Below are 51,591 nucleotides of genomic sequence, written 5' to 3' on the forward strand. Positions count from 1 at the left end.
GTGGTGGTTGTAGAGTTTGTCGGCGCAATCGCACTCGATTGCGGCGTGCCCACTCGCGTCTCACGCGGCTCCGCTCCCGATCCCCGCTTCCGCTCGCGCACCTTGGCTACCAGCGACGAGATCGCCGGTACAGACGCAGCAGCTCCAGCCGTCTGCGGCCTTTTCCAGAGCTTCCACTTCCACGTAATACTCACCCGCCGCAACGCGGTGTCAAACGGCCACAACAACGCCGCCACCAACAAGAACCACAGCGACAAGTCCCTGTACTGCCACTTCGACGGGAGGTTATCGCGGAACACATCCTCCGCGCTCTCCAGCACTTCTCCACCACCGGCCTCGGCGATCCGTTGGAGCGTATCGAGGCCATTTTTTGGCAGGCTGTACTCAGGGGAATACGGAACGGAGACCCCCGTGGTCGAGGTGTGTAGCACGACATCTCCCGCTTGCTCGTTCACCGTCACCATGTACGTCCCCGGCGTCGCAGAGGAGAAATTCCCCGTGTACCGCCCCGGTGCCTGCAACAGCAACGGAACCTCTTGCTCGCTCAGGTCGGTGCCGATCACTTTCGCTTTCAACACCGCTCCGCTGGCAAGCGGTTGTTTAACCTGCACCTCCACTTGCCCTTGTGCCCCGGAGATCCCAGAGCGCACATCCAAGTCGCCCGCGTGATACTGCGGCAACAGCCAGGTCATCAACTGGTTCCAGAACGCACTCGATCCCTCCCATGCCGCCCATTGGTTCGACCAGACGCCCTTGGCATCTGATGTCCACGCAACGGCGCGACCGAGGCCGTATTGCCAGCGCACGAGCAACGGTTCGCCGCTGGGATTGGCGAGCATGGTGTCTGCCGTTTCCTTCGCCGTCGTGGCGATCTGCGCGTTGATCTGTGGCAACCCGCCTGCAAAAAGCGGCGCCAAGTCAGCCGCTACACCGATCGCGGGCGTGAAAGGTGCGTCCTGAATGTAGGTCTTGCCCGCCAGCGCAGTCTCTTTGGAGAAGATCTGCGGGACATTCTGGGAGTCTGTCGTGTTGTAAAAACGACCCTTGGCCTTCTCCGCCAACCCCCGCAACAAGTTCTGATCCGCATCCTGCCCGACCGCAACGGTGGACATCGTGACATTCTGGTCGCGCATCCGTTTCGTCAACCCATCATAGTCCCCATTGGGCGCTTGACCGTCTGTCAGGAGGATGATGTGCTTGCGTTTCGCCTGCACGGTCTTCATGCGGTCAAACGCGGCGACCAACGCCGGGTAGATATCTGTCCCTCCGCTCGCTTGGATCGAGGACACTTGATTCTGGATGTCCTTCACATCGTTCACATGCTTCGGCTCCACCACCCAGTACGGACTGGAGTCAAACGCCAGCACCCCCAGCGTGTCTTGCGGGGTCAGCATCTGGGCGGCACGGCGGGCCGCTTCCTTGGCGAGTTCCATTTTCTGCCCTTGCATCGATCCCGAGTGGTCGATGACCAACATCAGGCCGAGCGACGGGATTTCCTTTTGACTGCGGATGTCCATGTAGACGGGCAACGCTTTTTCCACCGGAGTCCCAAAGTAGCCCCCAAGTCCAAACGCATCCTGTCCACCTGTCATCATCAGCCCCACGCCGAAGTCGCGGACGGCGATCTCAATCTGCTGTTGGACTTGCTCCGGCAGATCGACCCCAGAGACGTTGGCCAGCACGATCGCCGCATAGCGGCGCAGGTCTTCGAGTCGGTCTGGGGCGGTTCTGCCCGGCTTGACCTCATACGCCAGACCTGAGGCTTGCAGGGCGGAGGTCAACCACTTGGCATCGCCCGGCTGGCCTTCCAGCACCAGCATCGCAGGACGGCCCGCCACTTCGCCAAAGGAGAAGGCGGTGTTGTTGGCCGCCACGGTGTCGTCCGCCGACTGCACTTCCACCCGGTAACGGTGGAAGCCCGGCTGTTCGCTTTTCAGCGGCAGAGCGAACGAATTGTCGCCTTTTTGCAACGAGACGCTCTGGGTGCTGACGAGGGAGTTGTCCTCGTAGATGTTCAGTTCTGCTGTCGTGTCGACGGTGCTCTCCAGCGTGGTTTTCAGCGAGAATGACTCGCCCTCATAGAGCGTCGTCGGCGTGGAGGCGGATCGGATGAGCACTTCGCGACCGACGTCGCGTTTTAAGGCCGCAACATCCACCAGCACCCCGCGCTGTTTCAAAAACGCCGCTTCCGCCACCGCGTCGCCAGCGTTTTGTTCGCCATCGCTGAGCAGGATGACGCGCGGACGGTAGCCCGGCTGCACCAACCCTTCCGCCAAACGCAGGCCCGACGCGAGATTGGTGTAGTTCGGGTTCGAGACGCCGCTGAGCTCCAAGTTGGTTCGCACCGCTTGCGTCAACGGGTACTCGACCGCAGGTCGTTCGCCCAAGCCGACCACTGCGTATCCATCGTCTGCCTGCTTGCTCTCGACGGCGGTTCGGAGGAAGGACACGGCCTCGCGGGGGGAGTCGATCGATTTGGACTCGTCGATGACAAATACGGCAGCCTGTTGCGTGACAGGGGCGAGCCATGCTGTGCCCGCCACCGCCAGCGTCAGGGAGAGAAACAGGAGCGACCGGAGGATCGCGACTGTTTTTTTGCGCGCTCCGTGCAGGCGGCGTTCGTCGCGGTACCATCGGTAGACCGCGTAACCTGCTGGCAAGAGTGCGAGCAGGACCCACGGGTACATCGCACTAAATCCCACGTTTGTACACCCCCCATTCCACAAACAGCAACAGCAGGATCAGAGCGGCGAGGTAGCGCCAGATCTCCAAACCGCCGACAGGATCGGCCGCTGCTGGTGCTTGTTCAGACCTGCCAACGCTCGGCAGGGAGACCAGTGTCGGCGTGACGACCGATTCGCTGGCGGGCACTGTGGCGCTGAGCAGTTGCTGTGCGTTGCCATCCTTGCTCTGGAATTTATAGAGTCCCGGCTCCGTTGGACGGAAGCCTTGTTCGATCACTTCCTGCGTGATGTCATGTGCCCCGCCTGCCGGGTCGGTGTAGGTCCAACCGTTCTCACGAATCGGCGGGAGCAACGCCATGCGTTCGCCAACCTCAACCTGCCCGAGCGTGCTACCCGCCGTCGGCAACAGATACTCGCGCAGGTGTTTGACGAGGATCGGGAAGGCTGGCAACAGCGGCAAGTCTGATTGGTGCAGGTCAAATGAGAGGACAGCATAGCGTCGCCCGCCCTGTTCGCCGGTCAGCAGGATCGGCGTGTCTCCGCTCTTGACCAACGGCTCCAGCCACGGCGCACCTCTGAGCGGCTGCACGGTCTGCAAGTGCAGGTTGGTGAGGTCGACGTTTTGCAAAAGCGCCGCGTCCGGCTTCAGCACTTGCAGTTTGCCGGCCTCCACGCTCGCGCCCGTAGGCAAAAGCGTAGAGTCCGCAGGCGGGTTGACCACGAGGACAGATCCTGTGGGCCACTCCTTGGGGAGCACTCCCTCATATATGTAGAGGGCGGCGTCCTTGGGGGGTGACTCCACATCGGTGCCGCGCTCGACGCTGAGTCGGTTGCCGAGGCTCAGCGCTTTTTCCAAAAAGACGTTGCCTTGGTTGCTCGCGGTGACCAACCAAGCCTTCGCGGTGGTCGTGCGTTCGGGGAGAACGATCCACAGATTGTCAGCGGCAAGTGCGTCGGTGCCTTCGATCATGACTCTGTAAAAGTCGCTGGACGGCAGGTCGCTCCACGAGAGCGCGATCTGTTCCTTCGCTTTTAACAGCGTGGAATTTGCTTGCAGGATCGTTCCATCTGCTGCTTGGATCTGTACATCTAGGCTGTTGACTTCATCGCTCAAGTTCTCCACCGTAGCCACGAGTGCCGTGTGCCCGCCTGTGTCGACAGCAGCCGCGTGGCGGATGCTGGCGTTTTTGCCGCGTGGTTGGGGTTGGAGCAGTTGCGGGGGGCGTCCGAAGTGCGGGTAGAGTTTCGGATCGAGTCCCCAGTTCCCGTCGGAGTAGATTCGCACATCGCTTGTCGGTTCCTGGGTGGAAAGTGCGGCGGCGAGGGACAGCGCGCTTTCATAGTCGGCCTTGCCATACTCTTGTGTCGCCTGGTCGAGGGCGCGTTGCAACTCCGCGCGGTCGTTGCTCGACGCGAGGACGCGCGCCTCCCGCCCCATCGAGATCAACGTCAGGCGCTGGTTCGGTGAGAGGTGGTTGAGAAGGTCAGAAATTTGGGTTTTCGCACTGTCCAGCGCGGTCTGTGAACCTGATGTACCTGTGACGACCGCCATCGAAGGCGAGAGGTCGAGCACGGCGATGGTGTGGTCGGCGCTTGCGCCTTGGAAACTGGTCAGCGCTGGACGTGCCAGAGCCAAGGCGAGCAACGCTGCAAGCACGAGTTGCAACAGCAACAGGAGGTTGCGCCGGAGCTTTTGCCACGGGGTGTTCGCCTCCATCTCGCGGAGCAGTTTTTGCCAGAGCAGGACGCTGGGGACGGTTTGGTTTTCATAGGTGCGTTTCAATAAATAGAGCGCGACGATCGCGGGAAGCGTCGCCAGCCAGAACAACATATACGGGGAGAGGAAGTTCATCCTGAGACCACCCCCGTGGGCATCAGGCGGCGGAACACCGCATCCTCCACGCTGTCCTCTGCCGACAGCAGGACGTAGTGCATCCCGCGACGGCGGCAGAAGTCTTGCAAGCCCGCCGTGTATTGCGACACCGCCAGCTTGTACTTCTGCACAACATGCGGCGAGATCGAGACATCGCGCCCGAGGCCGGTCTCCGAGTCGATCAGATGCAAGTCCCCGGCGAATGCTGGGTCGAGTTCGTCAGCGGAGAGGATCTGCACGACGACCACTTGATTCCGCCCAGTTTGGAGACGGCGCAGGGACTCAACGTATCCATCTGTAAAAAGGAAATCGGACAGCACGACCACCAGACCGGGCTCGCGAGGCACACCCCCTCTGCTCAACCAAGACAGCGTTCCTTGCTCCCCGAACTCGCGTGCGTGGATGTTTTGCAGGGTTTCGAAGAGGCGGTAGGCGGAGGGCTTGCCCGTCAGCCGTGGCGTGCGTGCAAGCACTTTTTCCGCAAAAACGGCCCCCTCCACGCGGTCCGCTCCCGCCAGCGCGAGATAGCCGAGCGCCGCCGCAAGTTGTTGTGCGAGGTGCAGTTTGCCGCCGAACGCCATCGATTGCGAGACATCGACGTAGAGGTACAAAAGCGCATCGCGCTCATCGAGGAACGTTTTGAGAAACAAGCGATGCAGCCGCGCATACGCCCGCCAATCGAGGTGGCGGAGGTCGTCGCCCGGAATGTACGGACGGTACTCCGCAAACTCAATCGAGGTGCCGATCTGCCGCGTCCGTCGGGAACCACCGCGCAGGGACGGTGTCTCCCGCGCCTGCAATCGCAGGCGCTCCAAGCGAGCCAGCAACGCCGGACTGAGCAGGGTGTCTCGGCTCATAGTCCCACTCGTCCCAAGAGATGTTCGATCAGCTGCTCTACGCTGTAGTTGTCTGCCGCCGCTTCGAAGTTCAGCCCGATGCGGTGGCGCAACGCAGGCAGCGCGACTGTGCGGATATCCTCGGGGGATACGTTAAGACGACCGTGGAGAAAGGCGCGTGCCTTCGCGACTTTGACAATCGCTTGGGCGGCGCGTGGACCTGCACCGTAGCGGACGTAACGGCGCACATCGTCGCTTGCTTGGTCATGGTCCGGCTGAGAATGCAGGATCAGGTCGACCGTGTGCTCGATCAGCTCTGGAGTGATCAACATCTGGCGCACCGTGGCTTGGATGGCGAGGATCTCTTCGGCGGTGATCACCGATTGAGGTTGCCCCTGTGAATGACCTGTAGTCATGGTCACGATGTCGAGCAACTCTTGGCGTGTGGGGAACGGCACCGCGATTTTTAACAAAAAGCGGTCGAGTTGCGCCTCGGGGAGTGGGTACGTGCCTTCCAGTTCCAACGGGTTTTGCGTCGCGAGGACGAAAAACGGCATCGGCAGTTGGCGCGTCTGACCGCCGACGGTAACGGAGGCTTCCTGCATCGCTTCGAGCAGGGCCGATTGCGTTTTGGGCGTGGCACGGTTGATCTCGTCGGCGAGGACGAGGTTACCGTGGATCGGGCCCGGTTGGAAAACGAATTTCAATCCCTGACCCGGCTCTTCGCGCAGGATCTCCGTGCCGACGATATCGGCGGGCATCAGGTCTGGTGTGAATTGGATGCGCGAGTAATGGAGGTCCATCACGTCCGACATCGTGCGAACGAGGAGGGTTTTCCCGAGGCCGGGCACCCCTTCGAGCAAGGCGTGTCCTCCGGCGAGGATGCAGAGCAGGACGCCTTCGACGACTTCCTCCTGCCCGATGACTTGTTGGGCGACGGCCTCGCGCACCTGCTGCATGCGGGCGCGGTAGGCGGCGATCTGTTCGGTGCTCATACGAATGGCCTCCTTGTCTTGGAAAACACGTTAGGGCGCGATCCCTGTGAAATAGTCGCGAATCAGTTCCTGCTCACTGAGCGGGAGGTTGTTGCGCTCGACGCTCTGGCGGGCGGTCTCTTCGTATTGGCGGTAGACTTCTTGGTACGGGCGGGCGACTCCAGAGGTGACTTGGCCTTGGCCGTCAGTCAATTGACCGCTGCCTCCCGCTTGGGCACCGCCAGTGTCGTGACCCGTTTCGCCTGTGCCGAATTGTCCTGCCGGCACCATGACCAGTGAGCGATCCCCTTGACCCCGGCCCCAGCCGGAGCCTCCTGCGCCAGAACCTTGCCCTTGTCCAGAGCCTTGTCCTTGTCCAGAGCCTTGTCCTTGTCCAGAGCCTTGCCCTTGTCCAGAACCTTGTCCTTGTCCAGAGCCTTGCCCTTGTCCAGAACCTTGCCCTTGTCCGGAGCCTTGCCCTTGTCCGGAGCCTTGCCCCTGTCCTGAGCCTTGCCCTGAGCCTTCGCTGCCTGACGAACTGGCCCCGTCACTGGCACTTTGCGAACCATCTGCCGTGGCGTTCGGATCAGCGACTCCTCCCGCTGCGGCGATCGCGCTGCCGACATTTCCAACGCTGCCTGCCGCGTTGTTGCCAGCCTGCATCATGTCCGCGAGGCTGCCTACCGAACTCTGCATCTGTGACAGATCGCCGCTCTGCATCGCCGTCGCCGCTTGGTTCAAGGCTTGCTTCAAACCGCTCTGCGCCTCAGCTCCTGCCTTCGCCAACGCCTCCGCCAACTGTTGCTTCTCTGTCGCACTTAGGTCGGCCAGTTTGTCCTTCAACTCCTGCAACGCCTTCGCCGCTTGTTCTGCGTCTGGACTCTTCAAGGCCTCGGCCAACGCCTTCCCAGCTTCCGTTCCTGCCAGCGCATCGCCCAACCGCTTGCGGTCTGCTGCACGCTTGGCGAGATCGGCTTGCACCGCCTGCAGCTTGCTTTGTGCCTTGGCAAGCGCTTGTTCGAGGTCTTCTTGCTTTTTCGCCGCCTTCAATTCCGCCTGCAATTTCTGCAAGGCTTCGTCGAGCTTGGCTTTGTCTTTTTCGGAAAGCCCTTGTTGCTTCGCTTGCTCGGCTGCTTTCTGGGCAGCTACGGCGACTTGTTCGGCTTTTTGCTGCACAGCATGACGTTCTACCGCGACGCGGTCTAGCGGGTTGTAGGACAGCCCAAGCGCCACCACGATCAGCACGAGCCCCCCTGTCGCCGCCAGCGTCCACCGTGGGAATTGCCCGAAGCCGATCGGCACGATCTCCGACATCTCATCCTGCACGTGCAACAGCCGCTCGATCGCCTCTTGTCGTTGCATCGCGGCAATCGCAGACGCATCGTCTGAAAAGTGCAAGGCGGTCGAAACCCGACCTTCCAGCCCGTAGCGATCGACGGTTGCCGCCGCTTGCTGCCACGTCGGAGGCTTGGCGAGCCCCCAGACGAGACCGCCTACCAGCCCGGCAACCAGCGCACCACCTGCCAACTCCGCGTTGTACAGGATTGGAAAAAAGCGTGCGACGACGAGCAAGCCCGCCGCCGCACCCATTCCGCTGAGCAACCCCCGCCCCGTCGTGTCCAGCACGCGCCGCCAGAGCAGACGCCGCCGAACAGGGGCAAGCCCGGTCAGCAGTTCGCGCGCAATCATCGCGCCTCCTCACCACGCTTCGGCGTGCGACTGAAGAGTTTTTTCTTGATGGGAGAGACCGTTCGCACGCTGAAGAACAACAGCAGTGCGGAGATCGGGATGTAGACCAGCCCGAAATACAACGTGGGTTGCATCGGCAACGCCTGTTGTGCAGACACCCCCCCGTTCTGACCCAGCATGACGGCGGACGGCTCGAACAGCGAGATCAGATTCAAAACAGGATTCAAAGCCGCCCAGAAAAACACCTCCGGGTACTGCGCCTGATTGCCGAGCTGCGCGGAGTGCATCGAGATGTATTGCAGGATAAACACCGACACCAGCGCCGTACCGCCCAGCAACAACATCGTCACACCATACGCGACGACCGTCGAGACACCCGTGCGCTTGAACCACGCCGAGCAGAATATGCCGACCGACCCGAACAGGAGCATCGCCATCAGGTACATCGCGAACACCCCGACCAACTGGCTAGGCGAGATCCCTCCATAGAGGAACACGATCGCATAAACCGGCAGGGTTGCAAACACCAACAGCATCGAGAACGCGAGCGACGAGGTCAGTTTGGACAGCACGATCTTCGCAGGTGACAGGTGTGTCGTCAGCAGGATGTTCAACGTTTGCCGCTCTCGCTCGCCGGAGATCGTCCCGGCCGTCAGTCCCGGCGCTACGAAGGCGATCAGAATCAATTGCAAGACGGCGAGCATCATGAACAATTCCTTGCTCTCGCCCGGACGGAAAAACACTTGGTTCGCGTAACGGAGGTACATGTAGCCAAATATGATGCCTCCCACGACGAGCAGGTAGGCCACCAGCAAGAGCGGCATCTTCACCGTCCGCATCCGCCCTCTGAACTCTTTGACCAACACGGGGTTCATGATCTGCATTAGGAACCCACTCCTTTCGTCACGGTGAGGAATACTTCTTCCAAGTTCCCCGCCTCTTCTGCAAAACTCAACACCGGCAGTCCGTTCTGCACCAATTTTGCCAACAGCGCAACTTGGCTCGCTTCATCGCCCGTGTAGTGGATGAGCAGGTCGTTCTCCTGCACCTCGATGTTCGTGACACCTTCAAAGTAATGGATCTGGGCGTGGGCTTCCTCCACCCGATCCAGCAACCGGATGCGCAGAACGCGATGTCCAGCAACGCGTGAGGCGATCTGGTCGACAGGCGCGAGCGCGATCAGTTGTCCCTGCTCGATGATCCCGATCGTGTCACACATCTCCGCCAATTCTGGCAAGATGTGTGAAGAGATGATGATCGTCTTGCCGAGCGATTTCAGTTCCTTGAGGATGTCCTTCATCTCGATGCGGGCCCGCGGGTCCAGACCAGACGCCGGCTCGTCGAGGATCAAAACTTGCGGGTCATGCACGAGGCAACGCGCCAGTCCGAGGCGTTGCTTCATCCCGCGCGACAGGGTGTCGACATAGGCATCCGCCTTCATCGAGAGGTTGACCAACTCCAACAGGTCGCGGATCAGCGCCGGGCGTTTTTCCTTAGGAATGTCATACGCTCCTGCGTAAAAGTCGAGATACTCGACCGCTGTTAAATTGTCGTACACCCCGAAAAAGTCGGGCATGTAGCCAATGAGTTGGCGCACTTTGTCTGGATGTTTGATGACGTTGAAACCTCCGACATACGCCTGACCAGCTGTCGGTTCCGACAGGGTAGCGAGGATCGACATCGTCGTTGATTTACCAGCTCCGTTCGGTCCGACAAACCCGAACACGGACCCCTTCGGTATGTGCAGATTCAAATTCTGAACCGCTTGAAACTTGCCAAAACGTTTGGTGAGGTTAACGGTACGAATCACTGGGACACCTTCCCTTCCAGACCGACGCTCGGGTACGGCAGGTACTGATCCTGTGGCGAGGTGCTGCTAAATTTCACGCGCAGGTCCCCTTCCGGTGAGACGAACTGTGCGACGAGATCGCCACCGATCGCCGGCGTGTTCTCCTTGGCGACCAGTACCCATTCGCCAGTTTTGAAGTTGTACAGCTGCTTGTCGAACATCGCGTAGGCGGCGGAGTCGAGGTTGGTCGTGACTTTTTCCACCGCGAAGCCTGGGATTTTTTTGAGGTTGTACTGCATCACAACAGAGCCGATCGACATCCGAATGCCTTCAGGTGCCGCGTACACTTGCCCTTCTTGGGTCAGGATCTGCGGACGAATCATCCCGGCGGGGAGTGTCGTGCCGCCTGCTTCATAGGCAATCGGAAGGTCTTGGCGCACCAAGCTTAACGCCGTGTCGTTCTCTACAGTCTCTCCATCGATTTTATAGAGATGGAGCGGGGCATTCGTGAAGCCGAGCAGTTGGACTTGTGCCGTTCCGATCAGCGCCGGTGAGGTCGCATAATTGACGAGGTTGCGGTATTGCTCATTCTCTTGGTTCGTCGAACCTATTCCATAGGGGAACATCTGAGAGCCGAAGTCCGTGGGCTGGACAACAGCCGGACTCGAATTGATCGCGAGGTCGATCGGTTGGGTCGACCCCGCTTTCAGATCTTCCACTTTATAAGGTTGGTTGCCGATCAACAGATGGACCACTTCCATGTCAAACTTGGTGTTGTTGACCAACTTCCCGATCAGGTGGCCGGACTTGTCGATTTTCAGATCGCTCTGCACGCGCCCTTGATCGGACAGCTTGCCTTGGAGATAGGAGCTGCGCATCGACCAATATTCCACGTTCTCATAGTGAATGCGCGGCTTGTCATCACCCAACACCGTGCGGGCTTCCGTATTCCCCGATGAACCGTAGTTCAGGCCGGTCGGATACACGAATGCGTCCGATTTGAATTCCACGCTATAGTTCCCACCGCTGGTGACGAGATAGGAACTGCCCGCCGCAATCTCCGCGATCTGATCGGTTTTGAGGTTGATCACGGCGGTGGTCTGGGCGCGGGTGCTGCTGGTGCGTGGGCCATTGTCGAATAGGAGGATGCCCCCGGTGAACAACAGCGCCGTCGCCGGAATCATCGCCCAGCCCCATTCGCGGCGGTTCGTTCGACGCAACACGACGTACATCAACGGCCCGACGAGCACGACGTAGCCGATGAACACCAGCACCGACGTTTTGATCGCAGGAATCAAGTCGCGAAACAATTGTGACGAGTTGACCAAGAGCATCGTTGGGTCGGAGAAGCCACCATTGGACTGTGCCGAAAAGCTCCCCGCTGGGAAGTTGGCATCGCGCCAAACGTTCGCCCACAGGTCTTTGTTGCCGCGCCAAGACGCGAACGGTTCCTCGCTGAGATCATACGCCGCGTAATACACATGCCCAGCCCCGACATCCCGCACGGCGATCAGCGGTTGGGCGCCCGCTTGCACCAAGACTTGGGCACCTTGGACGAGCGTCCCGTTCGAGACGTTCAATTCGGTCACCGATGGCTTGCTGCCGGTGTAGCGGTGCAAGTCTGACAGATCGGTCGCTTTGCCCGTCCCATTGACTTGCACGGGCGAGAGGTCTTGGAACAGCCCTGCTCCGCCTTGGTAGTTCGGGCCACCAGACAGCAACAGGGTCCCCCCGCGCTCCACCCACTGCCGGATCGTCTGCACTTGTTCGTCGGTCAGCTTCTCCTGTGGAGCATGGTTGATCGCCAACACATCAAGCCCTTGCAACAAGTCGACGCGGTCTGGCAAGTCGGCGTTTTTCATCCACCGCAGGTTGATTTTGTTGCCGACCGCCGGAGCGTTCACCAGCGAGAACACGTTCAGGTCGTCCTTTTTCTCCGTGATCCCGCCGAGCAGGATACCTTCTTGGATCGCCACTTGAGTGGGACGGACATACTCCAGCTCTTGACCCTTTTCGTCGAGCAGTTTGATCTTGACCGCCTGTATGAACAGTCCACCCGGCACTTCGATGCGGAAGGTCTTGGTGCTGCCCTTGGGCACGACCACGTCCTTCTCGAAGCTGCCTGCGATCGAATTCCCTCCGTTGTTGGGATTGTCGGGGGTGACGACCAGTTTGCCGTTGACGTCCGCCCCTTGATTTTCCACTGTGACTTGCACAAATGTCGGTGCACTCAATTTAAAGGTGCCATCCCAGCCCACGGCAGAGGACATCTTGATCTCTCCCGCAGCCGAGACGCCAGGGACCCAGAGTGCGGTCGACAACAAAGCCGCCGCGAGCAACGCCCCGGTTCGGCACCATGTTTTCTGTTTCTTCATGCCTGACCTCCTCATGTAGTAAAAAATAAGAGCAAGAAAGAAAATCGCCTCACTATGTGAGACGCACAGTTTCGCTAAAAGTTACCAATTCTTCAAAACAAAAAAGCATACCAGCTAAAAGTAGGTATGCTCGTCTGCTCGGTATGGGTCTTACATTTCGTCATACACTTCTGGTTTCCAGTACACGATGCACATGCTGGATGGGATGTTGATCTCACGTGCACCGCCCGGTTGACCGTTGATGAAAATGATCTCGGTGACCACGATGCGGTCGCCTCTCATCTCCACTTCGCCTTCGATCTCACGGCGGCTGCCGTCGGGCAGGAAGTGTTCGACTTTACCGGTGCCGATATTTCGCATGAAGGCACGCTCCTTTTTGCTGAATGTCTATCTATTTCGACTTCTGTGCTTTTTTTCCTGCAAAAAAGCGACCCGCACGTTGTCGGGTCGCTTTTTCACACAGGCTGGATCAGCCGTTGGCCTTCATGGTATCGATCAATTCTTGCAAAACGCGGTCCGCCTCTGCATACGGAACTTGGCAGGTGCCGGCTGGCTTGTGGCCACCGCCGCCGTTTTTCAACATCAGCGCGCCGACATCAGTCTGCGAGGTGCGGGTGATGATGCTGTGTCCGCAAGCGAACACGACATTTTGCTTGGCACGGCCGTCGATTGCCCAGATCGAGATGTTCTGTTCTGGGAACAGCGCGTAGACCATGAAGCGGTTGCCTGGGTAGATCGTTTCCTCGCCACGCAGGTCGGTGATGATCACGTTCCCATCCGTGCGAGTGTGTTTCAGAAGCATCTCACGGAACTCACGGTCGAGTTCAAAGTAGCGGGCGACGCGTTCCTTGACATCCGGCAACTCCATAATTTCGGTGATCGACATGTGCGCACAGTAATCCACGAGGTCTTCCATGAGCTGGTAGTTCGAGATGCTGTAATCGCGATAACGTCCAAGACCTGTGCGCGCGTCCATGATGAACGAGAGCAGATCCCAGCCGGTCGGGTTGAGGATGTCATCCGCGCTGAATTGCGCCGAGTCGGCCTTGTCCACTCCGGCCATGATGTCGTCGAGTTCCGACCCAAACTTGTCACGACCGCCGTAGTACTCATACACGACGCGCGCTGCACTCGGGGCGATGCGGGTCTCGCCCTTGAATTTCACTTGCTCGCCCATGCGCAACAGTTCGCTGGCATGGTGGTCAAACCAGAGGCCACATCCCGGCACATACGGAACATTGGCCAGAATATCATCCTCGGAGACCTCGATCAGTCCGTCCTGCATGTCTTTGGGGTGGACGAACTTCATTTCCTCGATCATCCCCATTTTTTTAAACAACATCGCGCAAACCAAGCCGTCAAAGTCGGAACGTGTGATCAGACGCATAGTTCTCCTCCTGTTAAACACTCCATTACATTTCAACATTGCTACGTTTATTTTACTAGTACAAAAACGCATATGCAATCAAATTTTATTGAACTTGGCAATCTTTAGTCTCTATAGGCACTTATTTGTAACTAGACTACTTCTATGTAACTGATAGTCACAGCATAAATAGGGTGATAAAATACGTCCTGAGACAAATTACAGGAGGTACCACCTGCATGAATGCTCTGATCATCTATGCTCATCCGAATCCGGCAAGTTTCAACGCTGGAATCAAGGAAACCCTCGTGTCTGAACTGACCACTTGCGGTCACGATGTGCATGTCCGTGACCTGTACGAACTAAACTTCAACCCTGTATTGTCCAGTCTGGACATCGTGTCGATGAACAATGGCCAAACGCCAGAAGACATCGCGGCCGAACAACGGGAGATCGAGTGGGCGGACATCCTGTTTGTGGTATACCCAACGTGGTGGATTTCGATGCCGGCGATCCTCAAGGGCTACATCGACCGCGTGTTCTCACATGGGTTTGCCTTCAAGTACGGCGAAAACGGCGCTGAAGGCTTGCTCAAAGGCAAACTGGGTTTCGTGGTCCAGACCACCGGTTCGCCGGAGCAGATGTTGGCGGCGGCACATCTCGTCGAGTCGATGGAAACAGCCGTGCAGTATGGGACGCTCGGTTTCTGCGGGATTCAAACCCTCGCACACAAGATCTTCTTTGAAGTTCCAGCCTCCACAGATGAGCAACGCGCTGCGATGTTGAATGAACTCAAACAACTGATCGCCGAGAAACTTCCGGTGAACGCATAAAAGCAGGGTGACCACTAGGTCATCCTGCTTTTTTCTTATGCTTCTTGCTGTTCTCTCTGCGCATCGTCAGCTGCCATCTGGAGTTCCAGTTCGTAGCGGTTCGCCGGGTGTTCCTCGCACTCCTTGGAGCAGGAGCGCAGGTGTGCCGGTTCGCACTCTTCACAGCAGACGTGCATTTTGTGACAAAATGGGTTCGCACAGTTGACATAGCGATCATGTGGTTTGCCACAGTGGTAGCAGGTGGCGATCACTTTGTCCTCGACTTGGTTGATCGGCACCGCGATGCGCTCGTCGAACACATAGCACTTGCCTTCCCAGCCCTCGCCCTTGACTTCCGGGTCCTTGCCGTAGCTGACGATCCCGCCGTGCAGCTGCGAAACGTCTTGGAAGCCTTCCTTGACCAGGAAACCGGACAGTTTCTCACAGCGGATGCCGCCGGTGCAGTAGGTCATGACTTTCTTGTCCTTGAACTCGCTCAAGTTCTCGCGAATCCACTGCGGGAACTCGCGGGTCGTCTCAACTTCGGGACGGATGGCGCCCTTGAAATGCCCGATGTCATACTCGTAATCATTGCGCCCGTCGATGATGATCACGTCTTCACGCTGCATCAGTTCGTGCCATTCCTTCGGGGTCAGATACTTGCCGGTCATGTCGTTCGGATCGACATCATCCTCTGCCGACATCGACCAGTTGACGATCTCCTGGCGCGCCTTGACTTTCATCTTGCGGAAGGCGTGCTTGGGTGCATCGTCAATTTTGAACCACAAATCGGCAAACTGCGGATCAGCGTGCATATGCTCCATATAAGCGTCTGTCTGTTCGACTGTGCCTGAGACGGTGCCATTGATGCCTTCCGCTGCGACGAGAATTCGGCCTTTGATCCCGATGCTGTTGCAGAACTCCAAGTGCCGGGCTGCAAACTCCTCTGGATTCTCGATCGTCGTGTATTTGTAGTACAGCAAGATGCGGTACTTCATATGGATGTCCACCTCTCTGAGTCTGAAGAATCATTGTCTATAGTGTGAGCCTAGTCGCGCTCGACATATGCTGTGTAAAAATACCGCTCCTAGTATATCACATTTTGTCGATTTCATAAAGGTTGGCTCCCAAGAAATGCTAAGGTATAATGAATCCGAGAATACTCTGCGTGACGGCTCGACACAATATTGATACGGACCTTGGAAACTAGGCGGGCCTTCAATCTGAACGGGATTGAAGGCCCGCATTGTTTCCTCTGGGAAAGAATGATGGAGAGGGGCAAGAAAAAGCATGATGGCAGAAAAAGGAGCGGGCATGGTTGCCGCATGGGTGAGTTTGATCAGCAACATCCTGCTGACGGTGATCAAAATCACCGTCGGTGTCCTGTTTAACAGCCAAGTGCTGGTAGCAGATGGTGCCCACAACGGCGCCGATGTGATCGCGTCTGCCGCGACGGTCGGTTCGATGCGCATCTCCAGCCGTCCGGCTGATGAAGACCATCCCTACGGACATGGCAAAGCCGAGGTGTTGGCCTCTAGCCTCGTCGCGCTGATCTTGGTCGCAGCGGCGGTGTTTATTGCGTATGAATCCATCCATGCCCTGTTCGAGCCACCCACAGAAGCGCACTGGATTGCGTTGATCGCTGCCCTGATCTCGCTGGTCTGGAAGCAGGTGCTCTACGTCTATACGATCAAACTCGCGAGGACTCTGAATTCCAAAGGCTTGCTCGCGACCGGTTATGACCATCTCGTCGACGTGTACGCCTCTGGCGCAGCAGTGATCGGCGTAGGGCTGGGGCTGATCGGACAATACTATCACTTTGAATACCTGTCCTACGGTGACCCTGTTTCCGGGATCATCGTCTCCGTCCTCGTCTTTAAGATCGCGATCACGATGGGCAAGGAAGCGCTCGACGTGCTGATGGAAAAAAACATAGACAGCGAAAAATTACACCACTACATCGAACTCGTTCAATCGGTCCCGAATGTCAAGCGGATCGACCGCCTGCGCGCTCGTGAACACGGCCACTATATCCTCGTGGACGTCCGCGTGGGGGTTCCAGGGTACATGACCATTCAACAAGGTCATGATATCTCCCGCGAGATCAAACGCTCGATCATGGAGCATCACAGCGATGTTTTCGAAGTGCTGATCCACCTCAACCCTTGGTACGAGGATGAGGACAATACATCTGCGACGGACAAAAAACAGGTCAGCCCCACCATCTAGGGCTGACCTGTTTTTTCTATTTTAGAGGCTGCTCACTTTCTTGTAGCGCCAGACGTTTTGCAGGCTGGTCCAGACATCAACCGTCTCGCCCCCGATGCGCCAGTATGCGACACCGGCAACGCCACGGTCGAGTGCGATGCTGTACTTCAACGCGAGCGAACGGGCATCCTCGACCCAGACGGTGTGCGTGAGACCTTTTTGCTGATAGGTCGCCACGTACTGCCCAACGCTCGCATCCCAGATGTAGGAAGCGTTCGCCAAGCGCGTCGTCTGTTGCGGCAGGGTGAGTTCCTGCGACAGCGTCTTGCCAGACGAAGCCGAGTACCAGTCGCGGGTGTAGAGCGGCAGACCGACGATCACTTTCGTAGCAGGCATCGCAGCGAGGAAGCTGTCGATGCCTTTTTTCAACCACGGCAGCGAGGAGACGGACCCGGCGCGCGGGCTGCCGTTCCAATGCTCGTCATAGCCCATCAGCACGAGGTAATCAGCGCTCTGCGCCAGTACCGCATAGTCATACGCGGCGCTGATTTCCGTGTGGAAATTCGGCGGCAAGTCGACGGAGATCTTCAAGCCTTGCACGTGAGCCGCACTGGAGAGTTCTTGGATGAAAGCGGTGAAGTCGGCGCGGTCGGAACCGATCAGACCTTCAAAGTCGATGTTCAAACCATCGACACCGTATTGCTGGGCATATCCGATCAGATCGCTGACCAGCTTTTGCCGCTGTGCCGGTTGGCTGAGGTAGAGGTGCGACAGTTGTTGGTTGAAGTGGTTGCCAACCAGCGGCCAGACTTTTTTGCCGCGTTGATGCGCCCACTCCACCATCGATTTGTCGGCCCCTGCATGGGCTACGCTGTCGTCTTCCTGCAGGAAGAACCATCGCGGCGACAAGGTGTTGATCGTGCCAGATGCCTCGACTTTTTGCAGGAACGATTGGTCGGTTTCGCCAAATTGCCAGCCTAGTTGTACCTGCTCCTCGCCGCTTGGCACGCTCGAAACCGGGACGACGCGGGACAGGATGCGCGCGAGCACGATCGCCGTCTCCTCCCGAGTGATCGGCTCCCGAGGACGGAACTCCCCGTCGTCATCACCGTGCATCAGTCCGAACCGATCCGCGTCATACACGTAGGGCTTGGCCCAGCCAGATGCGTCCGAGGCGTCGGCAAAAGGCACATGAATCGTCGCAGCAGAGGACGATGCCGCGGTGTAGTTCGATTCCATCGCCCGCACCAGCAACGTCGCCGCTTCCTCACGGCTGATCTGCGCGGCAGGAGCAAATTGGTTGGCGCTCACACCGCCGACGATGCCAACCGAGTTGCCCGCCTGAATCCACGGGTACGACCAACTGCTGGTCGACACGTCGGTGAAGGACGAAACGGTGCTCGGCAACGGTTGCAAGCCGATCGTGCGTCCGAGCATCGACACAAACTCTTCGCGCGTGATCGGAGCGATCGGATCATAAAGCCCTGCCCCCTTGCCCGACACGATGCCGCGCTGGTAGAGATCGTTGATTTGTTGCTTGGCATAACTTTGCTCGATATCCGAAAACGGCGAGTTTGCTGCGCTGGCGGTGGAGATGGGGCTCAGTTGTCCCAGCACCCCTACCGTCAGCACGACGCCCAGAGCCTTTTTCCATCCGAATGTTAGCATCCGGGCCACCTACTCTCCGCTCTAGTTTATGGTTCTTATGTTAACTAGATTACAGGAGCAGCAGGGGAAAAGGCAATCGGTAGATTCTAGGACACGCCAAGTAGCGCTGGGCAATCACCCAGCGCATCAAGTCTCGCCCGCCCCTTGCCCCAAAAACTCATCCGGGTCCATCCCGTCAAACAGGTCGCGCCACAATTCCTTGTCCTCGACGGTATCGCTCAACTGCACATCGCGGTCTGGTCCATTCGGATAGCGTTGCGCGTAGGCATGATACGACCGCCACAGCACGAACACATTGATCAAGTAGCGTTCCGGTTCATGGTAGTCGTAGAAGTGCCGAATCTCGATCCGACTTGCACACAGCGTGTACAGCAACGACTCGTCAGGAGCGAAGTACTTCCCGACTGCGCGCACCAACAGCATCACCACATCTGTGCGCCGGAAATACAGCGCCGTTGAAGTCAAGAGCATGAACAAGTAGAGGTACGGATACACGCACGCCGGTTGGTGACGATACGGGATCATCTCGTTGCGCAACCACGTCGTGATCTGCACGATATCCCCCATCTCCGACTTCAGAATCAACCGCCGCGCCAGCTTCATGTATTCGAACAGCAACGCCTTCACCAACCCCATCCGCTCCATTCCAGCGTTTGAGATCAAGACGCTCAGCAACTGCCCGAACGCGTGTGAGACGATGCACTTCGCGACGAAGTTGTGCCCGTAGGTTTCGCTTTTTAACACCAGCTTGCCGATCTCGCCGAGGTTGCGGAAGGATTGCAACACGAATTGCCGCGTCTCTGTGCAGAGCGGGCGGCTTTGGACCACGTGGCAAGTGATCGAGAACAGATGCTCCACCGATTGCTGGATCATGTTCATCATCTGCTGCCCGACGAGGTTGTTGCGCACGATCAGCGCATAGGCGTCCAGCACGATGCTCGCCGCCTTCAACGATTCGCTCTCCGCATAGCGCATGCCCATCTCGTGCAACTCCTCCAGCACGCGCCCGGAGACGGCCAACTCGCGCTCCTTGAACGTGATGCTCGCGATCCCGACCAACTGCCCGACAATTCGCTCGTGGTACCACAGCACATCATCCGCCTGCTCAGACGAAGGCAGTTTGGCAAAGTGCATCATCTCGGCGATGTTTTCTACACAGTAAACGGCGGTCACAGCGTCCATCTCGCTGACCGCTTTTTTCGCGATGTCACAGATCTGCTCGACTTTGTCCAGCGCCGACTCATATTCACCGCTGCGATAGGCCGCCAGATATTCGCGCTGAATCGCCTGCACGATCGTCTCCGGCTTCAAGAGTTGAATCACGAAGTACAGGTAGATCAGGAGTGAAAAAAAACACGCGATCAGCAAGAGCAGATCGGCGCTCATGCCTTGGGCGATCTTGGCGGGTGGTTTATCGCCGGGAAAGTCCTCGATCAAGGACAGCATATAGATCGCATGCACAATCGTCCCTAAGTAAAACGACAACAGCGAGGCATTGAACGGAAACCGGACGAAAAAATCCAGTACCCGGTGCGTGTACTTGCTCGCCGTCAATTGAATCGCGACCATGATCACCGACACCGAGAGCGCGAGAATCGTCGCCAGCGTCGAAGCGAGCGTTCCCAGGTAGTTGCGTGCCGTATCCAAATCTCCGCCGAAAAACGACGGTGTGAAGGTAAAAATCAAACCCATCAGCAACCACGACAACAACAGCTGTCCGAACACTTTCGCCGCGGGTGCATGCAGAGCTTGTGGATGCCGCCACGCCGCGAACAGGTGGGCCAGCCCTGTGCGTTTCTGATCGATCATGCGGCTCCCCTCCCTTTCGGTTAGTATCCACTTCTTCATGTTTTTAACACCTATAGCGAGCGGCGCTTGTGAAAACACTACCAAGGAATCGAATCTGCCCGCAGGAGGGATACACATGAAACGGAGCTCCAAATGGGGTCTGATCACCCTATTGACCGTCGGGCTTGTCTCGCCCTTGTACTGGCAAGGCTCGCAGCCCGCTCCTATACGCAAGCAGGTCAGCCCGGCGCCGACCCCACAAGCAACACCGCACGTGACCCAAACTCATGACGCACACCGCGCTGCGGTCGTCCAAGCGTTGCGCGCCAAAAAAGGCCGTGGCAACGAAGCGGTCGTCGCGCGTGACATCGCCAGCACCGCGGCCCTGTGCGTGCGCGATTGCCGAACGATGCTGACGATGATCTCCAACGAACTCTCACACGCAACGACAGCGGAAGAGCGTCGCCGCATCCTCGAAAACCACATGAAACAACATACGCAATTCGTCTCGCTCACCTATACACATGACGGCGGCGCCCCTGTTCAACTCGGCACCCCGTTGAATCCAAGTCTTCACCCACAAGCGCAAGCCTACGCCAAGCGCGATGAGTTTTACGTCTCCGATCTGTATCACAAACCGCAGCAAAAAGACCCGCAGGAGCAGATCGGCATGACGCTCGCGGTCCCCGTGCTCGACACCACCAAAGTTCATGGGGCCCTCACCGCTGACATCGAGATGGGGCACCTGATGTCGGTGATCAAAAACCAAGACGACGAGATGGGCACTCGCACGCAAATCCTTGGAGCTAATGGGCAAAATGAAGCCCTGCCGTACAAAACCTCCGACACGTTCGGCGGAACCACCACCAAGCAAGTCAGTACCAAGTCGGCCCAATCCAAAGTCGACGGCACAGCGTGGTCGGTACACTCCCTCTCCCTCCAAGACCAAGGGCGCAAACACATCCAAACCGTGCAAGACGAAGTGCTCGTCCGCTTCGACCGCGACCTGAGCCCTGCGGAAATTCAGACGATGACCACCGACATCGGCGGTGAATTGGTGAAAAACACCGCCCGCCACGGCTATGTGTTCCGCTCCGCCCGCAAGTCCCCGGCCGACATGATCGCCTACTTTAAGCAAAAAGGCGCCGTGATCGCCGAGCGACACTCCCGCGCCCGCAAAAACGACGACGGGGAATCCGCGTCGTCTGATCGCGTGGTCGAACAGCCCAACGACACGTTCTACAGCAGCAACCAATGGAATCTCCCGCTGATCAAGGCGGACAAAGCTTGGCAGATGACCACGGGCGACCCTGGTGTGATCATCGCCGTCGTCGATACCGGTGTCGATCTGGACCACCCGGACCTAAAAGGCAAGCTCGTCGCGGGTCGCAACATCATCGCAGGCAACGATCAACCACAGGATGACAACGGTCACGGAACCCACTGCGCCGGGATCATCGCCGCGCGCACGAACAACCTCGAAGGGATCGCGGGCGTCGACTGGAATTCCAAGATCATGCCGGTCAAAGCGATGGCAGCCGATGGAACCGGCTCTGTTGCAGATATCGCCGATGGCGTGGTCTGGGCGGCTGACCACGGTGCGAACGTGATCAACCTCTCGCTCGGGGATTACGAAGACTCGGACTACCTGCACGAAGCGATCAAGTATGCCTATGACAAAGGCGTCGTCGTCACCGCCGCGATGGGCAACGACGGAAGTGGCGAGCCCAGCTACCCAGCGGCCTATCCAGAAGTGATCGGTGTCGCGGCCAACGATGAAAACAACGAGACGGCGACCTTCTCGAACTTCGGAGGTCATTGCAGTGTCTCAGCACCCGGCGTTGCGATCCCAAGCACCTATCCGAACCGCCGCTATGTCGCGCTCTCCGGCACCTCGATGGCAAGTCCCCACGTCGCGGGTGTAGCCGGACTCGTCAAATCGATCAACAAAGACCTCAAACCTGACGATGTCCGCCGCATCCTCGAAAAAACGGCCGACGATCTCGGCCCAGAAGGCAAGGACGAGTACTTTGGCAACGGCGAGATCAACGTCTCCCGCGCCGTTACCGAGGCCAAAGCATCGCTTACGACCTCGAAATAACAAGAAGCCTGGGGTGGTTCGCCCCAAGGCTTCTTTTTACCCTGCTGGTCTGCTCACGAACCGTTGCGCAGGAACACCCAGCCGGAAACGCCAAGCTCCAGCGCTACAAAAAGGTACGCGCCCCATGTGCCAGCCACGTTGCCCCGCTTGTGCATCCAGCGTCCAAAGTTAAACGTGTACACCGCCACCCAGAGCGGGATCAGCATCATAGCAAGGAAAGTACTCCAATTCACGCCCAATCACGACACCCCCTCTACTTCGGTCCAACCGGCGCGAGTTGCACACCAATCCGGCGGATGTTCAAGTCGATATCGACGGTGACCTGTGCGGTCTTGAGCTTCTCGCGAAACGGGTATTGCTCCATCTCTTGGATGGTAGAAAATTGACTGCGAATTTTGCGGAACATCCCAAAAGGTGCCGCTTGGTAGTCATGATAGAGGTGCTCCATCAAGTCCTGCTCCTTTTGCTTCAACGTCTCGCGCACCGAATTCTCCAGCACGCGCATGTTGTTTTCCTCGGTGTAATCGATGGAGCTTTGCACGCCGATCAAGTCGCCCTCTAACTTTTGCCGAATCTTGATCTGGATCGGATCGCTGTCCAACTTGATCTCTGTCTGCGGAGTGCGGGCATGTTTGAGCTCGATCACTTCGTACTTTCCTTTTTGCTGGGGGTCGGGAAAGTCCATCTGGGTTCGCAACAATTCACCGCGAATCATCAGCAACATGCGGGTCTCGATGCCATCGAGATACGTGACCAACTTGTCCCCGCGAAACACCCCGGTTCCGATAAAGTCCAGCGAATTGCCGCCCATGCGAACCAATTCCCCTGGCTTAAACGAGACATTTTGGCCGGGCATCGTCTCTTCGCGGGTATCTTTTTGGGATTGTTGCGTCTGCTCCTTCACTTTCTCGTTGACCGCCATCACCGGGGCTACCGGGTCTTCATTGGGCTCCTCGCTCTCGACGATAAATTCGTGAATTTTGCTGGTCACCGAGAGGCCCGTGTGACGGCTGATCTCTGAGATCGATTCATGGAAGCGTGACATCGATTTCTCCAGCACAGGTTGATTGGTCTCAAAAATCTCCCGCGCTTCGCCCGGCACGACAAAGAACGTGACCGTCCGTCGAAACTCCCGCATCCGAACCAGCGGCCCCACGTAGTCCAGCACGCCGGCCTTCGCTACATTTTCACCGATGAGAATTGTCGCCAAATGCAGGAGCGACACCTGTCGCTCGACGGTCGAGTTGAGCAGGGTCAACGCCCCTGCGATCGTGTTCGCGCGAACGGTGATCGGTCGGGAGCCGCCCAACTGTGCGGCGTTGCTCGATGAGCCATTGTTGCCTGCCATCTCACCGGGTACGGCGATCCGCACGGTGACATCGATGGTGTTGTTCGGCCCCTTGTCCAGCCCGAGTCCGACCACGAAAGCCATGCCTTCTAACTCCACACGGTCGTAACAGCCGGTGGAGAACGTTGCCCCGAGCAACGCCACGACGAGCAGGCTAAGAAGCGTTCTCTTGAGGGTCAAGCTCTTCATCGCCTCTAACCTCCCTTCGCTTGCGCACTCGAACGGCCAGCGTGACCACGAGCGGAATCCCCATCGTCACCGCCCAGCCCCACGTCACGATGTACTTGTTGTTATAACTGATCGTCTCCACAAAGCTCCGTGGATAAAAAGACAGGTCGTATACGATGATCGCCACCGCAGCCACCAGCGGTCGGTATACCGGCATCCGAAAAACGGTGGCAAACAGGTAGGTGGCAATCATCACAGCCATCGACACTTTGATCACCGCCATCACCACCCAGATGAACACGAACGCGGCCTCCAGCCGTTGGATGAAACGACCGATGTAGATCAAGCGCCCCAATTGATACAGCGGAAATGGAGAGCGCATCGCCGCCTCCGGGGAGAAGCACATGAGGAACACGAGCGTCACCAACAGATAGGTCACCCCGATGATCCCGATGCTCCAGTACCCGATCGCCCGCACATCGCTCCCCTTGCGCATGCGCGAACTAAACAGAGCGATCACGAGGATGTTGAGGAAGACACTGGTGAAAAGTCCGGCACCGCTCAGGAGCGGACCGATCCCATTTCCCCACAGTGGCATCGCTTGTTCCGGTCGCATCCAGTTCCAATTCAGGATCAGCAAGGCCAGCATCCCGATCGCCAGCCACGACCAGAGCACCAGCGATACGCGAGAGATGCCCTCTATTCCCTTTTTGGCATAGTACATACAGACCAAAAAGAAAGGCACCGCGATGAAGGAGATCGGCGAGCGCGGCAAAACTGTGGTCACCACCGCCTCCGTGAAGGTGCGGGTGAACGTCGACAGATCGGCGATCATATACAGAGCGATCACCACGCATATCGCGCGCGTTGCGAAGCTGCCGAGCGATTTTTCGCACAGCGTGATCAAGTCTTGCTTCTCCTCGCGCACCAACACTGGAGCTACCAACGCCCAGACGGCAAACGCGACCAACATGGAAAATACAGGAATCATCCACCCCGCCGAGGCGCCTCGCATGACCAATTGTTGCGGATAGAACAGCGACACGTCCGCCACAGAGGCAACCACGGTGAGCGCTAGCATTTCACGCCGACCCAAGTGTCCGGTCTTGATCATGTCGGATTTCCTCCTCGCTTGCCTTTCGTGTTGCGCGCTTCGGTGTCTTGTTGGCGGTTCTCCTGCTCATACTGCTCAACAGCTTCTCGTGAATCGTGGGTGGCAGGGTCCCATGGCCGAGTGATGCGCACCTGACGCTTCATCAAGCCTGGGTATAGGGCCCCTGGGCGGATCTCTTGTTTGAAGACTCTTCCGCGCAGGATCACGTCTGCGGACGATTGTTTGTACGGAGAGACATTTGTCAGCATCGGGATGCCAAACGACTTCATCGTGGCCCAGTCCATCAACAGCACCAACATTCCGAGCGTGATCCCGTAAAACCCCCACACCCCCGACAGCAAGATCATAACGAAGCGCAGCGTCCGAACGGCAAAGGACAGGTTGTAGTTCGGCATCGTGAAGGCCGCCAGCGCCGTCACGGAAACGACGATCACGAGCAGCGGAGACACGACACCCGCTTGTACGGCTGCTTGTCCGAGGATCAAGGCTCCGACGATGCCGATCGTCGGCCCGATCACGTTCGGAATTCGAATGCCCGCCTCACGGATCAGTTCGATCGCCACTTCCATCAACAGGACTTCCATGACGACGGGAAAGGGAACTTTTTCCCTGGAGGAGGCGATGGTCAGCATCAAGTCTGTCGGAATCATCTCGGGATGGTAGTTGGTCACGGCGATGTAGAGTGCCGGAAGCAGCAACGCAACGAGAAACGCACTGAAGCGAATCAATCGCAACAACGTACCGAATGGATAGCGGACATAGGCGTCCTCTGCTGTGTGCAACAGGGACCAGAGCATCGTCGGCAGGATCAGCACGTAGGGACTCTGTCCGACGAAGACCGCGACATAGCCTTCGGTCAGCGAGACGGCCACACGGTCGGGACGTTCCGTCGCCAGCATCCGCGGGATCATCGAGAACGGCGGGTCTTCGATAAACTGTTCGAGCGTCCCGCTGTCTTGCAGGAAGTCGACCTTGATCGCCTTGATCCGCCGCTTGACTTCGGTCACCAACTTCTGGCTGACGATGCCTTCCACATACATGATCGCGATGTCGGTAGCAGCCAGTTCGCCAACTTGTGTAATCTCGGTGATGAGCTTCTCAGTGCGCAGACGGGCGCGCACCAAGCCTGTGTTGGTGCGGAGGTTTTCTGTGAAGGCGTCATGTGGACCGCGCACGACCGTCTCCGTTTTGGTATCACTGACGGTGCGATGCTCCCACCCCTTGGTCTCCACGATCAGCGCGCAGTCCATCCCCTCGACAAACACAGCGGTCGAGCCGGTGAGGATGTTGTTTTTCACCGCTTCCCACTTCTCCAAAATTTGTAGCTGGTTGCCGGGCAGCAAGGAGTTTTTTATCAGATCCGCACGGGCTTGGGCGTGCCCGTGTGGCAACGAGGCGAGGAGCATCAGCGGTTGGAGGACATTGTCGTTGATGATCGTCTTGTCTGACATCCCTTCCATAAACACGGCAAACGCTTGGATCGGTGTTTCCGTCGAGACGGTGAACTCACGGATGACAAAATCCGCGTTGCGCGGGATCTGAAACAACTGGATGATGGTGTCGCGATTCTCGTGGAGGCTGATCGAAACTTGCTCTGGATAGGTCGGCTTGAAGCTGAGGTTGTGCTGCTCAGGATCAACTTCGTAGTTTTTGGCTTGTTGCTTGCGTTTCTCCCGTCGCACTTTCTGGGGGGCGTCAGGTTTAGGTTCTGGTTCAGATTCTGGTTCAGGGCGAGAAGATTTTGCAGCGATTTCGGAAGGTTCTGCGGAGGGGTCGTCCGCTTCCGTTGATCGATGTCCGATTTTTTTAGGCTTCACAGGAGAGCGTCGGCGAGGCTGGGCATGTGAGAGGGTGGAAGCCGAAGGTCTGTCGTCCTCATGCTCATGCTCGGGCTCTTGCTTGAGATCTTGCTTAGGCTCTTGCTTGGGCTTCGAGGACTGTTCGCTTTCTTGCGTTTTTGGCTGCTTTTGCTTGCCTTTTTCTGGGCGTCCTTCTTGCAACTCTTCGGGCATAAGCGAGAAGTCCTCGTCGAGAATCGCATCATCGACCGCAAACGCCCGACTGATTTTTTGCCAAACACTCACGGTCTCTGACCTCCTATCGTCCGAATATGTCCACCATAGCTTCCCCGCCCCAGAACCTTCCATACGCTTTTTTTCCCATAAAAAAGACCCATCGCAGTGCTGCGAAGGGTCTTGCTCGATAAAATCGTTCCGCCAAACCGTGTTTCACTATTTCTCGGGAAATATCGGCACCCGCAAGTAGGTCTTCCCTCACGCGCACTCGCACCTCCAGTGCCATTAGACCTACTTGAGGGTGTTGGTTTTTTGACAGGACTCCAACCATTCCACCGTCGCCGCCAGCACAGCTTCGCGCTCCGGCTCGTTGAACAGTTCATGGTAGAGGTTGTGAAACGGAACGAACTTGTGCAGTTCATGTGCGGGCAAACGGTTGTAGAACACGGGCGCCACCGCCGGGTCGACGAGGCGATCCTGTCCGGCCTGCATGACCAGCAACGGCACGGAGATGCGTTGCGCCTGTGCCACGGCTGTTTCCATCGCGGCGTTGAGTTCTTGGAACCAGCGAACGGAAACCTTGCGCCCCATCAGCGGGTCGTTGCCATACTCGCTGACGACCGTCGGGTGGCGGGAGACGTCTGACGGTTGAATGCCACTCGCCATACGCAGACGCGGGGCGAGCGAGTTGAGGACTCCGGCGAGGCTTTTTTTCCAACCCGGCACTTCAAGGGCGAGTTTCAGGCACGGTGAGGACAGCACAGCTCCGATCAGGTGCTGGTGTTGGTGGGCGCGTTCCTCTAGGAAGCGCACGGTAACCAGACCGCCCATGCTGTGCCCGATGATGGCGACATGACCGTCCGGACCGCTGGATGCCTCCGCGAGTTTCATCCATTCACTGACACTGTCCAGATACTCGTCAAAAGATTCGACATGCCCGGAGATGCCTCCTGAGCGCCCGTGTCCGGGCAAGTCACCGGTGATGACGGAGATGCCTCGTGCTGTTAACGCCTCGATCACGTGCCCATAGCGCCCGCTGTGTTCCCCGGCACCGTGTACGAGAACGACGGTCAGCGGAACTGTGCGCTGGACCTGTTCCCGTCCAAGAAACGTTTGTGTATGTAGACTCATCCCAATCTGCCTCCTCGTGTTCTGTCAATTGTCCACTGCTCATACAATCGACAACAAAACCTGACTTCGGAAAGGAGGGAGCCACATGGAGGAACATACTTGGTTCACCCTCCTGCGCGACACCCTCAGCATCGCCGGAAACCTCGCCGAATGCGTGGGTCTCCTGTTTTTATTCACCCAATTCCGTTCCACAGGCAAGACCCCACCTGCCCCGGTTAAAAAGCGTGTCGTGCGACAGCGCGTGCCCGAGAAACGACGAGAGCGCATCGCAGACGTTAGCTAAGTCCAACATCGGTACGTTCAGAAAAAAAGACCTGCACAGGTGTCAGGTCTTTTTTTGTTGTGCTCTCATTATACGAGGAATGAAACTGTCGCACAATTCCCAAAATCGTGCCGCTCTGCTATGCTAGTGGAAATCAATTCCTGATGGAGGTGCGAGATCGATGAAAAAACAAATCATCGCCATGGGTGGTGGCGGCTTCTCGATGGAGCCGGACAACCTGCTGCTCGACGAATACATCCTCTCCTTGACTGGCAGGGAACGTCCGAAGGTCTGCTTTATCCCGACGGCAAGTGGAGATTCGAAGGACTATACAGAACGCTTCTATGCTTCGTTTACCACATTGAATTGTGAGCCGAATCATCTGTCGCTGTTCCACCACCATCCGGGCACATCTAACTTCGAAAGCTACCTGCTCGCGCAGGATGTGATCTACGTCGGCGGCGGCAACACGCGCAACATGCTGGTGCTCTGGAAGGAATGGGGCATCGACAGCATTCTGCGCAAGGCTTGGGAGCAAGGCATCATCCTCGCCGGGCTGAGCGCAGGCTCGATCTGCTGGTTTGAATCAGGCGTGACCGACTCGGTGATCCCGAAGCAATTGCATCACATGGACTGCCTCGGCTTCCTCGCGGGCAGCAACTGCCCGCACTATGACGGCGAGGCAGATCGCCGTCCCACCTACCACGCGCAACTGCGCGAGGGGCTGATCTCCCCCGGTCTCGCCGCGGACGATGGCGTCGGCCTACATTACATCGGCACCGACTTGCACCAGATCATCTCCTCTCGCCCGCAAGCACATGCCTATCGCCTCTCGCTGGTTGACGGGGAAGTTGTGGAAGAAACGCTACCTCCCCTCTACTTGGGTCACAGCAAGTAGCGCAAAAAAAGGAATCAGGAACCTGCTCCTGATTCCTTTTTTGTCTTGTGCATTAATAAAATAGCTCATTTCTGTAAAAAAAGATTATTCTTTTGCTGATTTTTTTGTAAATGACCTTAGTATCGGAAAGGTTTCATCGAAATGTGTCGAACTATCTACTCATAGACATCAGGACATAAGGGGGAAGGGACGTGTTGTCAACAAGTAGAGACCTCGAAGCGTACCGTCGAATGGAGGATGAACTCCGCACGATGAAGCAACAGTTCGAGGCGTTGATCAACAACTCCACCGTGGCGTTTCTCGTCATCGACCTCACGGGACATATCGTGCGCGTTAACGATACGTTTGAACACACATTCGGTTGGACTCAGGAGGAAGTGCTGGGACACTATCTGCCGTTTATTCCGGAACAACACCGGCTGTTATTTGAAGAGAGCCTCCTCAAGCAGTCCTTTTTTGGCATCGCCAGCGAAGAACTCTGCCTGCGCAAGGACGGCACGCAATTCATCGCCAGTGAGACGGTCACGCCGATTCGCAATGAGCATGGCGACGTGACTTCATTTGCCTGCATCCTGCGCGACATCACGGAACGCAAAGCATCGGAGCTGCGTTTGAACGTCAGCGAACAACGCTACAAGTCGCTTTTTGAAAACAATCCGAACGCCATCTATTCGGTTGACCAGACGGGTCGCTTCACCGAATTGAATCCCGCCGTCGAAGCGATCTCCGGGTACAAGCCCGAGGAGCTGCTCAACCGGGATCATTCTGAACTGCTGTTGCCCGAGTACGTGAAGATCTCCTACGCGAACTTGCAAGCAGCCAAATCAGGCGAACGCCAGGAGATGGAAGCCTCGTTCATCCATAAAAACGGCCATCGCGTCGACCTCTCCGTGATTTCCTTGCCCATTCAAGTCGACGGCGAAATGGTCGGCATGTACTGCATCGCGCAGGACATCACCGAACGCAAACATGCGGAACGCATGATCAACCGCATGGCCTTCACCGACTGCCTGACCGACCTGCCGAACCGCCGCCTGTTCAAGCAACGGCTCAGCGAATCGATCAAGGAAGCCCACGCACAGGACGAGCAGCTCGCGGTGCTGTTCATCGATCTCGACCGCTTCAAGATCATCAATGACTCGCTCGGACATGCATTTGGCGACCATGTGTTGCAAGCGATGGCCGAGCGCCTCAAGTCGTGCATCACCCCACAGGATACGCTCTCCCGGATGGGTGGCGATGAGTTCACGCTGCTCCTGCCAAAACTCAATGGCATCGAACATGCGATCACGGTTTCCCAACGCCTCCTGCAGATTGTGCGCGAGCCCTTGGTAGTCGAAGGAACCGAGGTACATATCACCACGAGCATCGGGATCGCGCTCTATCCTGACAATGGCCTTGACACCGACACACTGATGAAAAATGCGGACATCGCCATGTATCGCATCAAGGAACGCGGCAAAAACAACTACCAGTTCTTCTCCGACGTCATGAACGAGGACGCGGTGCAAAACTTGCAACTGGAGCGCGAACTGCGCAAAGCGTTGGAGCGCGATGAATTCATCCTGCACTACCAGCCACAAGTCAACGTCGTCACCGGTCAAATCACAGGGATGGAGGCGCTGATCCGCTGGCAACATCCGGTGCGCGGCCTGCTCTCCCCGATCCACTTCATCCCGCTCGCCGAAGAGACTGGACTGATCGTGCCGATCGGCGAGTGGGTGTTGCGCAAAGCCTGCCAAGACGGCTGTCGCTGGTCGAAACTCGGCCGCCTGCCGATGCGCATCGCGGTCAACTTGTCCCTGATCCAATTCCAAGAGGAAACGCTGGTGCAGAACATCCAGAGCATCCTCGACGAGACGGGATTGGAACCGCGCTTCTTGGAACTGGAGATCACGGAAAGCATCGCGATGCACAACGTCGAGCAAGTCGTCGCCAAGTTGGAGCAGTTGGTCAAACTCGGCGTGCAGATCTCGATCGACGACTTCGGAACCGGGTTCTCCTCGCTAAGCTATCTCAAAAAATTCCCGATCCACAAGCTGAAAATCGACCGCTCCTTCATCACCGACATCACCAGCGATCCTGATGATGCGTCGATCGTCTCGGCGATCATCGCGATGGCGAACTCGCTGAAGCTGAACTTGATCGTAGAAGGCGTGGAAACGGAAGATCAGCAGTTCTATCTACACCGTCTCGGCTGCTTCGAGATGCAAGGCTACCTGTTCTCCCGCCCACTCCCCGTCTCGTTGTTGGATCAGTTGTTGGAACAATGGGTATAAAAAAAGCCCCCGCTTGCACGGGGGCTTTTTTATTTCATTTCTGCCAAGACTTTTTGATCGATCAAAATGATCTGACGCTTTTTGACGTCGATCCAGCCGTTGCCTTTGAATTCGTTGAGGATCTTGCTGGTGGTTTCACGGGTCGAACCGATCAAGCTCGCGATGTCCTCGTGGGTCAGTTTAATCATGATCTGCACCCCTTGGTCAACGCGTTCGCCGTGGATGTCAGCCAGTTTGAGCAACAGGCGGGCGAGGCGGGTCTGCACATCATAGAACACCAGATTCTCAATCTGTTCCTGCGCTTCGGTCAGGCGATGCTCGACGATCTGCGCGATCTTCATCGAGACGCTCGGGTTGTTCAACGCCACTTTTTCGAATTCGCGCTTGTCGATCATGCAGATCTGCGCATCGTCCAGCGCTTCGGCAAAGTTGCGACGCGGCTCATCATCGAACAGTGCGCTCTCCCCGAATATATCGCCCGGCTCCAAGATGACCAAGGTAAAATGCTTCCCGGTCTCTGACAAGCGCGAGATGCGGACGCGACCCGACTTCAGCATGTAGATTTGATTGCTCGGCTCATCGGGGGTGAAGATGTACTCCCGCTTCGGGATGGTCGTCGGAATGCTACCACGACCCAGTTGATCCAGTTCCTCTTGGTTCAAATCCTTGAACAGCTCATATGTCTTGAGGGAACAGATTTCACAGATTTCACTCATCGTTACTTCCCTCCCCGTTTGTTGTTTCGTTTCGTGTGTCGCTTCACTTTCTAAAGTAACATATCTTGAAGCGTCCTGCAACAGGGATTCTCAACTATTCTCAATGCGACGGTTTGCTGGCGACGATAACAGCGGCACGGCTGATCTCGCGCAACACGTCTGCTTGGTACTGTTCATCCATCATACGAACCAATACGATCATGCGCCCCTTGTCATGTGCAACATATCGAGTCGGCAAGGCGTTGAGCGCCAGCGCCATCACGTCGTTTTTGCAGAGGTCACAGGCACAGGGCATACGCAAGTGATTCCACTGAGTGGCCAATACTTCCTCAACAATCCGCTCCATGAGATTGACCACTTTCATTGGCGTTCCCCCGCTGTCTTAGATTGTAAATGTTTTGGCAGATGTTGTGAGTATCGTTGGATATCACAATGATTCTCGATTGCTTCTTGATATCCTGCTCATGAAATAAAAAAAGACCCCTGTGCGGGGTCTAGCGATTGCTTAAAACTGATCGGGTGCGTCCTTCCACTTGCTGAGCAATTCGAGGTCGTCAGCGCTGACGTAGTTTTCCTGTACGGCGATCGGCAGCAGTTGGGAATACGTGGACAGGGTAGCGAATTTGCAGGCGGCCGCACGGAAGTTGTCGGTCGCTTTTTGAAACTCGTAGGAGAAGATCGCGGCGACGCCCGCCACTTGGCCACCTGCGTCGCGCACGCCTTCGACAACGTTCAGCACAGAGCCGCCTGTGGAGATTAGGTCTTCGATCACGACGACCGTCTGGCCTTCGTGGAGCACGCCTTCGATCATGTTGCCCTTGCCGTGTTTTTTGGCGGAGGAGCGGACGTAGATCATCGGCTTGCCGAGTTTTTGTGCCACCCATGCCGCATGTGGGACACCGCCCGTAGCGGCTCCGGCGATCACATCGACATCACCATAGTGCTCACGGATCAGTTCGACGAAACCGTCGGCGATCATGTCGCGAATCTCCGGGTAGGAGATCGTCAGGCGGTTGTCACAGTAGATCGGAGACCGCATGCCTGATGCCCAAATGAAAGGATCGTGTGGCTTGAGAGCAACAGCTTGGATGTCGAGCAAGGCTTTGGCGATTTTGTCACCGATTGTGGTCGTGGTCATTGTACGGCTCCCTCCGATGCTTGTACTTCTTCGAGAATGCGCAGCGCGGCGGCGCGCGGGTCTGCGGCGTGTGTGATCGCACGCCCGATGACGAGATAGTCAGCGCCAGCGCGCAGGGCGTCTGTCGGCGTCATGATTCGCGCTTGGTCGTTGGCCGCCGCCCATGTCGGGCGGATGCCAGGGATCACGGTCAGGAAATCAGGCCCGCAGGCTTCCCGGATGGCTTGGATCTCGTGACCAGAAGCCACAACGCCATCGAGTCCAGCTTGTTGGGCGAGGCGTGCGTACTGGAGTACGCAGTCACGAATGTCGCCGGGGATGCCGATCTCTTCGTTCAGCACGCCTTGCGAAGTCGAGGTCAGTTGGGTGACACCGATCACTTTCGGGACGGCGATGCCGAGTTTTTCGGCACGGAGGACCGCCGCTTGCTTGGCCCTGCGCATCATCTCCACCCCACCGCCGACATGGACGTTGAACATGTACACACCATGTGACGTGACAGAATCAGAAGCTCCGGCGACGGTGTTCGGGATGTCGTGGAATTTGCAATCCATGAACACTTGGAAGCCCCTCTCATGCAAGCGGTCGAGGATGACGGGGCCGCTTTTGAAAAACAACTGCAGGCCGACCTTCATGGTGCGAATCGTGTCTCCAAGCTGGTCGGCGAGCCGCAGGGCCTCGTCCATGTTGTCGGTATCGAGGGCGACGAAAATTTTCTCCTCGGGGCGAAGCAAGTTCGGTACGGTCATCAAAAGCGTCTCCTTCCGGCTGTCTCCTGTTGTTCGTGGTTTTGTGAGCGAGTACTGCTTATTTCCAAGCGACGCCGGTCAGGTCGCGGACGTTGGTGATCGAATGTTGTTCGCAGTACGTTCGAATGCCTTCAATGATGTCCGGGCATGCCGTCGGGTTGACGAAGTTTGCCGTGCCCACCGCGACGGCCGTTGCACCCGCCATCAGAAACTCAATCGCGTCCTCGGCCTCCATGATGCCGCCCATGCCGATGATCGGGATGTTGACCGCTTGGGCCACCTGATAGGTCATGCGCACCGCCACCGGCTTCACAGCCGGACCTGAGAGCCCACCGATGCCGTTGGCGATCAACGGACGGCGCTTGTGCAGGTCGATGCTCATCCCGACCAGCGTATTGATCATCGAGATCGCATCCGCCCCTGCTGCTTCGACCGCTTTCGCCATCGCGACGATGTCGGTGACGTTCGGAGAGAGCTTGACGATCACCGGGACTTTGGAGACTTTGCGGATCGATTCGGTGACATGTGCCGCCTGTGCCGGATCGGTGCCGAACTGGATGCCGCCACACTTGACGTTCGGGCAGGAGATGTTCACTTCAATCGCATCGACGTCCTCCGAGTCCATCAAGCGCTCTGTGACCGCCACATAATCCTCAACCGTCGTCCCGGCGACGTTCACGATCACCGGGATGTCGTACTTGCGCAGGTGTGGGAGTTCATCGGAGATCACGCGCTCCACGCCAGGGTTCTGCAAACCGATCGCGTTGAGCATCCCACCCGGCGTCTCTGCGACGCGCGGGGTCGGGTTGCCGAGGCGCGGTTCCAGCGTGGTGGCTTTGACGACGATCGCGCCCAGTTGCGAGAGGTCGTAGAAGTCCGCATATTCCTTGCCAAAAGAGAAGCAGCCAGATGCGGGCATCACCGGGTTCTTCAATTTCAGGGAGCCGATGTTGACAGACAGATCGATCATGCGAAGTACACCTCCGGTGCCGGGAAGACAGGGCCGTCCTTGCAAACTTTTTTGAAACCGACGCTGCCGTCTGGCAGGACGCACGAAGTCACACACGCCATGCAGGCGCCGATGCCACAACCCATGCGTTCCTCCAGCGACAGGTAGCCTTCGACGCGACCTGTCATCCGTGCTTGCACGGCGCGCAACATCGGGGTCGGCCCACAGGCGTAGAAGCGGTCTGCCGATGCCAACAGCTCGTCCGTCATGTAATCGGTGACGAAGCCTTGCAGACCGAGTGAGCCATCGTTGGTGGCGACGAGGACTTCGCCGTATCTGGTTAACTCGTCGATGAGGATCGAGACGTTTTTCGATTGGAAGCCGACGATGGTGGTGACTTGGACTCCGCGCTGCGTGAGTTGGTCGGCCAGTTCCACCATCGGAGGCACACCGATGCCGCCGCCGACGAGGATCGCATGGCGGTCCTCGTCATGGAGCGGAAAGCCCTTGCCTAGCGGACCGAGGACGTCGAGCGTATCGCCGACGTTTTTGGCAGCGAGCAGTTTCGTTCCTTTGCCGCCGACGCGGTAGGCCACGACAAGCGCGTTGCGGCCCCCGTCGACCCGGCACAGCGAGATCGGGCGGCGGAGCAGATGATCAACCCCGTCGGTCACGCGGATGTGCAGAAATTGTCCCGGTTCGTATTGCAGATCGTGCGGTGCTTCAAACGCCAACCAGCGCATGTTGTCGGCGATCTCGCGATGTTCTAGAATCGTCAGCCGTGCCATGCTTGTCACGCCCCTTGTTCTCTAGATTTTTTGCAGCGGTCTCGTCGTGAACTTGATCGAACTCAAGACGTCGAGCATCGCTTGGGCGGTGTCGAGCGAGGTCAGGCACGGGATGCCGTGTTCAACCGCTTCTCGGCGGATGCGGAAACCGTCGCGGGTGACGTCCTTGCCTTTGGTCAGCGTGTTGATGACCATATCGGATTCGCCACGGCGGATCAGGTCGACCAGCGTGTTCTCCGCTTCCTCCAACTTGTTGATTTCAGTGACGAGGATGCCGTTCTCACGCAGCAATTTCGCGGTCCCGGCTGTAGCGACAAATTTGAACCCGAGGTGGTAGTAGCCGCGCAGGATCGGGAGCGCCTCCTCCTTGTCTTTGTCGGCAATCGTCGCGATGATCGTGCCGTGGTCCGGGATGTTGATGCCCGCTGCCAGCAAGCCTTTGTAGAGCGCTTTGGCGAACGTTTTGTCCTGACCCATGACTTCACCGGTCGATTTCATCTCCGGGCCGAGCGTGACGTCGACGCGGCGAAGTTTCGCAAACGAGAACACCGGTACTTTGACAGCGACGTTGTCGGTCGGTTCCGGCCAGAGACCCGGTTCGTAGCCTTGGGCGCTCAGCGATTCGCCAAAAATGATCTTGGTCGCCACATCGACCATCGGCACGCCGGTGATCTTGGAGAGGAACGGCACCGTGCGCGAGGAACGCGGGTTGACTTCGATGATGTACACTTTGTCCTTCGAAATCACGTATTGGATATTCAGCAGGCCCTTGACGTTGAGGGCGCGGGCGATGCGGGTCGTGGACTCGATGATCTCTTCCTTCAAGTGTGGATACAGTCGCTGGGTCGGGTACACCGCGATCGAGTCACCCGAGTGTACGCCTGCGCGTTCGACATGTTCCATGATCCCTGGGATCAGTACATTCTCCCCGTCAGAGATCGCATCCACTTCTATTTCCAGCCCTGTCAGGTAGGAATCGACGAGCACAGGATGTTCGGAGGTGACTTTGACCGCGTGTTTCATGTAGTAGAGCAGGTCTTCCTCACCGTGTACGATCTCCATCCCGCGTCCGCCGAGCACGTAGGACGGGCGGACGACGACCGGGTATCCGATGTGATTGGCTGCCTCCACCGCCGCTTCGACGGTGAAGACCGTGCGGCCTTGTGGGCGCGAGATGTTCAGCTCGGTCAGCAGTTGGTCGAATTTCTCGCGGTCTTCGGCGCGGTCGATGTCTTCCAGTTGCGTGCCGAGGATCTTCACGCCGCGCTTGGTCAGCGGGGCGGCGAGATTGATCGCCGTCTGTCCGCCGAACTGGACGATCACACCCTCCGGCTGCTCCCGGTCGATGACATGCATGACATCCTCGATGTGCAGCGGCTCAAAGTAGAGGCGATCGGAGGTGTTGAAGTCGGTGGAGACCGTCTCCGGGTTGTTGTTGATGATCACCGACTCGTAGCCTGCTTTTTTCAAGCCCCACACCGCGTGGACGGAGCAATAGTCAAACTCGATGCCTTGACCGATGCGGATCGGGCCGGAGCCGAGGACGATGACTTTTTTCCGATCGTTGTCGACGACTTCATCCTCTGTCTCGTAGGCGGAGTAGTAGTACGGAGTTGCCGATTCGAATTCGGCGGCGCAGGTGTCGACCATTTTGTAGACGGGGCGCAGGCCAAGCTGGTTGCGGGTGCTGTAGATCTCATCCTCCGTGGTGTTGGCGTAGCGTGCGATGGTGCGGTCGGTGATCGCCCACTTTTTCGCAGAGGTCAAGTTCTGTTCGTTCAGGCCGTTCGCCGCGATGCTTTCCAGCAGGCGCACGATGTTTTCGACTTTGACGAGGAACCAGCAGTCGACTTGGGTCAGGTCGTGCAGTTGCTCCACCGTGTAGCCGCGCTTGAAGGCTTCGGCGATCAGGAACAGGCGCTCGTCGTCCGCGACGATGAGGCGCTTTTCCAACTGTTCCGTAGAAAGTTCGTCGGCACCCGGCAGATCGAGGCTGTCGAGACCGATCTCCAAGCTGCGGACGGCTTTCATCAACGACGCTTCAAACGTGCGCTCGATCGCCATGACTTCGCCGGTCGCCTTCATCTGGGTGCCGAGCACGCGCTTGGCGGAGATGAACTTATCGAACGGCCAGCGCGGGATTTTTGTGACGATATAATCAAGCGCCGGTTCGAAGCAGGCATAGGTGTTTTTGGTCACCGGGTTGATGATCTCGTCCAGCGTGTAGCCGATCGCGATCTTGGAGGCGATTTTGGCGATCGGGTAGCCGGTCGCTTTCGACGCCAGCGCCGAGGAGCGGGAGACGCGTGGGTTGACTTCAATCAGATAGTACTTGAAGCTGTGCGGGTCGAGCGCAAACTGGACGTTGCACCCGCCTTCGATCCCAAGGGCGCGGATGATCTTCAGCGAGGAGTGGCGCAGCATCTGGTATTCGTGGTCGGACAGCGTCTGTGACGGGGCGACGACGATCGAGTCGCCGGTGTGGATGCCGACCGGGTCGAAGTTTTCCATGTTGCAGACGACGATGCAATTGTCGTTTTTGTCGCGCATGACTTCGTACTCAACTTCCTTGAAACCTGCAATCGAGCGTTCGACGAGAACTTGCGAGATCGGCGAGAGCGTGAGACCGAGGTTGACGATGTCCTCGTACTCCGACCATTCCTTGGCGATGCCGCCACCAGAGCCACCGAGCGTGTACGCCGGGCGGATGATGATCGGGAAGCCCAGTTCTTCGGCAAAACGCTTCGCTTCTTCATACGTGTTGACGATGGCCGATTCCGGGACCGGTTCCCCGAGTTCGCGCATCAAGGCGCGGAACTGTTCGCGGTCTTCCGCTTGTTGGATCGAGGACAGCGAGGTGCCGAGCAGTTCGACATTTTCCTCGTCCAGCACGCCCATCTCGTGCAGTTTGACCGCCAAGTTCAGGCCGGTCTGTCCGCCGAGCGTTGCGAGTACGCCATCTGGGCGCTCTTGGCGGATGATCTGCGCCACAAAATCCGGGGTGAGCGGTTCAACGTACACTTTGTCTGCCATGTCGAGGTCGGTCATGATCGTTGCCGGGTTGGAGTTGACGAGGACGACTTCGATGCCTTCCTCGCGCAGTGCTTGGCAAGCTTGAGTGCCGGCGTAGTCGAACTCTGCCGCTTGGCCGATGATGATCGGGCCGGAACCGATAACGAGAATCTTCTTGAGGTCTGTGCGCAACGGCATGGTTTAGTTCGCCTCCCAATGTTTGTCGATCATGTCCATAAAGCGGTCAAACAGATAGTCTGAATCATCTGGGCCCGGTCGAGCCTCTGGGTGGTATTGCACCGAGAAGGCCGGATACTTCGTATGTTGGACGCCCTCGACGGAGCCGTCATTTTGGTTGATATGCGTCAATTCCAGCCCTGTGCCTGCCAGCGACTCTTCGACGACCACGTAGCCGTGATTTTGCGACGTGATGTAGCAGCGACCGTTCAACAAATCCTTGACCGGGTGGTTGGCACCACGGTGACCGAACTTCAGACCGTCGGTCCGGGCACCGCACGCCAGCGAGATCAGTTGGTGGCCGAGACAGATGCCAAAGATCGGCACCTTGCCAAGCAATTGGCGCACCGTCTCGATGATGTCGTTGAGATCGGCGGGGTCGCCAGGGCCGTTGGAGAGCATCACGCCGTGCGGCTCCCAATTCAGAATCTCTTCGGCGGAGGTATCGGCGGGGACGACCGTGACATCACAGCCACGCGCAACCAGCGAGCGGAGCACGCCCGACTTCATGCCGAAGTCCATCGCCACGATGCGGCGTTGTTCGCCCGGGCAGCGGTAGGTGGACTTGGTGGTGACGCGAGCGACTTGGTCGCGCGGGAGCAGATTGTCGGTGTTCAATTGCTTCACGTACACGTCGACCGGAGTGTCGAGCGTCGTGATAACCCCTGCCATCGTGCCGCGCACACGAATTTTCTTGGTCAGCATGCGGGTGTCGATGCCGTGGATGCCCAGAATGTTGTTACGTTTCAGATAGGCATCGAGATCGCCACGGTTGCGCCAGTTGCTTGGATGCTCGCTCCATTCGCGCACGACGAAGCCGCGCACATGCGGGTGAGCCGACTCGATATCATCGACGTTGACACCATAGTTCCCGATCAGCGGGAACGTCATCGTGACAATCTGTCCAAAGTAGGACGGGTCGGTCAGAACCTCCTGATACCCGGTCATGCCGGTGTTGAACACGACCTCCCCAAACGATTCACCGTCTGCGCCGAAGGCAAGGCCTTCGAATACCGTTCCGTCTTCCAAAATCAATCTCGCTCTCATGACTACTCCACCCTTCTGAAAAATCGTGCTGTGAGCGGAAGAGGGCGAGTCCACTTGGACTCAGACTCCCTCCCCCGCGTCTTGCCGCTCTTGCTACGCTTGATAAGTAATCCGACCTTCATTCACAGTCAGAACCGTCCAACCCTTGGCCTTTTGCCCTGCAAACGGAGTGTTGCGACCTTTTGAATAAAACTCGTCCGGGGCAACCACACGCTCTGCCTCCAGATCGACGACCGTGATGTCGGCGATTCCGCCCTCCACCACGCGACCGCCGCTCAGATTAAAGACCTCCGCCGGATTCGTGGCAAACTTTTTGACCAGTTCATGCAGCGGCAACGAGCCGCTTTTTTCCACCAGTTCGGTATACAGAACCGAGAAGGCGAACTCCAGACCGACGAAGCCAAACGGGGCGGTCCGGAACGGGCGTTGCTTCTCCTCTGGCGTGTGTGGCGCATGATCGGTCGCGATCATATCGATCGTGCCGTCTAGCAAGCCATTCAGGCAGGCAAGACGATCTCGCTCCGCTCGAAGGGGCGGATTGACCTTCATGTTGGCATCCTCACCATCCGTGGCATCGATGATGGACTCTGTCAACAGCAGATGGTGAGGCGTGACCTCTGTCGTGACACGAAGGCCCATCGACTTCGCCCAGCGCACCAATTCAACCGACCACGCGTCCGAGATGTGGCAGACATGCAGATGAGCGCCCGTCTCTTGAGCCAGCAGAATATCGCGAGCGATCATCGCGCTCTCCGCCAAACCGGGGATGCCCGGCAGACCGAGGCGTTGGGAAACCACGCCTTCATTCATGCAACCATCCTTCGCCAGATCCTCGTCCTCCGAGTGAATGACCACGGGGACATCCAGCGATGCCGCGATGCGCATGGCTTCGCGCATCAGGGAGGAAGACTGGACGCCGACACCGTCATCGGTGATTGCAACAGCGCCTGCAGAACGCAGACCGGCGATGTCGGTCAACTCCTCGCCCAGTTCGCCTTTGGTAATCGCGCCATAAGGCAGCACCGTGCAGGAACCCTCGCGAGCGGTTACCTCGTACACGTACTTCATCTGTTCGGGTGTATCGAGCACGGGGCGGGTGTTCGGCATGCAGGCGACCTTGGTGTAGCCGCCGCGAGCTGCGGCCCGCGTGCCAGTGGCGATGGTTTCTTTCCCTTCAAACCCCGGTTGACGCAGATGGACATGCATATCAATGAACCCTGGGAGGATGGTCAAGCCATCCAGACCTACAACTTCATGTCCATCCGCCTCAATCGAGTTCGCGATGCGAGAGATCGTGGAGCCCTCGACCAGCACATCCAGCGACTCAAGCGAACCCGTTTCCAAATTCAGAAGGCGACCGCCTTTTAACAAAAGACCCACACAAAACTCCTCCTTTTCGAAAAAGAAATCTATCAACAGCGGACGGTGGCAGGTAGATCCGAAGAGGCGACTTTAGAACGGGCCCTCCCAACCGCCTTACCCTAATCCAAGGGAGGCCCGTTCTACCGAGCCCGTAGGAACTACCTGACACCGGGAGCGGGCACAATCCCCCGCAACCACCTCACTCAACTACTTCAACAGGCTCTCCAACGCCGATGTATCACGCACCACCCGACCCTCTTCCAGACAGTAAGCCAGCAGAGCCATCCGAATATAAACCCCATTCTTCGCCTGCCGGAAGTAAGCTGCGCGAGAGTCCGAATCAACCTCTGGCGAAATCTCCCCCGCTCTCGGCAGTGGATGTAGGATGATCGATTGCTTTTTCATCAACTCGAGCACCCCAGCATCGATCTTATAAACCCCTGCCGCCTTCGTATACTCCGCCTCATCAGGGAACCGTTCCTTCTGAATCCGCGTCATGTAAAGCACATCCACAACCTCAGCTACTCTTCCCAAATCGGTTTCCTCAAAATACACCACACCCTGCTCATCCAAAAACGCCTTGACCTTCTCCGGCACTGGGCAGTTTTCCGGGGAGACGAAGTACATGGTAACCCCTTCATACTTTGCCAAGAGGTACGCCAGCGAATGCACGGTGCGGCCATAAGTGAGATCGCCGACCATCGCAACCTTCACGCCATCGATCCGCCCGATCTCCTTCTGAATCGTGTACAAGTCCAGCAGAGCCTGTGTCGGGTGCTCGCCGGCCCCGTCGCCGGCGTTGATCACCGGCACCGTTGCAACCTTCGCCGCCCGCATCGCGGCGCCAACCTCATTGTGGCGCATCACGATCACATCTGCATACGAGGAGATGACCCGGATCGAGTCCTCCAACGTCTCCCCCTTGATCGCGGACGAAAACTGCGCCGCATTTTCAGTGGAGATCACCTGTCCCCCCAACCGCATCATCGCGGACTCAAAACTAAACCGCGTCCGCGTGCTCGGCTCAAAAAACAGGGCCGCCATGATCTTGCCACCCAGCAAATTCAGCCCGCCCTTTCGCGCGTTGAACTCCATGATCTCCGCCGTCTTGAACAGCTCATCCATCTGCCCACGATCAAACTGGTGTGCACTCAACACATGATACATCTCGGCAACCCCCTCCATTTTTCGTAAAAAAGACTCCATTCCACACGCGGAAGGGAGTCTCAAACAGACAGAACGAACCTGTCTCGTTTCAGGCGACTCACCTTTCCAACCTCTCGGATTGAATTAAAGGTGACTTCTAGGTTAATGCAGCACGCTCCCCGACTTCACCTCGACAGGCTCCTCATTCAACCCGCGCGGTAGCACCAAGTTGAGTAGAATCCCGGCGAAGGTCGCAAGCGCCATGCCTTCGATCTGCAGATCGCCGATATGAATTTTCGCACCGCCGACCCCCAGCACCAGAATGACGCTGGAGATGATCAGATTGCGCTTGTGATTGTAGTTGATCCCACTCTCCACCAGCATCCGAAGCCCAGCGGAGGCGATGATCCCGAACAGCAGGAGCGAGATGCCGCCCATGACGGGCACCGGAATTGAGGAGATGAGCGCCGAGAACTTCCCGATGAAGGAGAACAGGATGGCGAACACAGCAGCTCCCCCGATCACCCAGACCGAATACACGCGGGTGATCGCCATGACCCCGATGTTCTCGCCGTAAGTCGTGCTCGGCGGGCCGCCCAGCAGAGCTGCGATCCCCGTCGCCACGCCATCCCCGAGCATCGAGCGGTGCAGGCCCGGGTCTTTCATCAAATTGCGGCCGACGATATTCTCCGTGACCATCAGATGCCCGATGTGTTCTGCGATCGTCACCAGAGCCACGGGAGCGATCACGATGGCTGCCGTCCAAGAAACTGTCGGCATCGTGAACGCCGGAGCCGCGAACCAAGCCGCACTGCCGACCCCTGCGAAATCCACCAGCCCTTGTACCAAGGCGAACACATACCCGCCGATGATCCCCAGCAGGATCGGAATCACCCCGAGGAAGCCACGGAAAAACGCGCTCGCGATGATCGCGATCAGCAAGGCGACCGAAGCGACGCCCCAGTCCTTCGATGCCATGTCAACCGCCGTACCTGCCAAACCCAACCCGATGACGATCACGATCGACCCGACCACCACCGGCGGCAACAGACGGTCAATCCAACGCGTCCCTGCATAGCGCACCAACACGGCGACGAGGACGTACACCAGACCCGATAGCAAGCACCCGAACAGCGCCGCTCCGACCCCTTGCGACTTCGAGACCGCGATGATCGGCCCGATGAAGGCGAACGACGACCCGAGGTAGCCTGGGATCTTGCCTTTGGTCAAGATGATGTAGATCAACGTCCCGATCCCACTCGTCAAAAGTGCTACCGACGGATTCAGCCCCGTCAAGAACGGCACCAGCACCGTCGCCCCAAACATCGCGAACAGATGTTGGAGGGAGAGCGGAAGCGATTGTCCGAGCGGCAGGCGCTCATGCACGTCTACGATGCGTTGTTGTTTCGCCATGTTGTCTGTCTCCTCCTCGTATCAAAAACCCTCTCGTGCGCAGGCGCAGAGAGGGTACACGCCGACCACCCGACGGTCCGCAGACCGCCCTGTCGAGCGTAGTAGCCACCCTTTCGCGCCTCACGGGACCCGGTTAAAGAGTGCTGCTATTATCTTGTCTACCTGCGATCAAACTGAGTCGTCTTCGAGAATGATCACACGATCGTCCTCGTCGGTTTCTTGCAGATGCACCGCCACGACTTCGCCGCGCGAGGTCGGGACGTTTTTGCCCACATAGTCTGGGCGGATCGGCAGTTCGCGGTGACCGCGGTCGACCAGCACCGCCAATTGAATCTGGCGCGGGCGTCCGATGTCGATCAAGGCGTCCAGCGCAGCCCGCACCGTGCGTCCGGTGAACAGCACATCGTCGACGAGCACCACATGGCGGTCGGAGATCTCACAGTCGATCTCCGACCCGTGGACCACCGGCTGTTCTGAACGCAACTTGAGATCGTCGCGGTAGAGCGTGATGTCGAGCGACCCGACCGGCAGTCGCACACCTTCGAACTGCTCGATGCGCTCCGCCAGCCGTTTCGCGAGGTGGATGCCGCGCGTCTTGATCCCGACCAGCACCAAGTCCTCGGTGCCTTTGTTTTTCTCCACAATCTCGTGTGCAATCCGGGTCAGCGCCCGGCGCACGCCTTGCTCGTCCATCAGCACCGTTTTCGCCACCAACGACATCACAACTCCCCCTTCCTTTGAGTCCAACAAAAAAGGCTTCCTTCCCAGAGGGAAAGAAGCCTTTTTCGCAAAAGGGCACAGCATGCCCCTCACAAGCGCCGCTCCGCAGAGCGACTATCCGGACTCCTTACCGACCTCACTGGATCAGTTTAAAGGAACTATTAAGTTCTATTGGCAAGTCTAGCAGTTTACCAACGTACCGTCAAGCGTCCTGTCGTAAAAAGTCGATCAGTTTCTGCATCTCTTCCGGGATATCGGTGGAGAATTCCAGATATTCACCCGTGCGCGGATGCTCAAAGCCTAGCACTTGCGCATGCAGCGCCTGACCTTCGATGAGATGGCCATAGCGGTTGCGCTTTTGGTTTCCGTACTTCGGGTCGCCGACGAGCGGGTGTCCGATGAAGTCCATGTGGACGCGAATCTGGTGGGTTCGACCGGTCTCCAGCTTCAACTCCACGACGGTGTGCTTCGGCAGACGTTCGAGCACTTGGAAGTGCGTGACCGCCTCGCGCCCGTTCTCGCGCAACACCGCCATCTGCTGACGATGCACCGTGTGACGACCAATGGGGGCGTCCACCGTCCCGAGATCATGTGCGATCACGCCGTGCACGATCGCCAAATACTTGCGGGTCACGGTGTGCTCCTTCAATTGGTGCGAGAGGTTGCGATGGGCGTTGTCGTTTTTCGCGGCCATCAGCAGGCCGGACGTGTCCTTGTCAATGCGGTGTACGATGCCTGGGCGCACCTCCCCATTGATGCCGGAGAGGTCCTTGCAATGGAACATCAGCGCGTTGACGAGCGTCCCGCTATAATGCCCGACCGCCGGGTGTACAACCATGCCGCGCGCCTTGTTGACGACGATCACATCGGCGTCCTCATAGCGGACGTCCAGCGGGATATCCTCCGGCTCCAGCTTGACTTCGACAGGTGCGGGAAGCGTTAACGCGACGACATCACCGGTTTTGACTTTATAGTTGGCCTTGATCTTTTTGTCGTTGACCAAGACTTGTTCCTGTTCGATCAGTTCTTGCACTTGCGAGCGGGACACTTCGCTCACCCGTTCGGTGATCAACTTGTCGGCGCGCTCCCCTGCGTGTTCCTCCTCGACGGTCCATGTGAACGTCGGTTCGAGTTCTTGCTCCTCAGTTTCGAGCTGCAGGTCTGCTTGTTGAGATTGGGACATGGGACTTCCTCCTACTCCACGACTTTCTGGGTCTTCGGCTTGAACGTCTCGATCAAAATGGACAGCACCATCAACCCGACAGCTACGTTAATCGCCACATCGGCCACGTTGAAGATCGCAAACCGCACGAACTGCAAGTCAAAAAAGTCGGTGACCACGCCAAACACCATCCGGTCGATCATGTTGCCGATCGCCCCGCCGACGAGCAACGCCACGCCGAATTCCATCAGCGAGCCGCGTTTGAGATCACCCTTGCGACGGTAATAGATCACAGCGGCGACGACGAGGAGCGAAGACAAGATGAAAAACCACTGCTGCCCTTCCATGATGCTGAACGCTGCACCCGCGTTGCGGTGCGAACTGAGATTGATCACCCCGTCGATCCATGTGACGGACTGACCGATTTCCAGATGCGTACGAACGTAGTATTTCACCCATTGGTCGATGCCAACCACGAGGGCGATCAAAACGTAAAAATACATGCTGTCACACCTCTCCCGGAGAAGTTCCGGCCTTTTTTAGCGTGCCAAGTATAGCATAGAGAGGAGAATAAAGACAAGAGACCAACCGACTTGCGGTTGGTCTCTTTTTTAATACATCTCTCCGCCGTCCCCCGCTTCTTCAAATGCACGGCGATACGGCTCATTGCGGATAAAGCCGGGCTCGATGGGGTTCCCGTTGATATCCGCGATCAGGAAGCCCTCCAAGTCCTCCACATACCCGATGCGCTCATCAGCCTCGATGTACATGTGGTTGGTCTCATTGCCCATGAAAAACGGATTGTCGTCGTTGCCAGAGGCTGTCCCGTACCGCGCAACCGCCTGCCACGCGTCCTCGCCGTCGAAACCATTGTAGTCTTCGTCATTCTCGTCCATATCGCTACGGCCAAAGCCTGGGAACAGGAAGTTCTCCTCAACAGGACGGTTCGCCTGCACTTCGCGCGCATCGGCTTGCTCCTGACAATCCACACAGAATTCCGCAGCCGGCTCAACTTCCAGACGAGCGAACGGGATCTCCTGGTTGCAATGCACGCAGGTCCCGTAAGTTCCATCCTCCATGCGCTCGATGGCCGCATCGACTTCGTTCAGGCGGATCGAATGATGTTCCCGAAGTGCCAAGTCCTTGCCACGCTCGAACGTTTCGCTCCCGAGGTCAGCAGGATGATTGTCATAGAACGACAGCTCGTCGGTCATCGTCTCCTGCGATTCGCCCATCCCAAACCGATCATCCATCATGTCCCGGAGTTCGGTCAGTTCTTCCTCCAATGAGGACCGTAATTTCTGCAGTTGGGTCTGTGTCAACGTCATTGCCAAACTCCCCCTTCCTCTCGTGCTCATCTAGTACGAAGAAGTGTGCAACTGCGCATCGACGATCCGCACGATATCGGCGATAAAGTCCCCGATGATCGGCAAGTTCAACACAGCTACTTTCTGTAACACATACAAAATCACAGCGGCGACGATCGTAAACCCTAACGCAATGCCGACTCCACGTGACATCCCAGACACAAAGTTGAGAAAGATCAGGCGTCTCGGGCGTTGCATGAGTTGCACATACTCCGCGAAGTTGGCGCGCTCCATCTGGACGGCCAGGCGTTGAATTTGGCTGGAGAGAAATCTCGTCTCATCCGGCAGCGTGGCGTGATCATCGCGCACCCGCTCCGTCGGTCGTCCTGGCTTGCGGTCGCCTTGCTTCTCGTCCTCGTGTTTTCGCATCGCAACCCCTCCTGCTTGACTGTATCTTGCCCGCTGAACGGACTCCCCATGATGACAGTATTCGGCACCCGACTCCATTCCGTCTCCATTCCGTGCACAGAATTGTCAAAGTTTCGAGAATCGCAAGGGTTGAGGGAGACGCCCTGCACAGGTATCATAGGAGTAGACATGCACAACTATGACTCGGATCTATTGCCCTTGTTGATTTGGAACCTAGAGAGGAGCACCAACATGCGTCGCCAAACCGTGCGCTCGCTGGCGTCGATCATGATATGGATCGGCGGAGTGGAGCTCTTTGCCAGCTTTTTATCCAAGATCCTGTTTGATTACCGGATTCCGTACTCCGAAGTGTTCATCGGCCTGCTGATCATCGGGCTTGCCAGTTGGATTTATACGACCGTGTTTTATTGGAAATAAGAGAAGACCAAGTGCTCTGCGCACTTGGTCTTTTTTTGTTACAATTGAAATGTAAATGGCTTAGATGATATGATTAGAATAACAGCTGGATCTTGACATCATAACTAAAGTGGACCCATCTAAGGAGGCACCTGTATGACCAAGAACCTGTATATGCCGTCCGTATTGGAAGCCATCTATCCAAATGTCGCCGCATGGGATGCTGCGATGGCGCGGGTGCAAGCCAAAACTGAGGGTTTCAAGGCGGAGTTTGAAGACGTAGTCTGTGAGTCCCCAGCGAAGTTGTGGGAAGTGCTGCGTCAGTTTGAACGGATCTTGATCGAGGTGGAATCCGTGTTTGTCTACGGGCAACTGGGCTTCGACCTCAACCCGGATTCGGACGAATCCGCCCAACGATTTGCCCGCGCCGAGGAAAATAGCTTATATGTGGAAGAATTGACGTCGTTTCTGCTCGATGAGTTGCTCCAGATCGACATGGCGCAGTTTGACGCGTTCACGGCCGAACAACCGGAGTTGGTACGCTATCGACCGTTCCTGCTACGCGTAAACCACGCTTGGACCCACGGAGGCGCCCCCGAATTGCGGTCGGCGTTGGCCGCACTCGATTCGGTTGGCCAACACTTTGAGGAGTCGGCCAAAACGCTCCTGCTTCGCGAACTCAAGTTCGTGCCGGTGGAACACCCGGATAACGGGACGGTAACGCTCACGTGGAGCAACTACCGCACATTGCTCAGCGACCCAGATCGCGCGTTTCGCCAACGTGTGGCACAGTCCTTCCTCGGCGGACTGCACCAGCATGTGGAAACGCTTTCCTCGCTGTACCACGGCTATGTGAAAAAGGAACAACAAGCTGCAAACCTCCGAGGTTTCACCTCTTCCTTCGAAGCGGCGATGCACCGTGATCAAGTGGAGGGCGAACTTTACGACCACCTCCTCGAAGTGGCCCGCAAGCATGCGCCCGCGTTCCAAGCCTCGCTCGAATTGCGCCGTCAGCGTCGAGGAGAGGCCGGGGATGCCCTGCGTTGGTATGACCTGTTCGCCCCGCTGGCACCTGCTGTCAGCCGCACCTATACGTTGAAAGACGCAGAACAGGTACTGACTGCCGCCTTGCAACCGCTCGGCCCGGAATACGTGCAGTACGTGCGCGAGTCGTTTACCCACATCGTGCCAGATGCGCCGATGCCGACCGTGTACACGACCAACGTCTACGCCCGTCGCCCCGTCGTGCTGATGAACTACCGGAACACAGTAGACAGCCTGCTGACGCTTGCGCATGAATTGGGACATGCTCTGCACTTGCGACTCGCCAACCGCCGCCAGCCGTTCTTCGCCGCGGAAGCCTCGGTGATTCCAAGCGAAATCGCAGCGTTGACCAACGAATGGCTGGTGCTGCTCCATCTGCTGGACATGGCAACAGACGAGGAGGAGCGTTCCTACCTCACAACGCTTGCTGTTGAGAAGTTCCAGACGGCGTTTTTCCGTCAAGCCTTGCTGGCTGAGTTTGAACGGCATGTCCACGACCAGATTGAGGAGGGGGCGTTTTTGACAGCCCCGCTGTTGGGTGAGTTGTATTCGACGCTGCTGGCAACGTACTACGGCGAGGAGTTTGCTGCAGCGGAAGCGGCTGATGATTGGGTGCGCGTCACGAATCTCTACGAGTGCTTCACGACCTATACCGCTCCGATCGCCAGCTGCATCGCGGTGACGCTGGCCTCGTCCCTGCACCAAGAGGGCGGCTTGCCATTGGCGGACCGCTACCTGCAGATGTTGGCCAAAGGCAATTCGTTGCCGCCCGCCGACCTGTTGCAGATCATCGGTGTCGATTTGATGCAGGGTGATTATTACAAACAAGCTCTGGAAGCCTACAAATCGCTCTTCTAAGGTACGCAAAAAAGGATATGCAAAAAAGACCCGATTCTCTGTGAGAGAATCGGGTCTTTTTTAAGATAGGATGGTCGGAATGCAGGGATTCGAACCCTGGACCTCACGCTCCCGAAGCGTGCGCGCTACCAAGCTGCGCTACATTCCGAAATGGCGGAGCTGACGGGATTCGAACCCGCGGTCTTCCGCGTGACAGGCGGACATGTTAGGCCACTACACCACAGCTCCATGTGGTTGCGGGGACAGGACTTGAACCTGTGACCTTCGGGTTATGAGCCCGACGAGCTGCCAACTGCTCCACCCCGCGATAATATGAAGTTACTTGATGTTGAAGGTAAAAATGGTGCCGGCGAAAGGAATCGAACCCTCGACCTACTGATTACAAGTCAGTTGCTCTACCAACTGAGCTACACCGGCAAAATCGGAATGCAGAGATTGTTGTAAGCCACGTTTTGTTACTCTGTGCTCCAAACGGCTGATTAGACCTCGCACTACGAGTGGTAACCATCTATCTATCGACGATTGTCGATCCGCCCTTCAGTTCAGAGTTTCTAGTTCCCTCCGGGCAGTTCCCCGACCATAGTTTGGGTTTCTCGCAGATGGGGTTTACCTCGTTCCACCCTCCTCGTTTCCAAGGAGATTCGTCACTGTGGCACTTTCAGGGTAGTAGCAGCATATCCCGAAGGACGTAGCTGAGTTCCCCGCCGTCAGCCCTTGCAGGCTGCCCTGACTTATTTATTCATCAGGCATCCGAACTCTGAGCATCTCAGCTCAGGCGAGCGTGGACTTTCCTCACTGTCGTCAAGCGACAGCGCGATCACCGCACATATCTCTGCAGAATTTCGTTTGTACAACACCGCTCATCGCGGCGACAAGAGTTATCTTACCATGCTGGCGGCGATGGCACAACACGCCTGATCGGGCATTCAGAAACAAATTCCGCTCTCGTAGAGGTTCACCACGCATAAGGTCTACGATTCTACTGAATGCTCCTGATCTCGCAGGTGTTTGGTTCCGCTAGATTGTACAAAAAAGGCACACATCTCAGTAGAGAAGTGTGCCTTTTGTAGATGGTCGGAATGCAGGGATTCGAACCCTGGACCTCACGCTCCCGAAGCGTGCGCGCTACCAAGCTGCGCTACATTCCGTTACAGAAATGGTGCCGGAGAAGGGACTCGAACCCCCACGGTTTCCCGTTCGATTTTGAGTCGAATGCGTCTGCCATTCCGCCACTCCGGCCTATTCGGTTTCTGTAACATCTGTAAAGAGGATAAAACTGGTGCCGCTTACCGGAATCGAACCGATGACCTATTCATTACGAGTGAATCGCTCTACCAACTGAGCTAAAGCGGCATGATGGCGGAGAGAAAGGGATTCGAACCCTTGAGACGGTTTCCCGCCTACACGATTTCCAATCGTGCTCCTTCGACCAAACTCGGACATCTCTCCATCAATGGTGCGATCAAGAGGACTTGAACCTCCACAGGGTTGCCCCCACAAGAACCTGAATCTTGCGCGTCTGCCAATTCCGCCATGATCGCAAAACAAACTTGATACACTGGATGCTGCAACTTTGTGAGTATAAGACCTTGCATTTCGTAGGATAAGCCCTCGACCTATTAGTACTGGTCAGCTAAATGCCTCGCGGCACGTACACACCCAGCCTATCAACCCAGTCTTCTACTGGGGGTCTTACCACGTTGACCGTGTGGGAAGTCTTATCTTGAGGGGGGCTTCGCG

Annotated in this window: 42 protein-coding genes, 9 tRNA genes, 1 rRNA gene and 1 other RNA gene (1 of these 53 cut by a window edge); 8 read left to right on the forward strand and 45 right to left on the reverse strand. The window is 57.4% G+C overall.

Annotated elements, in window-relative coordinates:
* The 10 genes from C7459_RS12075 to C7459_RS12120 form a co-directional block, all read right to left on the reverse strand.
* A protein-coding gene (locus C7459_RS12075) for a VWA domain-containing protein (protein WP_109689564.1) crosses the window boundary here: on the reverse strand, window positions 1–2,702 show its 5' portion. The gene continues 76 nt to the left of window position 1, outside the view; 2,702 of the gene's 2,778 nt are visible here — the first part of the coding sequence; it begins with the start codon at window positions 2,700–2,702; its stop codon lies off the left edge, out of view.
* On the reverse strand, window positions 2,692–4,536 hold the full coding sequence (locus C7459_RS12080; RefSeq protein WP_109689565.1) for a vWA domain-containing protein: 1,845 nt from the start codon (window positions 4,534–4,536) through the stop codon (window positions 2,692–2,694). The genes C7459_RS12075 and C7459_RS12080 overlap by 11 nt, the downstream gene beginning before the upstream one ends.
* Entirely contained in the window at window positions 4,533–5,414 is an 882-nt protein-coding gene (locus tag C7459_RS12085) for a DUF58 domain-containing protein (RefSeq protein ID WP_109689566.1), read from the reverse strand. Before C7459_RS12085 ends, C7459_RS12080 begins: the two co-directional genes overlap by 4 nt.
* The gene (locus tag C7459_RS12090; RefSeq protein WP_109689567.1) at window positions 5,411–6,388 is read right to left on the reverse strand and encodes an AAA family ATPase; all 978 of its coding nucleotides are present in this window, start codon (window positions 6,386–6,388) and stop codon (window positions 5,411–5,413) included. The genes C7459_RS12085 and C7459_RS12090 overlap by 4 nt, the downstream gene beginning before the upstream one ends.
* 30 nt (window positions 6,389–6,418) lie before the next feature.
* The gene (locus C7459_RS12095) at window positions 6,419–8,056 is read right to left on the reverse strand and encodes a hypothetical protein (protein WP_109689568.1); all 1,638 of its coding nucleotides are present in this window, start codon (window positions 8,054–8,056) and stop codon (window positions 6,419–6,421) included.
* Window positions 8,053–8,940, reverse strand: a complete 888-nt coding sequence (locus tag C7459_RS12100) for an ABC transporter permease (RefSeq protein ID WP_109689569.1) — start codon at window positions 8,938–8,940, stop codon at window positions 8,053–8,055. Before C7459_RS12100 ends, C7459_RS12095 begins: the two co-directional genes overlap by 4 nt.
* Window positions 8,940–9,866, reverse strand: coding sequence for an ABC transporter ATP-binding protein (locus tag C7459_RS12105; protein WP_109689570.1), 927 nt, complete (start codon window positions 9,864–9,866; stop codon window positions 8,940–8,942). The genes C7459_RS12100 and C7459_RS12105 overlap by 1 nt, the downstream gene beginning before the upstream one ends.
* Window positions 9,863–12,220, reverse strand: coding sequence for a DUF7408 domain-containing protein (locus C7459_RS12110; protein WP_109689571.1), 2,358 nt, complete (start codon window positions 12,218–12,220; stop codon window positions 9,863–9,865). Before C7459_RS12110 ends, C7459_RS12105 begins: the two co-directional genes overlap by 4 nt.
* 150 nt (window positions 12,221–12,370) lie before the next feature.
* Complete coding sequence (locus C7459_RS12115; protein ID WP_109689572.1) at window positions 12,371–12,580, reverse strand: hypothetical protein; 210 nt, start codon at window positions 12,578–12,580, stop codon at window positions 12,371–12,373.
* 109 nt (window positions 12,581–12,689) lie between these two features.
* Complete coding sequence (locus tag C7459_RS12120) at window positions 12,690–13,607, reverse strand: exopolyphosphatase (protein ID WP_109689573.1); 918 nt, start codon at window positions 13,605–13,607, stop codon at window positions 12,690–12,692.
* 218 nt (window positions 13,608–13,825) lie between these two features.
* Here C7459_RS12120 and C7459_RS12125 point away from each other — a divergent pair, with 218 nt between their 5' ends.
* Window positions 13,826–14,419 carry an NAD(P)H-dependent oxidoreductase gene (locus C7459_RS12125; protein ID WP_109689574.1) on the forward strand — a complete coding sequence of 198 codons (594 nt, stop codon included), beginning with the start codon at window positions 13,826–13,828 and terminating at the stop codon, window positions 14,417–14,419.
* Window positions 14,420–14,454: 35 nt separating this feature from the next.
* Here C7459_RS12125 and trhO read toward each other — a convergent pair whose 3' ends face one another.
* Window positions 14,455–15,396 (reverse strand): oxygen-dependent tRNA uridine(34) hydroxylase TrhO, encoded by a 942-nt coding sequence (gene trhO / locus C7459_RS12130; protein ID WP_109689575.1) that lies wholly within the window; start codon window positions 15,394–15,396, stop codon window positions 14,455–14,457.
* A gap of 292 nt (window positions 15,397–15,688) precedes the next feature.
* Here trhO and C7459_RS12135 point away from each other — a divergent pair, with 292 nt between their 5' ends.
* The gene (locus tag C7459_RS12135) at window positions 15,689–16,627 is read left to right on the forward strand and encodes a cation diffusion facilitator family transporter (RefSeq protein WP_109689576.1); all 939 of its coding nucleotides are present in this window, start codon (window positions 15,689–15,691) and stop codon (window positions 16,625–16,627) included.
* A gap of 21 nt (window positions 16,628–16,648) precedes the next feature.
* Here C7459_RS12135 and C7459_RS12140 read toward each other — a convergent pair whose 3' ends face one another.
* On the reverse strand, window positions 16,649–18,274 hold the full coding sequence (locus tag C7459_RS12140; protein ID WP_109689577.1) for an S-layer homology domain-containing protein: 1,626 nt from the start codon (window positions 18,272–18,274) through the stop codon (window positions 16,649–16,651).
* A 126-nt stretch (window positions 18,275–18,400) separates the two neighbouring features.
* Complete coding sequence (locus tag C7459_RS12145) at window positions 18,401–20,083, reverse strand: DUF2254 family protein (RefSeq protein ID WP_170119434.1); 1,683 nt, start codon at window positions 20,081–20,083, stop codon at window positions 18,401–18,403.
* Window positions 20,084–20,198: 115 nt separating this feature from the next.
* On the opposite strand from C7459_RS12145, the gene C7459_RS12150 reads away from it, so the two are divergent.
* The gene (locus C7459_RS12150; protein ID WP_170119435.1) at window positions 20,199–22,163 is read left to right on the forward strand and encodes a S8 family serine peptidase; all 1,965 of its coding nucleotides are present in this window, start codon (window positions 20,199–20,201) and stop codon (window positions 22,161–22,163) included.
* A gap of 53 nt (window positions 22,164–22,216) precedes the next feature.
* Here the strand turns inward: C7459_RS12150 and C7459_RS23330 are convergent, their stop codons facing one another.
* From C7459_RS23330 to C7459_RS12175, 5 genes are all read right to left on the reverse strand, one after another.
* Entirely contained in the window at window positions 22,217–22,372 is a 156-nt protein-coding gene (locus C7459_RS23330) for a hypothetical protein (protein WP_170119436.1), read from the reverse strand.
* 44 nt (window positions 22,373–22,416) lie between these two features.
* Window positions 22,417–23,700, reverse strand: coding sequence for a Ger(x)C family spore germination protein (locus C7459_RS12155; protein WP_109689579.1), 1,284 nt, complete (start codon window positions 23,698–23,700; stop codon window positions 22,417–22,419).
* The gene (locus C7459_RS12160) at window positions 23,666–24,793 is read right to left on the reverse strand and encodes a GerAB/ArcD/ProY family transporter (RefSeq protein WP_109689580.1); all 1,128 of its coding nucleotides are present in this window, start codon (window positions 24,791–24,793) and stop codon (window positions 23,666–23,668) included. Before C7459_RS12160 ends, C7459_RS12155 begins: the two co-directional genes overlap by 35 nt.
* Window positions 24,790–26,877 carry a spore germination protein gene (locus C7459_RS12165; RefSeq protein ID WP_109689581.1) on the reverse strand — a complete coding sequence of 696 codons (2,088 nt, stop codon included), beginning with the start codon at window positions 26,875–26,877 and terminating at the stop codon, window positions 24,790–24,792. The genes C7459_RS12160 and C7459_RS12165 overlap by 4 nt, the downstream gene beginning before the upstream one ends.
* 222 nt (window positions 26,878–27,099) lie before the next feature.
* Entirely contained in the window at window positions 27,100–27,939 is an 840-nt protein-coding gene (locus C7459_RS12175) for an alpha/beta hydrolase (protein ID WP_109689583.1), read from the reverse strand.
* An 85-nt stretch (window positions 27,940–28,024) separates the two neighbouring features.
* Between C7459_RS12175 and C7459_RS12180 the strand changes: the two genes are divergently transcribed.
* From C7459_RS12180 to C7459_RS12190, 3 genes are all read left to right on the forward strand, one after another.
* Entirely contained in the window at window positions 28,025–28,222 is a 198-nt protein-coding gene (locus tag C7459_RS12180) for a hypothetical protein (protein ID WP_109689584.1), read from the forward strand.
* 160 nt (window positions 28,223–28,382) lie between these two features.
* Window positions 28,383–29,099 carry a Type 1 glutamine amidotransferase-like domain-containing protein gene (locus C7459_RS12185; protein WP_109689585.1) on the forward strand — a complete coding sequence of 239 codons (717 nt, stop codon included), beginning with the start codon at window positions 28,383–28,385 and terminating at the stop codon, window positions 29,097–29,099.
* Between the two features lie 194 nt (window positions 29,100–29,293).
* Window positions 29,294–31,378 (forward strand): putative bifunctional diguanylate cyclase/phosphodiesterase, encoded by a 2,085-nt coding sequence (locus C7459_RS12190; RefSeq protein ID WP_146200995.1) that lies wholly within the window; start codon window positions 29,294–29,296, stop codon window positions 31,376–31,378.
* 29 nt (window positions 31,379–31,407) lie between these two features.
* Here the strand turns inward: C7459_RS12190 and C7459_RS12195 are convergent, their stop codons facing one another.
* From C7459_RS12195 to C7459_RS23860, 16 genes are all read right to left on the reverse strand, one after another.
* On the reverse strand, window positions 31,408–32,094 hold the full coding sequence (locus C7459_RS12195) for a Crp/Fnr family transcriptional regulator (protein ID WP_109689587.1): 687 nt from the start codon (window positions 32,092–32,094) through the stop codon (window positions 31,408–31,410).
* A gap of 100 nt (window positions 32,095–32,194) precedes the next feature.
* On the reverse strand, window positions 32,195–32,458 hold the full coding sequence (locus C7459_RS12200; RefSeq protein ID WP_109689588.1) for a late competence development ComFB family protein: 264 nt from the start codon (window positions 32,456–32,458) through the stop codon (window positions 32,195–32,197).
* A gap of 141 nt (window positions 32,459–32,599) precedes the next feature.
* The gene (pyrE, locus tag C7459_RS12205; RefSeq protein WP_109689589.1) at window positions 32,600–33,232 is read right to left on the reverse strand and encodes an orotate phosphoribosyltransferase; all 633 of its coding nucleotides are present in this window, start codon (window positions 33,230–33,232) and stop codon (window positions 32,600–32,602) included.
* Window positions 33,229–33,981: an orotidine-5'-phosphate decarboxylase gene (pyrF, locus tag C7459_RS12210; RefSeq protein WP_109689590.1), complete on the reverse strand. Its 753-nt coding sequence runs from the start codon at window positions 33,979–33,981 to the stop codon at window positions 33,229–33,231. Before pyrF ends, pyrE begins: the two co-directional genes overlap by 4 nt.
* Before the next feature lie 58 nt (window positions 33,982–34,039).
* On the reverse strand, window positions 34,040–34,951 hold the full coding sequence (locus C7459_RS12215) for a dihydroorotate dehydrogenase (protein WP_109689591.1): 912 nt from the start codon (window positions 34,949–34,951) through the stop codon (window positions 34,040–34,042).
* Window positions 34,948–35,727, reverse strand: coding sequence for a dihydroorotate dehydrogenase electron transfer subunit (locus tag C7459_RS12220; RefSeq protein WP_425450726.1), 780 nt, complete (start codon window positions 35,725–35,727; stop codon window positions 34,948–34,950). The genes C7459_RS12215 and C7459_RS12220 overlap by 4 nt, the downstream gene beginning before the upstream one ends.
* 12 nt (window positions 35,728–35,739) lie before the next feature.
* Window positions 35,740–38,928, reverse strand: coding sequence for a carbamoyl-phosphate synthase large subunit (gene carB, locus C7459_RS12225; protein WP_109689593.1), 3,189 nt, complete (start codon window positions 38,926–38,928; stop codon window positions 35,740–35,742).
* 3 nt (window positions 38,929–38,931) lie between these two features.
* Window positions 38,932–40,014 carry a glutamine-hydrolyzing carbamoyl-phosphate synthase small subunit gene (carA, locus tag C7459_RS12230; protein ID WP_109689594.1) on the reverse strand — a complete coding sequence of 361 codons (1,083 nt, stop codon included), beginning with the start codon at window positions 40,012–40,014 and terminating at the stop codon, window positions 38,932–38,934.
* A 93-nt stretch (window positions 40,015–40,107) separates the two neighbouring features.
* Window positions 40,108–41,394, reverse strand: coding sequence for a dihydroorotase (locus C7459_RS12235; protein WP_109689595.1), 1,287 nt, complete (start codon window positions 41,392–41,394; stop codon window positions 40,108–40,110).
* A 189-nt stretch (window positions 41,395–41,583) separates the two neighbouring features.
* A complete protein-coding gene (gene pyrB / locus C7459_RS12240) occupies window positions 41,584–42,543 on the reverse strand; it encodes an aspartate carbamoyltransferase (RefSeq protein ID WP_109689596.1) in 960 nt (319 codons plus the stop codon).
* Window positions 42,544–42,684: 141 nt separating this feature from the next.
* Complete coding sequence (gene uraA, locus C7459_RS12245; RefSeq protein ID WP_109689597.1) at window positions 42,685–43,935, reverse strand: uracil permease; 1,251 nt, start codon at window positions 43,933–43,935, stop codon at window positions 42,685–42,687.
* Between the two features lie 168 nt (window positions 43,936–44,103).
* Window positions 44,104–44,649: a bifunctional pyr operon transcriptional regulator/uracil phosphoribosyltransferase PyrR gene (gene pyrR / locus C7459_RS12250; protein WP_146200997.1), complete on the reverse strand. Its 546-nt coding sequence runs from the start codon at window positions 44,647–44,649 to the stop codon at window positions 44,104–44,106.
* A 208-nt stretch (window positions 44,650–44,857) separates the two neighbouring features.
* Window positions 44,858–45,838 (reverse strand): RluA family pseudouridine synthase, encoded by a 981-nt coding sequence (locus C7459_RS12255; protein WP_109689599.1) that lies wholly within the window; start codon window positions 45,836–45,838, stop codon window positions 44,858–44,860.
* Between the two features lie 11 nt (window positions 45,839–45,849).
* The gene (gene lspA, locus C7459_RS12260) at window positions 45,850–46,320 is read right to left on the reverse strand and encodes a signal peptidase II (protein ID WP_109689600.1); all 471 of its coding nucleotides are present in this window, start codon (window positions 46,318–46,320) and stop codon (window positions 45,850–45,852) included.
* 108 nt (window positions 46,321–46,428) lie between these two features.
* The gene (locus tag C7459_RS12265) at window positions 46,429–47,145 is read right to left on the reverse strand and encodes a TraR/DksA C4-type zinc finger protein (RefSeq protein ID WP_170119437.1); all 717 of its coding nucleotides are present in this window, start codon (window positions 47,143–47,145) and stop codon (window positions 46,429–46,431) included.
* Window positions 47,146–47,175: 30 nt separating this feature from the next.
* Window positions 47,176–47,553 carry a DUF5665 domain-containing protein gene (locus tag C7459_RS23860; protein WP_245884508.1) on the reverse strand — a complete coding sequence of 126 codons (378 nt, stop codon included), beginning with the start codon at window positions 47,551–47,553 and terminating at the stop codon, window positions 47,176–47,178.
* Between the two features lie 231 nt (window positions 47,554–47,784).
* Between C7459_RS23860 and C7459_RS12275 the strand changes: the two genes are divergently transcribed.
* Together C7459_RS12275 and C7459_RS12280 are read left to right on the forward strand one after the other, a co-directional pair.
* Window positions 47,785–47,970 carry a hypothetical protein gene (locus C7459_RS12275; RefSeq protein ID WP_146200996.1) on the forward strand — a complete coding sequence of 62 codons (186 nt, stop codon included), beginning with the start codon at window positions 47,785–47,787 and terminating at the stop codon, window positions 47,968–47,970.
* A gap of 135 nt (window positions 47,971–48,105) precedes the next feature.
* Window positions 48,106–49,851, forward strand: coding sequence for a M3 family oligoendopeptidase (locus C7459_RS12280; protein WP_109689603.1), 1,746 nt, complete (start codon window positions 48,106–48,108; stop codon window positions 49,849–49,851).
* Between the two features lie 71 nt (window positions 49,852–49,922).
* On the opposite strand, the gene C7459_RS12285 is transcribed toward C7459_RS12280, so the two are convergent.
* From C7459_RS12285 to C7459_RS12335, 11 genes are all read right to left on the reverse strand, one after another.
* A tRNA-Pro gene (locus C7459_RS12285) sits at window positions 49,923–49,999 on the reverse strand.
* A gap of 3 nt (window positions 50,000–50,002) precedes the next feature.
* Window positions 50,003–50,079: transfer RNA gene (locus C7459_RS12290), tRNA-Asp, on the reverse strand.
* Window positions 50,080–50,082: 3 nt separating this feature from the next.
* Window positions 50,083–50,158: transfer RNA gene (locus C7459_RS12295), tRNA-Met, on the reverse strand.
* Between the two features lie 34 nt (window positions 50,159–50,192).
* Window positions 50,193–50,268, reverse strand: a tRNA-Thr gene (locus tag C7459_RS12300).
* Window positions 50,269–50,287: 19 nt separating this feature from the next.
* An RNA gene (gene rnpB, locus C7459_RS12305) (RNase P RNA component class B) lies at window positions 50,288–50,681 on the reverse strand.
* A gap of 241 nt (window positions 50,682–50,922) precedes the next feature.
* Window positions 50,923–50,999, reverse strand: a tRNA-Pro gene (locus C7459_RS12310).
* Window positions 51,000–51,008: 9 nt separating this feature from the next.
* A tRNA-Leu gene (locus tag C7459_RS12315) sits at window positions 51,009–51,090 on the reverse strand.
* A 38-nt stretch (window positions 51,091–51,128) separates the two neighbouring features.
* Window positions 51,129–51,204, reverse strand: a tRNA-Thr gene (locus tag C7459_RS12320).
* Window positions 51,205–51,208: 4 nt separating this feature from the next.
* Window positions 51,209–51,300 (reverse strand) — tRNA-Ser (locus C7459_RS12325).
* Window positions 51,301–51,305: 5 nt separating this feature from the next.
* Window positions 51,306–51,392, reverse strand: a tRNA-Leu gene (locus C7459_RS12330).
* A 58-nt stretch (window positions 51,393–51,450) separates the two neighbouring features.
* A 23S ribosomal RNA gene (locus C7459_RS12335) occupies window positions 51,451–51,591 on the reverse strand; the annotation flags it as partial.

This window comes from Tumebacillus permanentifrigoris (assembly GCF_003148565.1).
Lineage (GTDB): Bacteria > Bacillota > Bacilli > Tumebacillales > Tumebacillaceae > Tumebacillus > Tumebacillus permanentifrigoris.

Bases quoted from the DNA above. Each gene is read 5' to 3' on its own strand.
- C7459_RS12265 (WP_170119437.1), bottom strand. From the start codon at position 47,145: ATGACGTTGACACAGACCCAACTGCAGAAATTACGGTCCTCATTGGAG.
- uraA (WP_109689597.1), bottom strand. From the start codon at position 43,935: ATGGCGAAACAACAACGCATCGTAGACGTGCATGAGCGCCTGCCGCTC.
- C7459_RS12160 (WP_109689580.1), bottom strand. From the start codon at position 24,793: ATGATCAAGACCGGACACTTGGGTCGGCGTGAAATGCTAGCGCTCACC.
- carB (WP_109689593.1), bottom strand. From the start codon at position 38,928: ATGCCGTTGCGCACAGACCTCAAGAAGATTCTCGTTATCGGTTCCGGC.
- C7459_RS12195 (WP_109689587.1), bottom strand. From the start codon at position 32,094: ATGAGTGAAATCTGTGAAATCTGTTCCCTCAAGACATATGAGCTGTTC.
- C7459_RS12145 (WP_170119434.1), bottom strand. From the start codon at position 20,083: ATGATCGATCAGAAACGCACAGGGCTGGCCCACCTGTTCGCGGCGTGG.
- C7459_RS23330 (WP_170119436.1), bottom strand. From the start codon at position 22,372: ATGATGCTGATCCCGCTCTGGGTGGCGGTGTACACGTTTAACTTTGGA.
- lspA (WP_109689600.1), bottom strand. From the start codon at position 46,320: ATGTATTTTTACGTTTTGATCGCCCTCGTGGTTGGCATCGACCAATGG.
- C7459_RS12200 (WP_109689588.1), bottom strand. From the start codon at position 32,458: ATGAAAGTGGTCAATCTCATGGAGCGGATTGTTGAGGAAGTATTGGCC.
- pyrF (WP_109689590.1), bottom strand. From the start codon at position 33,981: ATGACCGTACCGAACTTGCTTCGCCCCGAGGAGAAAATTTTCGTCGCC.
- C7459_RS12115 (WP_109689572.1), bottom strand. From the start codon at position 12,580: ATGCGAAATATCGGCACCGGTAAAGTCGAACACTTCCTGCCCGACGGC.
- C7459_RS12100 (WP_109689569.1), bottom strand. From the start codon at position 8,940: ATGCAGATCATGAACCCCGTGTTGGTCAAAGAGTTCAGAGGGCGGATG.
- pyrE (WP_109689589.1), bottom strand. From the start codon at position 33,232: ATGACCACGACCACAATCGGTGACAAAATCGCCAAAGCCTTGCTCGAC.
- pyrB (WP_109689596.1), bottom strand. From the start codon at position 42,543: ATGTATCATGTGTTGAGTGCACACCAGTTTGATCGTGGGCAGATGGAT.
- C7459_RS12110 (WP_109689571.1), bottom strand. From the start codon at position 12,220: ATGAAGAAACAGAAAACATGGTGCCGAACCGGGGCGTTGCTCGCGGCG.
- C7459_RS12140 (WP_109689577.1), bottom strand. From the start codon at position 18,274: ATGCTAACATTCGGATGGAAAAAGGCTCTGGGCGTCGTGCTGACGGTA.
- carA (WP_109689594.1), bottom strand. From the start codon at position 40,014: ATGAGAGCGAGATTGATTTTGGAAGACGGAACGGTATTCGAAGGCCTT.
- C7459_RS12185 (WP_109689585.1), top strand. From the start codon at position 28,383: ATGAAAAAACAAATCATCGCCATGGGTGGTGGCGGCTTCTCGATGGAG.
- C7459_RS12125 (WP_109689574.1), top strand. From the start codon at position 13,826: ATGAATGCTCTGATCATCTATGCTCATCCGAATCCGGCAAGTTTCAAC.
- C7459_RS12150 (WP_170119435.1), top strand. From the start codon at position 20,199: ATGAAACGGAGCTCCAAATGGGGTCTGATCACCCTATTGACCGTCGGG.
- C7459_RS12085 (WP_109689566.1), bottom strand. From the start codon at position 5,414: ATGAGCCGAGACACCCTGCTCAGTCCGGCGTTGCTGGCTCGCTTGGAG.
- C7459_RS12280 (WP_109689603.1), top strand. From the start codon at position 48,106: ATGACCAAGAACCTGTATATGCCGTCCGTATTGGAAGCCATCTATCCA.
- C7459_RS12155 (WP_109689579.1), bottom strand. From the start codon at position 23,700: ATGAAGAGCTTGACCCTCAAGAGAACGCTTCTTAGCCTGCTCGTCGTG.
- C7459_RS12215 (WP_109689591.1), bottom strand. From the start codon at position 34,951: ATGATCGATCTGTCTGTCAACATCGGCTCCCTGAAATTGAAGAACCCG.
- C7459_RS12135 (WP_109689576.1), top strand. From the start codon at position 15,689: ATGATGGCAGAAAAAGGAGCGGGCATGGTTGCCGCATGGGTGAGTTTG.
- C7459_RS23860 (WP_245884508.1), bottom strand. From the start codon at position 47,553: ATGCGAAAACACGAGGACGAGAAGCAAGGCGACCGCAAGCCAGGACGA.
- C7459_RS12180 (WP_109689584.1), top strand. From the start codon at position 28,025: ATGGAGGAACATACTTGGTTCACCCTCCTGCGCGACACCCTCAGCATC.
- C7459_RS12255 (WP_109689599.1), bottom strand. From the start codon at position 45,838: ATGTCCCAATCTCAACAAGCAGACCTGCAGCTCGAAACTGAGGAGCAA.
- C7459_RS12175 (WP_109689583.1), bottom strand. From the start codon at position 27,939: ATGAGTCTACATACACAAACGTTTCTTGGACGGGAACAGGTCCAGCGC.
- C7459_RS12090 (WP_109689567.1), bottom strand. From the start codon at position 6,388: ATGAGCACCGAACAGATCGCCGCCTACCGCGCCCGCATGCAGCAGGTG.
- C7459_RS12120 (WP_109689573.1), bottom strand. From the start codon at position 13,607: ATGCGTCTGATCACACGTTCCGACTTTGACGGCTTGGTTTGCGCGATG.
- C7459_RS12095 (WP_109689568.1), bottom strand. From the start codon at position 8,056: ATGATTGCGCGCGAACTGCTGACCGGGCTTGCCCCTGTTCGGCGGCGT.
- trhO (WP_109689575.1), bottom strand. From the start codon at position 15,396: ATGAAGTACCGCATCTTGCTGTACTACAAATACACGACGATCGAGAAT.
- C7459_RS12080 (WP_109689565.1), bottom strand. From the start codon at position 4,536: ATGAACTTCCTCTCCCCGTATATGTTGTTCTGGCTGGCGACGCTTCCC.
- C7459_RS12275 (WP_146200996.1), top strand. From the start codon at position 47,785: ATGCGTCGCCAAACCGTGCGCTCGCTGGCGTCGATCATGATATGGATC.